Origin of the sequence: Tolypothrix sp. VBCCA 56010 (assembly GCF_050875635.1) — a bacterium.
Taxonomy (GTDB): Bacteria; Cyanobacteriota; Cyanobacteriia; order Cyanobacteriales; family Nostocaceae; genus Hassallia.
This window is the reverse complement of sequence record NZ_JBPAOH010000042.1, coordinates 1-49,991: the sequence shown is the minus strand read 5'-3', so window position 1 is coordinate 49,991 and position 49,991 is coordinate 1. Positions and strand designations below refer to the sequence as shown.

Sequence of the window (49,991 nt, the reverse complement as noted above, 5' to 3'; positions counted from 1 at the left end):
ATGCAAGCCGATGCATTAACAATGCAAGCCGATGCATTAACAATGCAAGCCGATGCATTAACAATGCAAGCCGATGCATTAACAATGCAAGCCGATGCATTAATAATGCAGGGGTATTGCCTTTCTTTAATTGGCGACGAATTAGTGAAATACTGTAGCCTGAGCGTGAGAACATTTTCCTTATACTTGACGACAATTAATAAACAAGGGAAACTTAATACAAAAAACTCCCCTATGACTACGCTAACTTGCTGCAATTACATCGACGGTCAATGGTTGAGTACTACACAAACACTCTTAAGTCGCAACCCAACCAATAACGAAATTGTCGCTACTTTTCCCCGTTCTGATTCAGCAGATGTAGATGTAGCAGTTGCATCTGCTCGTAAAGCTTACCACAGTTGGCGACAAGTTCCCGCACCGGCTAGAGCCGAATATATTTTTCGCGTTGGGGAATTGTTACTTCAACATAAAGAGGAACTTGCCCAGTTAATCAGTCGAGAAATGGGTAAAGCGATAACCGAAGCGCGGGGAGATGTGCAAGAAGGTGTAGACTGTGCATTTTACAGTGCTGGGGAAGGACGACGACTTTTTGGGCAAACTACACCTTCAGAAATGCCGAATAAATTCGCGATGACGATGCGGATGCCGATAGGAGTTTGTGCTTTAATTACTCCTTGGAATTTTCCTGTTGCGATTCCTTGTTGGAAAGCTATGCCGGCACTAGTTTGTGGTAATACTGTCATCCTCAAACCGGCAGAAGATACTCCCGCTTGTGCAACTAAGTTAATTGAGATTTTTCAACAAGCCGGTTTACCTGCCGGTGTAATTAACTTGGTGCATGGATTGGGTGAAGAAGCGGGTAAAGCTTTAGTTGAACATCCTGATGTTGATTTAGTTTCTTTTACCGGTTCTTCGGAAACCGGCGCTTTTGTCGGCGAAACTTGCGGACGCACTCACAAGCGCGTCTGTCTGGAAATGGGGGGGAAAAATGCTCAAGTGGTGATGGAAGATGCAGACTTAGAATTGGCGTTAGATGGGGCAATTTGGGGTGCATTCGGTACGGCTGGTCAACGCTGTACGGCTACGAGTCGCTTAATTTTACATCGCGATATCAAAGAGAAGTTTACCACGATGTTGAAAGAGCGTACAAGTAAGTTACGCTTGGGTTCTCCCACCGACCCCGATACTGATATTGGTCCGATAATTAATCAAAGGCAACTTCAACGGGTGAAAATGTATTTGGATATTGCCCGTGAGGAAAATGCAAAGGTGTTAATTGGTGGGGAAATTGCCGACGAGGGAGAATTGAAAAACGGTTACTTTTTTCAACCAACTATTCTTGATAATGTAACTCCCGAAATGCGGGTTGCGCGAGAAGAAATATTTGGACCAGTTGTGGCATTAATTGAAGTTAGCTCTTTTGAAGAAGCGATCGCCATCCTCAACGATACCAATTACGGTCTTTCTTCTTCAGTTTACACCCGCGATATCAACCGCGCTTTTGCTGCCATGCGCGACATCGAAGCCGGAATAACTTATATTAATGGTCCCACAATCGGCGCAGAAGTACATTTACCCTTTGGTGGTGTCAAACAAACCGGCAACGGACACCGCGAAGCCGGAACTACCGCTTTAGATGTATTTACAGAATGGAAAAGTGTGTATGTTGACTTTTCTGGAAGTTTGCAACGCGCCCAGATTGATAATCGTAGTTAAAAGTGGCAAATTAAGTTTCAACCTCAACTTGATAAAGTGCGGGATTTTGTTCAAATAGGGACACATCAAAACTCTGCGGGGAATGATTCTGCTTCAAGGTTTACAACTCTATTTTTGACGATTTTGGCTTTGGGTTACGAGTGCGCGAAGCGTTTACTCAGTCGGACTTGTGAAGGCGCTCGCCTGCTGGTTTTTACGAGGATGCGATCGCCTTTTTCTCCACAACCTATTAAAATTAATCATCGCCAAAACAGTGCATCTAACTTCTCATGGCTAAATCTGCTGACATCAGCACCAAGCGATTAATCAGCCTTGCACCCGAAAATTGGGTAAAATGGGTAACACAAATTCCCGACATCGTAGCTGGCGAAATTCTCAACTCGGAATTTCAATGGATTAGCCGCGAAAGTGATGTGTTAATTCGCGCCCAGAGTCCGCAATATGGGGAATTTATCGTACTTAACGAGTTACAATTGCGCTATAAGCCAGAAATGCCCAAACGAATGCGGGCTTATGCTGCATTGGCAGAAGAAAAATATAACCTACCCACCTATCCAGTACTGGTTAATATTCTTAAAGTAAGTGATAGCGAAATTCCCACACGTTACCAGTCTGAGTTTGCCGGGTTACAAGCCCGTCAAGACTACCGCGTAATAAATCTTTGGGAGGTTGATGTGGAAATAGCTTTTCAACAATCAATTCCCTCTTTGCTTCCCTTTGTACCAATCCTCAAAGGAGGTGCAGAAGAATCTACAATTCAGCAAGCTTTGCAAATTCTTCGTGCTGATGAACAATTGAATCAGTTAGAAACCGTTCTCGCGTTTTTTGCTACTTTTGTATTAGATAGTGCCTTAGTTCAGCAAATTATGAGGTGGGATATGGCAGTGTTAAGAGAGTCTCCTTGGTATCAGCAAGCCTTAAGAGAGGGAAAAGCACTAGGACGGCAAGAAGGACAACGAGAAGAAATGTTGTCCGGTATTGAATTAGGTTTGGAAATAAAGTTTGGGACTCAAGGATTGCAATTGATGCCAGAAATATCTCAAATTTCCGATTTGAACCGATTAAAGGCAATTCAGCGAGGCATTTTGACAAGCAATACTTTGGAAGAATTCCGGCAACTCATTTTTTAGGCTGCAAATGTAAAAAGCGTATTTTATTGCTATTCTCCATGCCCAATGCCCAATGCCCTACCTACTTAATTATTGCCCTAAATACGCTTGTAAAACTTTCGGATTAGTTTGAATTTCTGCTGGAGTGCCATCAGCGAGATTTTGTCCTTCAGCGAGAACCCAAACACGATCGCATAACGACATGATTACATCCATATTGTGTTCGATAATCAAAAATGTCATACCTTCTTCGCGATTCCAAGTGAGAATGCGATCGCATATATCATCAATTAATCTCGGATTCACCCCTGCTGCCGGTTCATCCAACAAAATCAACTTCGGATTTGTCATCAACGCTCTTGCCATTTCCAACAGCTTGCGTTGTCCCCCAGACAACCCCCCAGCGTAATCTTGCGCTTTGGCAGCTAATCCTACCTTATCTAACAAAAACATTGCCCTTTCGCGCAGTTCCTTTTCTTCCTTCGCGACTAAGTGCGGTTGCAACTGCACCTGCCAAAAGTTCTCACCAGTTTGCTTTTGCGCTGCCAATACCACGTTTTCTAACACCGACAACCGCGAAAGCGTCCGCGCTACCTGAAAGGTGCGAATCAAGCCTTGCTGGGCGATTTTGTGCGGTTGCAGCTGCTGAATTTGCTCACCATCAAAAATTACTCGTCCTTTGTCTGGACGGATGAAGTTAGAAAGTAAGTTAAATAAAGTCGTTTTTCCAGCACCATTCGGACCAATCAATCCAGTAATGCTGCCTTTTTTAACTTGAATTTCTGCCTCATTTACAGCTTTAATTCCACCGAAACTTTTTGCCAGTCCACTTGCTGCGAGTAAAGGTAATTCTGAAGATTGATTATTTGCCAAGGGTGAGTTCCTCCTTTTTTCCTAAGATACCTTGAGGACGCCAAACCATCAGTACAATCAAAATTAAACCAATTATCATGATGCGAAATGCACCCGCTTGTTCAGTGCTGAGAGCTGGGAAAATATCATCCAAGTATTCACGGGTAAGGGCATCATAAGCAAAGTAAATTACAGCACCTAAAAGAGTACCGATATTATTACCGCTGCCACCGAGAATGACCATAATCCAACAGTCAAAGGTTAGCTGCGGTTGGAAATTATCAGGATAAATCGCGCTAAGTTGCCATGCAAAGAAAGCACCAGCAATGCCAGCGATCGCACCACCCAGCATTAAAGATTGTAGTTTATACCAAAAGACATTTTTACCCAAAGCTTTAGGAATTTCTTCATCTTCGCGAATCGCTTTGAGAATTCTACCCCAAGGCGATCGCACTAAAACTTGCAAGCGCCAAAATACCAAAGCTAATACTAACAGTGACGACAGCATCAAACCAGCTTTTGGGTTGTAATCATACAACGCGATCGCTCCAGAAATATAAATGGCGATCGTCAACAGTGCAAATAAAATTCCCACTCCCAAGTGTGTAGCAAATTCTTGCTTGCTACCTAACTTTTTCGTGCTGCGAATCCAACGCCATAACGAATATAAAGTTATACCACCCAACAGCGTCAGCAACCCAATCATAATTAATCTAACAATCAAATTAGGCGCTGTAGATAAAGGAATTGCGTAACTTTGCACCCCAAACGCACCTGATATCCAAGTGTCACCCACAGGTAAATCTTGGTTATTCACCACCAAACGAATCAGTTCCCCAACACCGATAGTCACAATAGCCAGATAATCTTCCCGCAAGCGCAGAGTTGAGAAACCAATCGCCAAACCTAACAAAGTTGCCAAAATTCCCCCAATTACCGCCGAAATCAACAGCGGAACCCCCTTTAAGCTTAACAACACAGTTGTATAAGCTCCCAAAGTCATAAAAGCAACATGTCCGAAGTTAATTAACCCCGTAAACCCCCACTGCAAATTCAGTCCCAGAGCAAACAAAGCGAAAATAGACGTAGAAATCGCCAAGAAAATAAGATAATCAGCCATAGTTATTAGTCAAGAGTCATTAGTCATTAGTCATTAGTCATTAGTCATCAGTCATTTGTCAAGAGTTCCCCCCTTCCTCCCCTCCTCTTCACCGTTATGCACGCTTTATATTGTGACTTTTATATGCTCAAAGCCATAGAAGAAGTTAAGCGATCGCACCAACCGTGGGATACCTTAACTCATGATGAAGCGCTGCGTCTGTTAATGTTTTTCACTCATCAGCCAGCGTTTTCGTGTCTTGTGTCGTAATCCTCAAAATTTGGTTAAGGTGATGCTTGCTGTGAATCGGGAAGTCCGCTATGCAAAGTCTTTTTTAATAGATTTGAAAAATTTAGAACCGACTGCCTACCAGCGGGTGTATAATTTTGTCTTTATTGAGTTTGCTGACAAATCGCCGCTGCATTGCTTACCAGAATTGCGGCAGCTAGACAGCGACGGCATTTTTCACCGCTTCACCCTGGATAATTATCTCATAGGCATAGAAATTAGAGGTCAAATTGTAAAATTTTTGCGAGTTGTACCTATGCCGGATGTTTAAATTAAGTGGGAATTGGGCAATGGGCAATGGGGATTTGAAGAGGGGAAAAGGGAAAAGCCCAATGCCCAATGCCCGATGCCCCATGCCCCCTGCCCAATGACGGCAGATGCTTCAAGTCGGCGAAGCCGCCCAACGCACTGCCTCCCCAATGCCCAATGCCCCATGCCCAACACTTAAAACTGTATAAGGCTCTGCTCTTATCGCTATCAGCTTAAACTAAACTTGTTTGTGAAAATCACTTAACTAGAGATTTCCTATGGATGCTACGGCACTTTGGCAACGATACCAAGATTGGTTATATTTTCACGAAGGACTAGGATTTTATCTAGATATCAGTCGAATGCGGTTTGATGATGCCTTCGTAGAGTCGTTGCAGCCGAAGTTTGACAAAGCGTTTGCCGATATGGTGGAACTGGAGAAGGGAGCGATCGCCAATCCAGACGAAAATCGTATGGTAGGGCATTACTGGCTGCGAAATCATACTTTAGCACCTACTCCAGAACTGCAACACGAAATTGTCAACACCCTAGAACAAATCGAAGCATTCGCCGAAAAAGTCAAAACAGGTGGAATTCATCCTCCTAGAGCGCAACGCTTTACTGATATTATCTCCATCGGTATTGGTGGATCTGCCCTCGGACCGCAATTTGTCGCCGAAGCGCTTGCCCCGGATTTCCCACCTCTAAAAATTCACTTTATCGACAATAGCGATCCGGCAGGTATCGATCGCATTTTGACTCATTTGCGAAACAGCCTTGCCAGCACTTTGGTGTTAGTTATCTCCAAATCTGGAGGAACACCAGAACCGCGCAACGGTATGATTGAAGTGAAAAAAGCTTACGCCGGACAGAATTTAGACTTTGCTAATTATGCGGTAGCTATCACCAGTGCCGATAGCAACCTTGATAAATTGGCAAAATCTGAAGGCTGGATGGCAACCTTTCCCATGTACGACTGGGTAGGAGGACGCACCTCTGAATTGTCTGCCGTCGGACTAGTACCTGCCGCATTACAAGGCATCGATGTTCGTCAGATGCTAGAAGGTGCGAAAGAAATGGACGACGCCACACGCATTAACGATGTCAAAAAGAACCCAGCAGCATTGTTAGCTTTGTCTTGGTACTATGCTGGCAACGGACGCGGCGAAAAAGACATGGTTGTCCTACCTTATAAAGACAGTTTATTTCTATTCAGCCGCTATTTGCAACAGTTGGTGATGGAATCTTTGGGCAAAGAAAAAGACTTAGACGGCAACACTGTTTATCAAGGCATCGCCGTTTATGGCAACAAAGGCTCAACAGACCAACACGCATACGTACAACAATTGCGCGAAGGCGTGGCGAATTTCTTTGCCACCTTCATCGAAGTTTTGGAAGATCGTAACGGTGCATCTCCAGAAATAGATCCTGGAGTCACATCAGGCGATTATCTTTCTGGTTTTCTCCAAGGAACTAGACAAGCGCTTTATGAAAATCACCGCGATTCGATTACAGTCACCATTCCCCAAGTTAATCCTCGCACAGTTGGGGCGTTAATTGCTTTGTACGAACGCGCTGTTGGTTTTTATGCCAGTTTAGTCAACATTAATGCCTACCATCAACCAGGTGTAGAAGCTGGTAAAAAAGCCGCCGCAACCATTCTCGATTTGCAAAAACGAGTCGTGGAAGTGCTGCAAACCGAAAAAACTCCCCTTTATTTGCAGGAAATTGCCTCTAAAGCCAACGCCTCCGACCAAATTGAGCCAATTTACAAAATTGTGCGTCATCTTGCCGCTAATCAGCGCGGTGTAGTGTTGCACGGTCATCTTGGAGAACCCAGTAGTTTGAAAATTTCTCTCAACTGATCGGTGTAATACTTTAAGCACATTTTGGCAACTTTTGTCGCGTGTGCAACAATTTTTTATTTTTGGGCATCCTAGATTGAAGAGACTTCAATTTTTAGGATGTTTTTTTTAGGATATGAAAAACGTGCGTTCGCTGGAAATCCGTCCCCTAGAATCTATCAAAGGAGGGATGACTCACTTTTTTACTCCCCAAGCCAGTCATGAAACAATGCTGGTACAAATTCCTGCAAATACAATAGATGATTTGTTTGTTCATAAATCACAAACAGACCAATTATTACTAGTAAAAGGTGAGTTTGTCTTAGTAACTTTAATTAATAAAAAATACCAATATCTTGCTTTAAGCGAAAATTACCCAGCAGTAGTAACAATTCCACCCGGAGTCTTGCATGGAGCAATTAATTTCAGTTCAGAACCATGTGTTTTAGTCAATGCAGTATTGCGTCACAGACCAACCCAAGAGCGAGATTATATAACTCGCGGACGACCCTTTCCATATGATTTAGCAGCAGCAGCCGCCGCTTTAAAGCAACTAGAAGCAACGCATGTATAAAGTCAGATTCGGTGACTTCTTTAAGAAGTCACCGAATCTGACCTCTCGATTTTTTAACATACACTATCTGTTGATACTATGAAAATAATATCAATAGATAGAATTATAACTATGACTGAATCAACACCAAAACGCCTAGTACGCAGAGGCAGAATATTTCCCGAAATAACCATATCACCAGAAGAACTAGCCAAACGTAAAGCCGAAAAAGATGCATTTCATCAACGTTGTCGAGCAATTTTTGAACGAGTGCGTCCCCAATTCATCGATAAACACTATGGCTGGTATATTGCCGTCGAGCCAGATAGTGGTGATTATTTCATTGATGCAGATATAGAACTAGCAAGCCATAAAGCACGCCAAAAGCACCCAAATGCTGTACACTGTATGTTTTGCCTGAATGAGACTGGAGCCACTGGCACAATATGATACAGGGCATGTTTGGCGATAGAGGGCAGCTATTTTTTGAGATTGAATTAATTAGTGTTAATCGGTTTAATCTGCCTGTGGATGCCATGTTGGATACTGGTTTCACAGGCTTTATGGCTATTAATAAACAAGATTTAGACGCTCTTAATTGGCAATTTATTCGTGAACAAGAATTGCTCACGGCACAAGGGGAAAGTCTTTTTGAAATTTATTCAGGTAAGATACTTTTGGATGAACAGGAGTATGAAATTCCGGTTTTTGCTGGAGATGAAATTACAGAAGTATTGTTAGGTTCAGAGTGGTTAAAAATTCTACCTTTGGTGGTGAATTATCAAGCGGGAATATTGACGCTGGGATAATTATTAGCTAGTTGGTAAATCGCGGAGAAAATAAAAGCGATCGCTTCTCCAATATGAGCCTTTAATTCGTCCCAAGTAGCCTGTTAAAGGTGAGGAAAGTTCAATCACTAAATCATGAACTGTCTCATCTGTCAACACAGAAACAACCTGTATAATTAGTAAGGTGGGCAATGCCTACCTATATATTAATGTAGATAAACTAGCAAATTAATTTATCTAAAAAACTATAGCATTCCTAAATAAGAGCCTAAAACTCTCTCCCTCCTCTTCCTCTGTGCTCTCTGTGTCTCTGCGGTTCGTTTAAAAAATAATTATCCCAACTCATATAGAATTACAAAATCTATTGATACTATGAAAAGAATATTAATAGATAGACTTAAAACTATGACAGAATCAACACCAAAACGGCTAGTACGCAGAGGCAGAATATTTCCCGAAATAACCATATCACCAGAAGAACTAGCCAAACGCAAAGCCGAAAAAGACGCATTTCATCAACGTTGCCGAGCAATTTTTGAACGAGTGCGTCCTCAATTTATCGATAAACACTATGGCTGGTATATTGCTGTCGAGCCTGATAGTGGTGATTATTTCATTGATGCAGATAATATGCAAGCTCACAAAAAAGCCCGCGAGAAGTATCCAAATGCTGACCACTGCGTTTTCTGCTTGAATGAAACTGGAGCCACTGGCACCATATGATACAGGGTACATTTGGTGAGAGGGGGCAGCTATTTTTTGAGATTGAATTAATTACTGCTGATAATGTAAATTTGCCTGTGGATGCGATGTTAGATACCGGTTTCACAGGCTTTATTGCAATGAATAAACAAGATTTAGACGGTGTTGATTGGACTTATATTGGTCGAGATGAACTGCGAACCGCACAGGGGGAAAGTCTTTTTGAAATCTATTCAGGTAAGATACTTTTGGATGAACAGGAGTATGAAATTCCGGTTTTTGCCGGAGATGAAATTACAGAAGTATTGCTGGGTTCAGAGTGGTTAAAAATTCTACCTTTAGTAGTGAATTATCAAGCGGAAATATTGACGTTGGGATAATTATTAGCTAGTTGGTAAATCGCGGATAAAATAAAAGCGATCGCTTCTCCAATCTTTGCCTTTATTTCGTCCCAAGTAGCCTGTTAAAGGTGATGAAAGTTCAATTAAGATTTCGTGCATTTGTTCACGAGTTAACGCTTGAGGTGGATTAGAGTAACCGTAGGCTCCATAAAGCGTTGCAACTTCAACTTTTTCATCCCCCATATTCTCTTGATGCTGTTTTACCAGTTTGACTAAATGCGATCGCAAAGCAATCTCTTTTTCTACTTGATTAATATATTCATCAATTTTATTGTCAATTTGTCCTTGTTCTAAATATTGCTTCAATTCAACTAAATTTACAGAACCGGGAAATTTTGCTTTTAATTCAACTAGCTTTTGTAAAGTCATAGCATTAATAATACTGATTTTAGATATTTGAGCAGATTGTTTAAGTTGTTTTGTTGGTTGACCAGGACCGATAATCAACCGAACAGCCATCATATAATTTTCTTGAAGATGTCTTTTGCCAATTCGATCCAATTCCTCAACAGTGCGGTCGGGAATGCTTTTACCAGCCTTACATTCACAAACGAGGGGATAGGGTTGCGAGCAAAATAAGTCTAAACCTCCTGCACCACCTTTATAGTCTTCCTCAACTTTAAATCCTAAAAAATTAAGACTTTGACGAGTAATATTTTCAAAATCTGTCCCAGCTTGATAGTTGCTTTTTTTCTCTTCTAGTTCGATGCTGCGATCGCCTAATTTAGCAATATCATTTATCCAAGTTAAATTTGAATCAATTTGCTTGACAAATTGCTCGCTACTCCAACCTAAAAATACATTGATATGTTGTTCTAATTGTTTAGCTGCTGGGTTGGTGGTAGCAAGAGAAATTAAAGCACTTTGCAATTCTTCTAATTCCGGATGCAATGGTGGCTGTAAATTTTGTAACTGGTGTTTGCGGATGTTGAAGAGGCGATCGCTTAACATCGGCTTGGCATCAGAAACAGTCAAAGGCAAACTTACAAACTTTCCTACCTTTTCCTCAATATTAGAATTAACTGACACTTCTAGGGGATAAGGCAGCTTGTATACGCAACGTGCAAGGAAACGCAACATTTCTGTAATTGCACTTGATTAACTCAGTAAGTCGTCTAACGTAACGGCTTAATAAGATTGAATTTATGGGATAATTACAGAATTTGGCAATCTGGTGTGTTACATTGGCAAGATAACTTTATTTACAAATAATTAAGCATTTTTACACAAAATCACCCGGACGGGTACTACCACATACTGAATTATGTTTATAAAATAGCAACGTAATAGCTGTATAAGAGCTAGCTTTTGGGATCGGGGTTTGGACGGGTACAAAACTCATTCAAGGCTCAAATAAAACTTACGCACTACCCCCTTAAAAACGGGTTAGGCGAATCTAAAAGTCTAGAATGCTCCTTCTCTCATTCAATGTGCGTAAGTACTGTAAAATTCAGGTATTTTTTTATATCTACTTAATTGTAAAGCTACAGCAGAACAGTTTCCGCTACTCATAAGTAAGGACAGAAATTTTTATGTCTCCTAGACAGATCAGAAATATCAAGCCAGCAAATTTGTCAATCACTAATAAAACCTTGAAAATTGACTATCCACACGTTGTTTATCAAATTCGGAATATTGCTACTTTCAATAAAACTTGGTATCAACAAAAAGAAAAACCTATTTTGCCAGAAAAATTAGGATGTGTTATCAAAATTATTCTGATATTTAATAGTTTACGATTTATTAATGCATTTATATTTTTGATTCTCGGTCAAGTAATTGAGGCAGTAATATCTTTAGTATTAGGCTTATCGCCTATTGTTTTATATATAACAATTTTCAAAAGAACAGCAGTATTTAAAATTATTCAAATAGCAAGGGCAAAAGTCGCTGAAAACACTTCCCAGAAAGAGATTCTTAAAATATGGCTAGCTATGATAAAAGAAATAATAAAAATAATATTTGTAGAAGAAAAAAAACAGCCATTGTACATTCATGGTGTTTCTATCTCAACTAATGATGGGAAAAAGGTGAATATATATGATTATAGGCAAGAGTATATAGAGCAGATAATGGCGAGTCTACATGAAGTAATGGAAAATCAAGATACCCCCGCAAGCTATCACTTTGTAGTAGAAGGAGACTTAATTCAACAAAGCGGTAATTTTGATGTTGGAGTCAATCAAGGAAATATTAATTAATCTTATTTTAGGAGAACATAAAAATTATGAACTATCAAGATAGAGATATTATTCAGCAAAAAGGCAACTTTGGTGTAGGCGTAAATAAAGGAGAGATTCGCACAAAAAATTTAGGTGGAATAATTAACAATGAAGCTCAAACAAAAAGCCTAGCTGAAGCTGCTGAGGAAATTCAACTATTGTTAAAGCGACTAGAGAAAACTAATCCCACCACAACGGAAATTGAAAAACTTACAGTTATAGCTAAAGCAACAGAAGCAATAAATGAAAATCCGGCACTGAAAGCACGGATTATTAATGCACTAAAAGCAGGAGGAACCGAAGCTTTTAAAGAAGCTGTAGACCACCCGCTAGTGAACATCTTGGTGGCAACTATTGAAGGCTGGCGAGAAACTAAATAAATTTAAGATACGTAGACGCGGAGCGGCTTGTCGTTAGACATCGCACTCTTTACCCGCTCGACTGGTACATTTGCACCAGAAGAGACACCATCCATTTCACCAATCCACCTTACCAACGCATTCGCTGCCCAAGTTCCGACAATAGTGCCTTCAAATTTAAAATCAGCACTTTTCAAACCTTCACTTAACACTTCTAAACCTTGAGGAGATTCGAGAGTGTAGCCTTTTTTGGAGATAGCGATCGCTCCTTTTTTCTCCAATTCCGCAAAAATGTCTTTAAAATCTGCTATTTTCTTGTCTTTAGATTTGATGCGATCGTGAAGTTTACCTTTGTTCACTTCCTGCTTTGCTCCTCCCAATTCCCATAAAGCAAGCAGTAGGCGAGTTTGAGCTTGATTTGTCATATTTTGTAACTTTTGTGACACTGTATAAATAATAATCTTTACCAGTATAGTTTTGGCTAAAACCTTTTAACTTTTGGAAAAATACTGAAAAAGCTCAAGTTATTTTCTTTATGTTGATGAAATTTACGTAGGTGTATTGACACAAAGCGACAACAGCGAATTTTTTGCTTTATTAAACACAAGCAAATATACGAAAATATTTGTTACCAAATTAACTACATATTTCTTTGGGATGAATACAAGTTCTCTCAAAGGCAAGATGAAATACTTGCAAAATTTCATCATCATTGCAATTAAACGGTGTACCTGTGCTGTTGTAAATGAACGATAAACGTTCCTTCCATCTGGGAAAAATAACAACAATTTCCACACTGTTTTTGTCACAACATGGCATTTAGTAAATGCAGGGTGATGAGCAAACAAGATGAACACAATATACCCAGAGCGTAAAAGACTTTCGCGTCCCCTAGCGATGCTACTTTCGGCATTGTTAACTGTGCCGCTTCTTAGTAGTTGTGGCGGTGGGGGTTCCCGAAATGCTGCGCCACCGCCACCTGTTGACGATACTGTTAACGGTAGAACAGTGGATAATCCTGCGTCTGGAAACCAACCCCAAGCGAAAAGAGGGTTATCAACAGGGCAGAAAGTCGCGATAACTTTAGCCGGAGCAGCCGCACTTTACTATCTCTACAACAGGCATAAGAATGCTCAAAATGAAGGAGCGCAGGGTAAGTACTACCTTTCCAAAAACGGGCGTGTTTACTACCGCGATGCTCAACATCGTGCCCATTATGTGACACCGCCTTCTGGAGGCATTCAGGTTCCAGAGTCGGAAGCGCAACAGTACCGTGACTTCCAAGGTTATAACGGACGTTCCACAGGTCGCACTTTAACAGACGTTGCTCCTCAAGAAGCTCCAGCATTTTAGATAGTCAGAAAAAGACAACAGCAATTAGCACCGCATCAATATAAAAAGGAGATAAATTATGGTAGACGACTTTTTGGGAAAAGCGAAAGATATTTTTGGTAGCTCAAACGACGAGCAAGTTGATCGAGATACCGATTACCGCGATCGCGAGGTACGTCCAGCCAGTGAAGATCCATACGGCGACCCCGCAAACCAGTACGGTGATATCCGCCCAGCTAGCGAAGACCCCTACGGCGATCCCGCAGACGAATACGGTGATATCCGCCCAGCTAGCGAAGACCCCTACGGCGATCCCGCAGACTAGTATAATCGCTAACAAAGAGTAATCAGGAGTCAGAATTCAAGCAGGTAAGGTTTTTTACTACAATCTATTTATAAACCAATCAAAGATTTTCGTAGGTTGCAAAAACGCCGTTTATTAATTAGCGGTTTTCCATAAAATCCCCATTCTCGATTTGGACTCCAGACTTCTGAATTCTTGATATTTTGAAAAATGCGATAGTCCGTTTTACGCTCCAACCCGAACGGAGTTCGGGTTGCGCCCGGTTTAAAAAACCGGGCGGACTCATCCCTTCAGGATGAGTCGAGCGTAGGACTCGCTATGCGATCGCAAGCGCAATAGCAAATCGGGCAGTAGCAATTAATGCTACTGTTTTTTATTGTTGCGAGTCACCAGCCGTCGCTAATATTTCTTGAGATCGCTCGATATTTTCACGCACCGATTCAGCGGAAGTATGTAAAGCAGCCATTTCCGCATCAGTGAGATTCAATTCCAACACCGTGTCAATTCCACCGCATCCCAAGCGACAAGGAACGCCCAGACAAATATTTTCTAAACCGTATTCTCCCTGAAGATACGCCGCTGCTGGTAACAAACGTGACTCATTTCGCAAAATAGCTTCTATCATTAAGCAAGTTGCAGAAGCGGGAGCAAAAAAAGCACCACCTGTTTGCATTAATTCCACAATTTCTGCGCCACCATGACGGGTTCTTTCTACCAAACGCTCGATTGTGGCTGCATCCATCAATTCTGTAATCGGAATACCGTTGACAGTAGAATAACGCGGCAAAGGTACCATTAAATCCCCTTGGCTACCTAATACCATCGCATTGACATCAACAGGACTTACGCCGAATTCCATCGCAATCAAGTTTTGAAAGCGTGCCGAATCTAACACGCCTGCCATACCCATAATCCGATTGCGTGGTAAACTCGTTGCTTGTCTTGCCAAATAAGTCATCACATCTAAGGGATTGGTGACGATAATGAAAATCGCATCGGGAGAACGAGCGATCGCTTTCTTTGTTGCCTCTACTACAATTCCAGCATTCGTCTTTAACAAATCATCCCGACTCATACCCGGTTTATGGGGAATTCCTGCGGCAATTACCACGATTTCCGAACCAAATGTATCAGCATAATCGTTTGTGCCGATAATCTTGCGATTATGCGTTTCAATTCCCCTTGCCTCCATCAAATCCAGCGCTAATCCTTGAGGCATTCCCGGAATAATATCCAGCAATACCACATCTGCTAAGTTTTTTTCGGCAATGCGTTGGGCAAGGGTACTACCAACCCTCCCAGCACCGACGATGGTTACACGCGGTGAATAACACAGCATTGGAGAGGAAGGGGAATAGCTCATAATTGCGGGTTTTGGCTAATAATTAAATTTTATTAGGGATTTGGAATTAAAGACGCTTGGATTAAGGACGCTCATTGATTTGCTTAAAACCCCGCCCTAACTCCGGCGGATTTCCTCCCCAGTCACGCCAGTTCGCACGGGCGGAGGACACCTCCGCACGCGACTGGCTCCCTAATCCAAGCGTACCCAGCCTTTTTATTTAAATTCTTCAAGTTGATCCAAACGTAACCACATATTTGGTGTTGGCACTTTCCCGAACTTCACTTGGGCGTAATCACCTTTGATATCTACAATTTCGCCTTTAGTTTCAAACAAATAACTCGGAAAGCGTGTATCACTAGCTTGTGCTTCTAAACTATTTTCTAGCTTTTCGCGGACAACGCGAACCGTATCTCCTCTTTTAACAGGCATTTACTTTCCCCTCTTGGTGTATATATATGGATACATTTTTGAATTTTATCTCCTGCCAAGACACAAAGACGAGGATACTTCGATATTCCATAGTTATTCATCGCTTTCGACCCAGTATGTAAACAGTGGTGAGATCATCCCACACTCCCTGTTCAGTTTGACGTGCCTCTAGTTCTGCTTCAAATTCAGCTTTAGCTTGTGTCAACTGTACCAATGAAAGTTCTGATAAGTAATTTGCAGATTGTTTGGGGGATGGAAGGGAATTTCCTGTCCACCTTGATTTTGCTTTATCTAAACTAATGTAGCTACCGTGCTGCTCAGTTTTGATTTCGATTGCTTCAAAGCCAGCGCTTGCAAACAGACTTTGACATGTTTCAAGTGTGCCGATGCGATTACTTGGCTCAAGCGTTACACCATACTTTTGCAATACCTGCCGCAAAACAACATATCCGACATCAGCTGTGTCCGCAGGTGTGTGAATAGCAATTACCCCGCCAGGTTTGAGAAATCGATGCCAAAGTTGTAATGCAGCTTCTTTGTTTTCTATCCAGGGAAATGAGTTCGCGCACAAAATTCGGTGAAAACTGTTAGCCGGTAAATTGACTGATTCGGCATCCGCAAGTTGAAAATCAATATTTTTTAGACCCAACGCTTCAACTTTATCCCTGGTTTGTTCGAGCATTCCAGCTGAAATATCTATACCAATAACTCGACCAGAAGACCCAACTATTTGAGATGCTGCGATCGCTATATGACCTGTCCCTGTTGCAATATCCAAAACGTACTGTCTAGAACTAACTTGTGCATATTCAAGCAAGCGCTGACAAATTTGGACATGCCACTTACTATCATCATAAGTTTGGCTTCTGCGGTTGTATAAATGTGCTATTTTTTGTTTGTAATCATTTAAGCCAAGTTGGTTAGTCATCATTTCTTCTTCAGGTGAAATGGTATGAAAAACGTGTCCCTTGCAAAGAATAGCTTTGCACGAAACTCAATTAATGCTGACACTGTATACAAAAGTGACTGGAACGCCCACCTAATCTAGTTCGCTCAATTGCTGTACCACATACTCGACAAGGTTCTCCAGCGCGGTTGTAAACCCAGGCTATACCGCCATAGTTACCGTTTACACCTTTTATATTGAGGAAATTACTAAAAGTCGTGCCTCCAGCGGCAATGCTGTTTTCTAGCACTTGAATAATGTGCGATCGCAAACGTTCAATTTGCTCTGTTTTCAAATCTATACACAGTGTTTCTGGTCGTATTCCACTCAGAAACAAAGCTTCATCAGCATAAATGTTGCCTAACCCAGCCACGACTGATTGATCTAATAACGCAGTCTTGATGGGACGGCGGCGATTTTGCAACTTACTTGCTAAATACTCTACAGTAAATTCCGGTGAAAACGGGTCTACTCCCAGCTTTTGTAGACCAGTAATGATACTTTCAACAGCAACTCCTGGAGGAACCCACCACATTTTACCAAAAGTGCGTTGGTCAACAAAGCGTAATTCTTGCTTTGAACCAAAGAATAATCTCACTCGCGTGTGCTTGTGCAACGGTTCATCTCGATGCACCCACAGTAGTTGACCAGTCATTCGCAGATGAACCCCTAAGAAGGAAGTGGGGGATGGGGAGATGGGGAGAGGGGGGGATGGGGGGATGGGGAGAGGGTGAGATGGGGGGATGGGGAGACAAACTCCCCCTGCCTCCTTGTCCCCCCTGTCCACGCCAGATGCTTCAACGCGGGAAACCCGCGCAACGCACTGGCTCCCCTTGTCCCCCCTGTCCCCCTGTCCCCCTTGGCTGCTAAGTTCGGCTAGAAGATATTTGCCGCGACGATGCCAAGTGAAGATCGCACTGCCTTTAATTCCAGAAATAAACTCAAAAGAAGAAAACGGGTAAGCGATCGCTCGAGAAAGCAATACATCTCCACCCGTAATTTCTTGATTAAGGGTCAATTGATTTAGACCCCTAAGGACTGTTTCTACTTCAGGTAATTCAGGCATCAGTGAGCACGAGGAACGCAAACCACGCATTAATTAAAGCACTTTACAGTTTATAGCGACAGGGAGGTAGGGGAGATGGGAAGTAGGCAGACAAAGAGGAATTACCCCATTACCCATTACCCATTACCCATTACCCATTACCCATGCCCTAGTTACTTTTTCGCCTTTGCTTTGGGTGCTTCAATTTCTATTAATTCATCCTCACCAAAGTTATTGGTGTTGATGCCTGAGTAATTTACCTTGTTAAAGCGGACAATTACTGGGTATTTGATGCCGCCTGGGTCAATAGATGCCACGGTTCCTACATCCTGAAACCAGTAGGATTCTTTACGGAGGATACGTACTTTAGAACCACGTTGAACCATGAGTTTTTCCCTCTTAGTAGTCAATCGCCTATTTATACGGCTAATTGATTTCACTATAAGACTTAGCCGTTACCTTTATTTGTTTGTTAAGTTATTTGTCGAGTCAGTTTTTGAAATAAAAGCGTTGCAGCCTTTGCACAGCAACGCGATTGAGCTACTTTTGCTGGTGTACCGCCAATTTTCAATTTATCAACGTAATTGCCCAGGTACTGCCCCACTTCAGTTTGTAGCCGACGATTGGCTTTTGGTTCAATTCTGGTTAAGCACCATTGCCACAAAGCTTGACGGCAATGCCCACCAAGCCTCAGGAATCCAGCGCTGCGATTTACCGCTGGTATCTTCAATTAGCCCCATCCCGCGCTTTGAGTTTGAAGGCTCAAAGTGAGCGATCGCGCTTATGAACTTTGCCTTTATCCGTCGTAATTATTTCAATTACGGGTTTTCTGTCGGTTCCAAGGAAATTGTCTAACGGGTAAATGTGGGACAGCAAGAGCGATCGCACTCTTAACCCAAATCCAAATTCATCGGCAACGGGGTAAAATGCTACAGACAACGATCCGCGAAATCAATAAGGTAAAAACCCGATTCACTTTCAAGATATCTGTAGCAGCAGTTGGTTTGGACAAGGGTCCGCGACGGTGGATGTCTCCACCGTTTCGGCTACTGGGTGGGCGTAGCCTCCTTTATGCGGTTATTTGCGTAGATTATTCAAAGTTTTTAATTGGACAGAATTTTTCCATAACCGATGCCTGATGCTCTCAAGATCAGCAGAGCAGTCTTGCTTGTTAACTAGGTTTGATAAAGCTTCTACATCCTCATACAGATACTGTAAGTAAGATTTGAGATTATCAATTGTGTTTTCAATACGTTGCAGCCGTTTTTCGTAATCAACCATCAAACCTCTTTGCTAATTTGTAAACAGGCGTTAATCATGTCTTCGCGCTGCTTGGGTGTCCGGAGTCTGTATTGCTCGTCTGCTCTATCAGATAAATATTCCATCCACTCGTTTATTTCTAGCTGAGAAGTTTGTGCGAGTATTTGACAAGCAATTCCCGCAAGTAAGGAATTAGTTAAAAATTCCGACTTACCCATTACAATTTCATTGTTTTTTAATCGCATTAAAACCTCCGATTTAATTGTCGATATTAGGCGAATTATCGACGACGATTGTTAAACCGTTTTGCGTGTCGGCGTTATCAAGAATACTTTGCACATCCTTTGTTTATTTTCTCGGTTGACATCTGATTAACTTCATATCGTGCAAGATTACCGAATTCTTCAGCAACAGTTGCTGCTTGAAGGTCAATAAAACTTTCAAGTGTGAGAGACATTTGAGCGATGACGAACGTATTTACCAACAATGCTACGCTTGTGAATTAAAACGTAATCAGGGTTATCTGACGGTTGTAGGGACTTAAACATTACTAAAACCTCCAATTTATTTGACAATGATTGCAACGTTGCTCTAATAGCTTTGTAGCTAAGTTCCAACTATCAATCTGTCCGCTAAAAATCTCTTGGGAGTTCCGGATCGTCTTTAATTACGGGCGGGTAAAGTTGTGCCCAAACAAAAGCTTTCAGTTCCTCCCCAGCCAAGTGAGGGTCTTCCTCTTCGGCAATAGTGGCGATCGCTTCAAAAGTTTCGGACTGATAGTTCCCCAGGTTTTTGATCCGCTTGTAAGTGATAGTTTCAATTTTCATGGTGGTGATAAAATACGTCTGTCTGAGTTGGAGAGTGCGATGCCGAGTACGGCAACGCTTCGCGAACGCACACTCAAGAGCGCGATCGCACCAAAATTAAAATTCCTCGTCTGTGACTACTTCTAAGTCACTAACACTTGTTGAAGTAACATCCATATATTTAGCTTCTACAATCCCCATGTGTGGCATTTGGGTGTAGACATCAAGGATATGGTGGGTAGCTTTTTCGGTTTGGTCAACGACTACCAGCCCAATTTTGCAAGCAGTTCTAATTGCGGTTAAACCGAAAAACCACATTGAAAAAGCCGCTCGACCAATTGCCCAGCCAACAAAACGGTCAAACTCTCGCACAGAAGGTAGTTTGAGATCGACCCATTCGACGCGGCGTAACCGATTATTTTCCATAAATCACCCCGTTCTTAAAGCCTTGAAACTCGTTCTGACACTGGATAAGTGCTGTCTGTAACTCGGTATTCTTAATGTGCAGCCAGATGGCGACGCGCCCGCGCCGCCACCCCTAAAAATAATGGAGTGCGGTCGTTCTCTTTGATTCGGCTTTACCCCTAGACTGAAGATATGGCAGCACTTGCTTGATGATTTCCTGGTCTGAAGGTGTGCGTCCCAAGTTGGGCGCTCCGGCATCATCAGTAGCGATTATCACAGCAGCCTTGTACGTTAAATCTTCGCGTACGCCGGATTCTTCACAAGCTCTCAAGGTTGCACCGTAGAGGTTTGGGTCTACATGTTTACTCATTATTGCCGCCCTTACACTTAGAGTAATCCAGGATAATTGTTCGCCGTTCTTCTGTGAGATTGGCGTTACCGTCGCAAGGGCTGACTTCCAAGTAAGTCCCTATCCGGTAAAGAGCATTGTCCTTTGCTTGTTTTGATGAGGCGGTTTTGTAGAATTTCAGTTGCTTAGAGACGTATTTATCTGACATTATTAGATTGCTCCTTATTTTTATTTGGAGTCGAAACCCAGCGTTCCGCTATGGTTGCTGAGTTTTGTTTTTGAACTCTAGAAAAGGCGATCGCACAAGACTAGTAATCAAGCGCGATCGCTTTTTCATTGACGGTCAAATCCTCTATGCTACAAAATCAATTAGTTTCTTTCCCCAGTCGCGAAAATAAAGTTTCAGTAAAGTACAACAAACCTCATTGCATTATCCCCGTATCAGACATTACATGGATAACGCAACAAGTAAAAGCAGTTTAAACATTGTGGAATGAATGTTGGGTATCAGACCCATTTGGCAGTCGATGGGAGAAGCTGTCAACTAACCTCACATCAACAGCATTTAGGTTAGCTAGAAAGATTTTATACGCAGCTGGACTATTTGAATTTAAGCGCGATACCTGCATACATGACAGTCGAAAAACAGCAGGCTGGTTAGTAATTAATCTGCATGGCGCTAGAAGAATTAAAGACTTTTGGTGCAGTGAAGAAGCTGAAATTATATCCGACACAAACACGGCGACATCCGACATAAACACGGCGATATCCGACACAAACACGGCGATATCCGACATAAAATCAACGGTGGAAATTGCCGAAACCCCTGAGTTTTCAAGCGTTTCATCACGAGCTTCTTGAGAAAGCTCGTGCGAGTGGGGGAAAGATAGGTAAGAAGTTAGCCAAAGTTCTAGAAACTTGCTTTAAATACGCAGATGGATGGACTCCAACTATGAAACAGACCATTTTTGACATCTTTGATCACAGATACAGATGGAAAATTGACGACAGGCGGCTTGAATTAGTCTCTAGCTTTGACGAATTCCATCTACAAAGATTTCTCTCCAAATTTAAATTTGTCTGGTCAGACCGGGGTATGAGTGCCCCTAGAACCTTCGATGAAACTTTGCGCGACCTAACACAAAATCGTTTTATTGGAGAAGATATCAAACTGCAAATAGAAAGTTTTCTGCAAGACTTATCAAAACCTCAAGAAAGGCGAATGGCTTTTATTGATAGTTGATTGCGCCTGATAAAGAAAAACCGCCATCGAAAGTGGCGGCGCGTTAAAAAGCTCGAATTATAAATTATGCATCAACCTCTTCAATTGCAGCTGTTTGACTTTCCTACTCAGCCTCAAATCAAGGTAATTTACGATCCTTACTGGGATGAACTGAAGGCACAAGCCGATGGTATTGTTGAACAGGCATTTTTAAGCATCAATGCCAAAACTGAAATAATTTTTGACGTTGACGCGGCGGTTGGCGCGGACAGAAAATTCTGTCCGTCCACACGCCGCGCTCTAGTTGCGCCCCAACAAAATCAACGTGTTGGGGCGCAACTTTCCTTTGATGAGTCTCCGTACAAAAGTGTTGGGGCGCAAGTTATTAGTGATACTAAAAAAATTGCGCCCCAACACGATACGAAACTATACGACCGTCATACCGAGGAAAGCCCTACTCATTGGGTAGAAAAGTATTGGGTTGAAAGAGTTGGTAACAAATATTGGTACTATCGCTACTGCTGGATGGAAGGAAGGAAGAAAAACCGAATTTACATTGGGGCAGTGCGATCGCCAAAAGCCAATTTGAAAAAGCAGGCTGTCCTTGAGGCGATTCTGGATGGTCAATCCCTCCAAGAGATAATCGCGTTAATCCGAAGTCTTAGGAGTTAGTCCACGCAACTCAGCTCGGAAAGTACAATTGTGCCAAAGTGCTAAAGCAGTAGAAAAAGGTGATCGTGTTACGTCAAGCGATCACAAACGAAAATTAAGTAACCATCACTATAACCTTACGAATCGATTTGGATTGACGGTTGATACATCTGGTCAACTTGTTGCCAACCCGCCGAAGCCAGTTTTTGAAGTACTCCAGCCAGCGCTAAAGGTTCGTCAAATTCCCCTGCTTGCAGTTTGTCGTAAAAAGTTTCAATATCTAAAAACAATTTATTCATCGGCTGTAGCTCACTAATAAGGGGATTTCTTTAACCCCAGAGGTTAATAAAAGTTTCATGTCTTTCTCGAAGGCTTGCCAACCAACGCTGGTTCTTAACACTACGCACCCCGCTGCTACCGGGCGTATTGCTGTCAAAATGTACCCCAAAGTCACCGCGCTGCACGTCATTAACCGTCACCATATGTGGGTTAATTTTGTAAAAGTTACCCTCAACGCCGCGCACACCGGGCATATATATAGGTGTGGTTGCAACTTGGTAGCAGTCAACGCCAATAACGTTATTAGCAGGAATTGGTCCTTTACCTGGGGATGAGAGACAGTCAAACCTTTGATTGTTAGGAAGTCCACTAGTAGCAATGTAGGTGTTAGCAATGCTGGTCAACTCAGAGTCGAGTAACAGAAGGCGCCCTTCAGGTTTCACAGCTTAAACACGATGACTGGATTTCCGGCTTCAGCATTTCCCGCTAACATTGTTTTTCCGAAACCAAGCAGTGTTACTCCCACGCCAACTCCCACGCCGTCGCCAACTCCCACGCCAACGCCGACACCAACACCGACGCCAACTCCCACGCCGACGCCAACGCCGACACCGTCGCCAACTCCCACGCCAACTCCCACGCCGACACCGTCGCCGACGCCAACACCAACTCCCACGCCGTCCCCAAGCCCATCACCTGAACCACAAACAGATCCAAGTGGTCCAAAAATTCCAAATCTCTATCAATATTTATTTATAATTTTTCCCTATTCAACCATTTAACCATTTATAGACTGAACAAAAATGGTTGAAAGCCATATACTACTTTGACATACTCACCGGGCTGAAGCCTCGGTGATTCTTGACGCTTCAACGGATTCTGCTACTGAAGTAGTCTTACAATTCCTCTGCGTCCGTTTAGAGTCGTGGCAATGCCCTGTCCCGACTTTATTTATATTTTTTGCGGCATTTTCATCCCGATCATGTTCAGATCCACAACCTAAGCATTTTACTAGTCGAACTTTTAAATCTAGCTTGCCCCACTTGTAACCGCAATCAGAACATATTTGGCTTGTTGGTTCCCATCGATTTATGACATGAAAAATTCTATTAAATTTTTCAGATTTACCTTCGCACAACGTTCTAAATTCTCTCCACCCTTGAAGGCTGATGGCTCTAGAAAGTTTACGGTTTTTAACCAGACCCGAAACATTTAAATCTTCCAAAACAATAGCTTGGTTTTCGCTCACTATTTTGGTAGAAAGTTTATGCAAAAAATCTTTGCGAATATCTGCAATTTGATTATGCAATTTCGCAATTCTAATGCGAGTGATATTTCTACGTTTTGATTCTTTAGGTTGACGTGCTAGTTTTTTCTGAAGTTTGCGAATTTTTCTATCTAGACTTGAATAGTTAGGGCTTTCGGCTTTAGATCCATCCGACATTACAGCAAAAGTTTTGATTCCTAAATCAATACCAATACTTTGGTTTTTGGCATCAATGTTGACGGGTTCAACTTCTACTACAAAGCTCAAGAAATAGCGGTTAGCGCAATCTTTAATTACAGTTAACGAGCTAGGCGAAGAGGGCAAATCTCTAGACCAAATAGGGCTAACATTACCAATTTTAGCCAAGTAAACTTGCTTCCCTTGAAATGTGAAACCTCCTATCCTAAATCGTGCTGACTGCTGATTAGTTTTCTTTTTAAATTTGGGTCTACCTACTTTCTTGAAGGCGTGTCGCCGGACAGAATCTTCTGTCCGGCGAACCGCCGCCCCTTTACGTTTCCCTTTTAGAGAGTCGAAAAAGTTTTTGTATGCAACGCCCAAATCCGCAACAGATTGTTGCAACGGGATATTAGATACTTCAGATAACCATTGCCGTTCAAGAGTTTTCTTCGCTTGAGTAATAACTAGCTTTTGCAAGTCATTATTACTTGGTAGCTTCTCTAAACCCTTACAGATAGCCAGGGCATCGTTCCACACAACACGAACACAACCAAACAATTGAGCTAGGCTTCGTTGCTGTTGGTCTGTTGGATAAAAACGATATTGATATCTGGCTTTCATGCTTAGTGCTATAATTGGTCTGTAGATATATTATATATTGGTCTGCATAAAATGACAAGCCTGTTTCGTAGGGAAAGGCATAGTTTTACAGATTTAAAAATACATTTGGTCTGCGTTACGAAATACCGTAGGGCTGTATTTACATTAGAAAGTCTTGCGGAAATTGAAAATTCATTTCAAGAAGTGGCTAAAAAAATGGATTTTCAAATAATTGAATTTAATGGTGAGGCTAATCATGTTCACGCGCTGATTGAGTATCCGCCCAAGTTATCCATCTCTCAAATAGTTAACGCATTAAAAGGTGTTTCTAGCCGTCGCTATGGGCAAGCTGGATACAAAAAACCTCATAAAGAAGCGCTATGGAGTCCTAGTTATTTCGCTATTTCTGTAGGTGGAGCGCCCTTAGAGGTATTAAAAGAATATATTAGGAATCAAGAAAAGCCGTCGTAGAACGACGGGGCTTGTGTCCCATTTTTTCGGTCAGAAAAACGGAGAGACAGGGATTCGAACCCTGGTTAAGTTGCCCTAAACAGCATTTCCAGTGCTGCGCCTTCAACCACTCGGCCATCTCTCCAGATGCCACAATTTATAATATTACTATAAAATAGCAAAAAATGCAAAGATATTTTTTGGGAATGGGGAATGGGGAATGGGGAGTGGGGAGTGGGGAATGGGGAATGGGTAATCGGGCAGGGGGGCAGGGGGGCAGGGGGAGAAATATTTCTTCTTTCTTACCGATGCCCAATGCCCTATGCCCTATGCCCTATGCCCTATGCCCTATGCCCAATTACCAATTACCCAATCCAAAATCAACATGTCTCGTACATACACAATTAAAGTTCGCGATCGCGCTTCTGGTAAAGAATATACCTTAGAAGTGCCAGAAGACCGCTACATTCTGCACAGCGGCGAAAAACAAGGGGTAGAACTGCCGTTTTTGTGCCGAAATGGGGCTTGTACCACTTGTGCTGTGCGAGTGCTGTCAGGAGAAATTTATCAACCGGAGGCGATCGGACTTTCCCCAGAGTTGCAGCGTCAAGGTTATGCGCTGTTGTGTGTCAGTTACGCACGTTCTGATTTATACGTGGAGACACAAGACGAAGACGAAGTTTATGAACTTCAGTTTGGACGCTATTTTGCTAGAGGAAAAGTGAAAGCGGGTTTACCTTTAGATGAAGATTAAGGAGTTGTTAGTTGATAGTAGTTAGTTGATGGTTGATAGTAGTTAATTGATAAGAAATATACGTAGGGTGCGTGATTGTTTAAATCCGTAACGCACCCTACAAATACTAACATCAATTAACCAATAAGCACTAACAATTAACCACTAACCACTAACAATTAACCAATGATTAAAATCATAATTTTAGCTTGCCTGTTACTTCTAGTGGGTTGTCAACCTAAAACCCCGCTTGCTGACAATCAGCCTTTGGTGAAAGTAGCGCGGGTGGTGAGCGGGCAGACGTTGGAGGTGTTAGGCTTGGCAGAGCAACCGAATTTGATTTCTCAGGTGCGGTTGGTTGGTATAGAAGCACCAGATTTGCGCCAGCGTCCGTGGGGAGATACGGCGAAAGATGCGTTAGAAATGATGATTGGCGGTGCAGAACAATATGTCAAGCTGGAGTTTGATATCCAACCCAAAGACAAAATTGGGCGGACTTTGGCTTATGTGTGGAAAGATAAGGTGTTCTTGAATGAACGGCTAGTCAAACAAGGGAATGTGCTGTTTGTTGCGCGATCGCCTAATCATAAATACGACCAACTTTTAGATCGCGCTCAACAATGGGCTAGACTCATGCAACAAGGCATTTGGAACCCGGAAAAACCGATGCGTCTGACTCCTGCTGAGTTTCGCTGTCAAAATCGTTAGGTAAATTGTAAACTACTTTTATTGATGAATTTGGGCAAGGCGTGTAGTTAGACAAGTTGTCTTTTGACAAAAGATGGCAATTTTGATATGTGTGTGATTAATAGTAGTGAGCGATTTATCGCTCAATTTCAAGCGAAGACAGCGCTTACTACGGAGTCTAAATTCATATGAAATTAAATGTAAAATGTACTACGTTTGTTCTGGCAATTTTAGTGGGAATCCCATTTATCAATACTCAGTCCAAACAAGCGATCGCCTCTCAAACCGAAGAAGTTACAATCAAATTTGCGGGTAAGGTCGGTAATAATGCCTTTAGTTGTGGCACTAGTTATCAATTAGGGAAACCTGCTACAACTGTTACTGCTTTAGATTTCCGCTTTTACGTTTCTGACATTGCGCTGATTGATGCTAATGGTAAAGCTGTTCCTCTCAACCTCAAGCAAGATGGTAAATGGCAATATCAAAACGTCGCTCTCATCGACTTTGAAAATAAAACTGGTGGTTGCGTTAATGGTACAATCGAAACGAGCGATCGCGTAGTCGGTACAATTCCCAAAGGCAACTACAAAGGCTTAAAATTTACTTTGGGTGTCCCTTCTAACTTGAATCACGAAGACTCCACCCTTGCCCCTTCACCTTTAAATCTCACCTCGTTATGGTGGAGTTGGCGTCTTGGATACAAGTTTGCTCGCATCGACTTTGAAAATCAACGTACTGCCCAAGCAACCATGCACAAGCAGCACCAACATAACGATAAAGAAAATGGCAACGGCTTTCTCATCCACTTAGGTAGCACCGGTTGTCAAGCCGAAACCTCTACCCAAAAACCAGCAACAGAATGTAGCAATGCCAACACATCAACTATCACCTTTACTAACTTTAATCCAGCCAAAAACATCGTTGTTGCTGATATAGCTAGACTGCTAGCAAGCACAAATCTCAACCGCAATCAGCCAAATACATCACCTGGATGTATGTCAGAACCTAATGACAATGACTGCGCTGGCATTATGGCAAGCTTTGGTATACCTTTTGGTGGTATCTCACCAAAACCAAGTTTTTTTCGAGTTGAGTAAAGCACATGATTTTTAAGTGGAAACGCTGGTTTGCTTTAACAGTGATTTTCGCAATAACATTCTGCTTATCTATCGGTCTGAGTAAAGTTTTATCAGCACCAAACACTGCTTACGTCTGGAATATCCCCTCTTGGATGCCAAAGCCAGTTGTCCCTGCTGATAACCCGATGACAGCAGAAAAAGTAGAACTCGGTCGTTATCTTTTTTATGAAAAACGCCTTTCTATTAATGGGGAATTTTCCTGTGCTTCCTGTCACATTCAAAAGCTAGCTTTCACCGATGGTAAAGCGATCGCTGTGGGGGCAACCCAAGAAAATCACCCGCGAAATTCAATGAGTCTGGTAAATATAGCTTACAACTCCGTTCTCACTTGGGCGCATCCAGGGATGAAAAAGCTAGAGGTGCAAGCATTGATACCAATGTTTGGCGAACATCCGGTAGAAATGGGTTTGACAGGAAAGGAAAATGATATTTTGCAGATGTTGCGAGAAGACCCTAATTATCAAAAGTTGTTTGCCGCAGCTTTTGATAAAGGAGATAGTAATATTAATCTGAAAAACCTGACAAAAGCTTTAGCTTCATTTGAACGCAGTTTGATTTCCGCCAACTCCCCCTATGACCGTTACCGTTATGGTAATGATAAAAATGCTATCTCAGCAGCGGCGAAGCGAGGTGAGACACTGTTTAATAGCGAACGTTTGGAATGTTTCCACTGTCACGGTGGCTTCAACTTCAGCGACTCAATCAAACATGAGCGTTTGGCGTTTGAGGAAATTGCTTTCCACAACACAGGACTTTACAATATTGATGGTAAAGGAGCATATCCACCTAATAATACTGGAGTGTATGAGATTACACATAAACCGTCAGATATGGGTCGATTTAAAGCCCCCACATTACGAAATATTGCTTTGACTGCTCCGTATATGCATGATGGCAGTATTCCTACTTTAGAAGAAGTTATCGACCACTACGCAGCTGGTGGTAGAACTATTGATAGTGGGGTAGGAAGTAAAAATCCTTTCAAAAGTAACTTTATTTCTGGATTTAAATTGACTCAACAGGAAAAGCAAGATTTGTTAGAATTCCTGCGAAGTTTAACGGATGAATCGTTTATCAATAATCCAGCTCAAGCTAATCCGCAAGTTCAGTAAAAAATAAACTAGATATGCAAATTTTCCTAGATATTGCTACAGAAGCAGCATTAGCTGCCGGTGCGGTTTTGCAAGGTTACTTGGGTAAATTAGAAGACGCAATTACCGAAAAAGGACGCCCAGGTGATTTAGTCACCGCTGCTGATAAAGCTTCCGAAGTGGTGATTTTGGATATTTTACGTCGCCACTTTCCAGAACACTCTATACTTGCTGAAGAATCAGGTAAGTTAGGAAATCAAGACAATGAATTTCTTTGGGCGATCGACCCCCTAGATGGTACAACTAACTACGCTCATCAATATCCGTTTTTTGCAGTTTCTATTGGGCTGTTAATTAATGGTGTTCCGCAAGTTGGTGTGATTTACGACCCATTCCACGATGAATTATACCGTGCAGCCACGGGTTTAGGAGCAACGCGCAATCGTCGTCCGATCAAAGTTTCCGAAACTTCAGAACTAAGTAAAAGTTTGTTAGTTAGCGGATTTGCCTACGATCGCCGCGAAACATCTGATAATAATTATGCCGAATTTTGTCACCTCACCCACCTAACCCAAGGAGTTAGACGCAGTGGTTCCGCATCTTTAGATTTGGCACATGTCGCCTGCGGACGTTTGGATGGTTATTGGGAAAGAGGTCTTTCACCTTGGGATATTACCGCTGGCATTATTTTACTACAAGAAGCCGGCGGTAAAGTCACAGCTTACGATCGCACTCCTTTAAAAATTGAGTCTGGTAAACTTCTTGCCACTAACGGTCACATCCACGACCAGCTAAGTCAAGAATTACAGCAAGTTCCCCCTTTGTCAGCGTGGGGATGAGGGGATGAGGAGGCAGGGGAAGCAGGGGAGGCAGGGGAGGCAGGGGAAGCAGGGGAGGAATTACCCAATGCCCAATGCCCAATGCCCAATTCCCAATGATGTTAAATTTATAGCCATTTCTCAGAAGCAAAGTACACTAGTAAAATCTAATGGACTGCTTGGTGCAAAGCTTCTCTCTATATGTCTTGGAAAATAGATCGTGGACTGTTTAAGTATGATTTCACAGATTATCACGCAGTTTTGTGTGTTCCGGTGGATGCGGATGTAAAAGATATTCGCAAACGCTATCTGAAAATCGCTCGTCGTCTGCACCCTGATAGTAATGCTAACGCTAGCCCTGCTGAGAAACAACTAGCTACTGAGTTGTTATCAAAGTGGGTTAATCCTGCTTACGAAAAACTCTCAGCCGATCGCACGCGTGCAGAATATATGGTAGTTTTGTCGCAAATGGGCAAACGTTTGATACAAGATTCATCTACGGTGGAACTAAACACTGATTTGGCAAGGCAGTTAGCTGGTACACCAAATGTGGATCATGCATACAAAAGTGCGATCGCTAAAATTGCCGAAACTCAATATGACTCTTTAGAAAAAGTCCTACAAATCGTTGCTTATGTCAGTGAGTTGAATTTAGTTTACTTAATGCGGACTGCGGGTAAATCATTTGCAGCTTCCCAGCAAGCAACCCAAAGCCAAATTCACACAGGTGTACCTACCCCAAATAAAGCTACTAATACACCTCCTCCTGCCCCACCAGCGCCTCCAAAAGAAGATTCTGTGGCAATTCAGTATTTGCGTCGCGCTCAAGAATTGCTCGGAAAAAATCAATTGGCACAAGCTAGGGTAGAATTGCAAGATGCCATAAAACTAGAGCCTAATAATAGTCGCTGTCATAGCTTGATTGGAGTGGTGTATTTGAAGCAAAATCAAAGCACAATGGCAAAGGTTCACTTTGACCGCGCTCTGCAACTAGACCCCAATGATGAAACGGCATTGAAGGGTAAACGCGTACTAGAACAGGCTTTGGGACAAAAACCAGGTGGTTCTAAAGTGACTTCATCCTCTAATGGGGGTAAGCAATCAGATAAATCTGGCAATGGTGGTTTATTTGGCGGTTTGTTTGGTGGGAAGAAAAAATAATGGTGTATCAACCAGCAGCGGGTGCAAGGGATTTATTACCCTTAGATGTAGCTCAAAAACGCTGGATTGAAGATAGGTTAGAACAAGTGTTTCACCGTTGGGGATATCACAGGATTATCACCTCAACTTTAGAACGCATGGATACTCTAATGGCGGGAGAAGCAATCGATCGCAAAAGAGTGATTCAATTGCAAAATTCCGAAGATGAAGAATTAGGCTTGCGTCCAGAACTCACAGCCTCAATTGCGCGTACCGCAGTAACACGCATGGCTGGTGTTACTTTTCCGCAACGCTTGTATTATAATGCCAATGTGTTTCGCCGCACCACAGAAAGTAGGCACAATCGCCAGCAAGAATTTTATCAAGCTGGGGTAGAGTTGCTTGGTGGTGGGGGATTGTTGGGAAATGCAGAAGTGCTGCTGTTGGTGGCTGATTGTCTGCAAGCACTTTCAATTTCACATTGGCATTTAATTTTAGGCGAAGCGGGAATTACGCGATCGCTTTTATCGGCTTTTCCCCCAAATCTACAAGCTACTGTCAGAAGCGCGATCGCTAATTTAGATCGTATTGCTCTCGACAGTTTACCCTTGAGCGATGAACTCAAACAACGCGCCAGAATCATGTTAGATTTGCGCGGAAACCCGGCAGATGTTTTGGAACTCGTCAGCAATTTAGGATTAGACGCCGAACAGCAAACAGCCGTAAACGATCTCAAATCTCTGGTAGAATTACTAGAATCCAAAGGGGATTTACCGTTAATTCTTGACCTCAGCTTAATTCAAACTATAGATTATTACACTGGCATTGTCTTTGAAGTTGTCAGTGATACCGAAACGCAAGCGCGGGTTTTAGGGCGGGGTGGTCGCTACGACCAGCTTTTGGGACTATATCATCCCCAAGGCGAAAACATTCCCGGTATTGGCTTTGCACTCAATATAGAAGATTTATACCAAATATTGTTATTAAATAAGTATTTACCGCAAGCGACACCAGCCAGCAATTGTTTAGTAGTACCAGAGACAGCAAATGCTTACGCTGCGGCGTTTGCTTACGCACAAAAACTCCGAGATTCTATAGAATTAGTGCGGGTAGAAATCGACTTGGGGGAACGTGACGCAGAAGCAATTCGGGAATATGTACGCGATCGCCAAATTGCCCAAATTGTCTGGATTAAAGCTGATGGATCGCCGATGATTGAGTCAATGGTCTAGGGCATGGGGCATGGGGCATGGGGCATTGGGCATTGGTGAAAAAGCATATACTATAGACTTTGGATTGATGATTAAGTATTGTTGCTAGGCTATAAATAGCTGGTTCAATACAGCTATAAGCGATCCAAGAGGGGAATTATGCCGCATACAATTGTTACTAATGTTTGTGAAGGTGTCGCAGATTGCGTCGATGCCTGTCCAGTAGCTTGCATTCATCCAGGACCGGGCAAAAACACCAAGGGAACTGATTGGTATTGGATTGACTTTGCTACCTGCATTGACTGTGGTATATGTCTTCAAGTATGCCCGGTAGAAGGAGCGATCGTTCCGGAAGAAAGACCGGATTTACAGAAAACGCCATAATAGTTATTAGTCCAGAGTCCATAGTCAATAGTTATTTTTATTTGACTAATGACTCTTGACTAATGACGGCAGGTGCTTCAAGCCGGGAAACCCGTCCAACGCACTGCCTCCCCAATGCCCAATGCCCAATGCCCAATGCCCAATGACTAATGACTATTTGCTAGAAGTTAACGATGTCCGCGCTGGATATATTAAAGATGTGGATATTTTGCAAGGCGTAAATTTTCGGGTACAAGCTGGGGAATTAGTTACAGTGATTGGTCCCAACGGTGCTGGTAAATCCACCTTGGCAAAAACGATTTTTGGACTTTTGACACCTCATACAGGTACAATTACCTTCAAAGGTGAAAATATCACCGGACTAAAGTCAAATCAAATCGTCCAGCGGGGAATGTGCTATGTACCGCAAATCGCCAACGTTTTCCCCTCCCTCAGCGTGGAAGAGAATTTAGAAATGGGTGCTTTTGTCCGCAACGTTGCTTTAAAGCCGTTGAAAGACAAAATATTTAGCATGTTTCCTAGATTAAGCGATCGCCGTCGTCAACGTGCCGGCACACTTTCTGGAGGGGAACGCCAAATGTTAGCAATGGGCAAAGCTTTGATGTTAGAACCGAGTTTGCTGCTATTAGATGAACCTTCTGCGGCTTTATCTCCTATCTTGGTAACGCAAGTATTCGACCAGATTAAACAAATTAATCAAAGTGGTACAGCGATCGTACTAGTAGAGCAAAATGCTCGTAAAGCCCTGGAAATGGCTCATCGCGGTTGTGTCCTAGAGTCTGGACGCGATGCTATCACAGGCGCCGGTCAAGACTTGTTGAACGATCCGAAAGTCGGTGAATTGTATCTTGGTGCCGGGAAAAGGCATTAGGGAGATGGGGGAGCCAGTTGATTAAGTTTTGTCAAGAAAAAGCGGCTTTGGCATAAAACTCGCACTTCTAAAGCTGAGAAGTATACAGAAGTTACTTTAACTTTCAGCAATTGTGGTTTACTGAAAACTGGTGCAACTGCTACAAAGTGGTGAGGGGAGTGCAATGTCTAAGATGAGTATTCGTTTGGGCTGGTTTTTAGGAATTGCGACATGCAGTGCGATCGCATTTTCTCCCAATTCTGCTTCTGCCCAAATTACCCCAGATAGCACTCTCCCGAATAATTCCATCGTCACACCAAATGGCAGCACCCTCAATATCACAGGAGGAACCCAAGCTGGTGGCAACTTGTTCCACAGCTTTAGCGAGTTTTCTGTTCCCACTGGTGGCACTGCTTTCTTTAACAATGCTGTAGATGTTCAAAATATATTCAGTCGCGTGACGGGTGGGTCAGTCTCTAACATTGATGGGTTAATCCGGGCTAATGGTACAGCCAACCTGTTTTTGATTAATCCCAATGGGATTATTTTTGGTAAAAATGCCTCATTGAACATCGGTGGCTCATTTCTTGCCAGTACGGCGAGTAGTCTGAAATTTGCTGATGGTACGGAATTTAGTGCCACTTCTCCCCAAACCACACCTCTACTAACTGTAAGTGTTCCTACTGGTTTGCAATTTGGGGCGAATCCGGGAAATATCGTCAATCAATCTCAGGTACGCAATAGTAATGGTGAACTCGTTGGTTTTCAAGTTGAGCCTGGGAAAACCTTGGGGTTGGTGGGCGGTGATGTTACTCTAGAGGGAGGTATTGTCTTTGCTCCTGACGGACGGATTGAGCTAGGGAGTGTTGCAGGTAACGGTTTGGTAAGCCTGACAACAACTGACACTGGCTATACTCTGGGCTATGGGAACATTAAGGACTTCCAAGATATTCGTTTGATGCAACGAGCCATTGTCACTACTAGTGGCGATAGCGGTGGCAGTATCCAGGTGCAGGGCGCTAACGTGACGCTCACGGACGGTTCGCAAATTCAGACAGATCTTCTGGGTGCGGGGACTGGGGAAGGTTTGACTGTCAATGCCTTAAAATCGGTGCAGCTGATCGGCACTTCAGCTGATGGTTCAGACTACAGCGGCTTATCAAGTGTCAATGATGGGACAGGAAAAGCGGGAGACTTGACAATTAATACCAGACAGCTACTAGTTCAAGATGGGGCTAGGGTTGATGTTAGCATCTATGGTTCAGGCAAAGGGGGAAGTTTGAGTGTGAATGCCTCAGAGTCAGTGCAATTAATTGGTCGTCTAAACCGTGGTTTTCCCAGTGCCTTGTCCGCTATTGTTAGCTCGAAAGCAACAGGAGATGGGGGAAATTTGACAATTACTACCAGACAGTTACTGCTTCGGGATGGGGCAAGGGTTTCAGCGACTACTCTTGGTTTAGGTAAGGGTGGGAGTTTAAATGTCAATGCCTCTGAATCAGTGCAACTAGTTGGCATCACTGCTGATGGTCAGTCGGATGGCGGTTTGGCTACTCAAACTCAAGGCGAAGGAAAGGCGGGAGACTTGACGATTAATACCAAGTATTTACTGGTTCGGGATGGAGCTCAAATTTCAACTGGCACTTATGGTTCAGGCAAGGGTGGGAGTTTGAATGTCAATGCCTCTGAATCAGTGCAACTAATTGGTTATCCAGCCAATGGTTTTGCCAGTGCCTTGGTTTCTCAATCTGGAAGGGGAGCAAGAGGAGAGGCGGGTTCCTTGACGATTAACACTCCTGTGTTGCGCCTTCAAGATGGGGCTAGGGTTGATGCTAACACTCTTGGTTCAGCGGATGGAGGAACTTTGAATGTGAATGCTTCCGAATCAGTGCAACTGATTGGCATCTCAGCTGATGGTCAGTTTTCCAGCGATTTGTCTGCTAAAACTTACGGTACAGGAAAAGCAGGTTCCTTGACGATTAACACTCCTATGTTGCTCCTTCAAGATGGAGCCCAGATCTCAGTAGGCACGTTTGGTTTAGGGGAAGGGGGGAGTTTGAATGTGAATGCTTCCGAATCAGTACAACTTATTGGTCGTTTACCCAATAGATCGATTTTCAGCGGCTTGTATACTCAAACTGAAGGGGCAGGAAAAGCAGGTTCCTTAACGATTAACACTCCTGTGTTGCTCCTCCAGGATGGAGCCAAAATCTCAGCTAGCACGCGTGGCTCAGGGGATGGGGGGAGTTTGAATGTTAATGCTTCCGAATCAGTACAATTGATTGGTACCTCAGCCAATGGTCAGTCTCCTAGCGCTTTGGTCGCTATCGTTAGCATTCAAGGGACAGGAAAAGCAGGTTCCTTGACAATTAACACTCCTATGTTACTTATTTGTGATGGGGCACAAGCCACAGTCAGCAACCTTGGAAAAGGGGAGGCGGGCAACCTTGGCATCACCGCTAGCTCTGTGCGACTCGACAACGGCAAGATAATAGCACAGACGCGCTCTGGCAATGGCGGCAACCTCAATCTGGGTATTGCAGACTTATTGCTGATGCGTCATGGTAGTGAAATTTCCACCACGGCAGGCACGGCAGAAGCTGGTGGTGATGGTGGCAATATTAAGATTGATGCCCCCAATGGCTTCATCGTTGCCGGAGCAAGGGAAAATAACGACATCACCGCTAATGCGTTTAGTGGCAGTGGAGGGAGAGTCACAATTAACGCTACTGGCATTTTTGGTATGACAGTGCGTACTCGTGAAGACTTGGTGAGGCTGCTAGGAACTAACTTAGACCCTCAACTGCTACCAACAAATGACATCACAGCAATTTCCCAGACAAGTCCTACTTTAAACGGTACTGTAACAGTCAACACCCCAGATGTTGACCCCAATCGTGGCTTAGTCAACTTGCCAACCGTACCACTTGACACCGAAGTGTCCCAAGTCTGTCAACCACGTACAGCACAAAATCAAAGCAGTTTTGTCATTACTGGACGTGGTGGCTTACCCCCCAACCCCAGAACCGATCTCCTCACTCCTGACGCAGTTCAAGTAGATTGGGTAACGCTTAACCCAAACAGTAACAACCGTACTCCAACTGTTATAAAAAGTCCCACTCCAACTCCACCACAACCTATTATTGAGGCTACTGGGTGGGTGCGAAACGAAAAGGCAGAGGTGGTTTTAACAGCGAATCCGTCCACAGCTATCCCTCATAGTCCTTGGATAACCCCTGCATCTTGCAATACTAAAACGTGAGTATCCGAACCTAGGCAATATCTTGCTCAACGAGGTACGACCGGACAAGATAGCTGCAAGGGCATTAACTCTAACCGCAGCCTTACAAATTATTTCGGCTGGTGTGGACAGGGGGAGCTTTCTTGAGCAGGGGGAGCTTTCTTGAGCAGGGGAGAGGAATTTTCCCCTATGCCCATTGCCCAATGCCCATTGCCCAATGCCCATTGCCCATTGCCCAATTACCAAAAATTAAATGACTCTTAAACCGTGTAAGAGGGTACTCTCACATCCCTCTTAAGTCTGATATGTTCCTGGCAACAACTAAACTGTTGTCAGGTAAATCAATGAGTCGAATTAATGGATTTGTCGGGCGTCGTCATTTCTTGAAGCTGGCTAGTATGGCTAGCTTTGGTATTGCTACTTATAGCATACTTTGGGGCACACAGCAAGCTGTTAATCCACAAATTATAGTTGCTGATACTCATCCAGTCAACCCTAATCCAGTAATTCCTGATGTCGCTTTAAGGCGATTGCTGGATGGAAATAAACGATTTATACAGCAAAAATCTCAACATTCTGATGAATCTTTAGAACGTTTGCGATTAGTTGCTAAAACACAGCATCCTTTTGCGTCTGTATTGGGCTGTGCAGATTCTAGAGTACCAGCAGAAATTATTTTCGATCAAGGACTTGGAAATTTATTTGTGGTGCGAGTCGCTGGTAATGTCGTCAATGATTTGGTTACAGGCAGCCTAGAATATTCTACTACAGTATTGGGTTCTCAGCTCATCCTAATTTTAGGTCATAGAAGATGCGGTGCAGTCGCAGAGGCAATCAAAAACGAGCCACTTCCAGGGAAAATTGGCTCTGTTATTGAGGGCATTAAACCTGCTGTAGAAAGGGTAAGATTAACAACTGGCGACATCACCGAAGATGCGGTTATTGCCAATATTCAATATCAGGTTGAAGAATTGGCGAACAAGTCAACGATTTTGGCTAAATTGGTAAGCGTTGGCAAACTAAAAATTGTTGGCGGTTGTTACGATCTTGATACTGGCAAGGTAACTGTAATTACTTAATTCAGCGGATATTGTCTTAATGACCGAATTAACTTAAAGTGCGTAAATCCTAAGTCAAATTAAGTGTCCTTTAGTAAAGTACGACCAGCAAAAGGCGACTTTCACCAATTTAGTTAACGGGTAATACTATTATTTTGTGGGTCATGATTTTAGCGATGTCTGACGACAAGCCCTTCGGGTTCGGGAGTTCGCAATCGACGGGAACCGCCAAGACTGCGACTCCCTCACCGCTTTGCGTCTACGCCAACCATAGACAAACACCACACTCAAGCCAAATATTCTTCTATAGCTAAAAAGTTCAATTGTTATACCGAATTTTGGTATAGTTAGTGCAAATAAGAAAAGATTTTTTGATTACTCAGTTGCAGTAATACTTTAGATTGTCCTGACTCATAGCGTCTTTGCTTTCTGTGTATATATAGGAATGCTTTCATTGCGGATGAGGATTGAATTTATTTGTATAGCAACTTGGTATCAATTTTGTGTATCAAATTAAGGTAAATTCATGAGCCGAATTAATGGATTTGTTGGGCGTCGTAATTTATTAAAGTTAGTAGGTGTGGGAGGTGCTGGTATTGCTGCTACTGCTGCTAGCGGTGTACTTTTAAGTGGAGAGAAAGCTGTTGCTCAACAACAATCTACTTTTGTACAAAAACCTCAACCAGTTAGTCCTGATGCAGCTATAAAAAGATTGGTGGAAGGAAATCAACGGTTTGTTGACGGAAAGCGTCTCAACCCCAACCAATCACGATTGCGTTTGCAAGAAACTGCTGTAGCTCAGTATCCGTTTGCAGCTATACTAGGTTGTGCTGATTCGAGAGTGCCTGCGGAAATTGTTTTCGATCAGGGATTGGGGGATTTATTTGTCGTGCGACTTGCTGGTAATGTAGCTGCTCAAGAGGCTATTGGTAGTTTAGAATTTGCTACTGCCGTATTGGGTGCCCAAACTATCATGGTTTTAGGTCATGCAAGATGCGGTGCAGTTTCTGCCGCAATCAAAGGTGATCCTCTCCCAGGTAGAATTGGCATTTTTGTTGAGGAAATCAAACCAAGTGTAGAAAGGGTAAGAAACAAAACTGGCAATATGCAAGAAAATGCTGTTATCGCCAATGTCCAATATCAGATGGGAAGATTAACAGAAAGCTCAACGATTTTAGCAAACTTGATCAAAGAAGGCAAACTGAAAATAGTTGGTGGTCATTACGACCTCGCCAAAGGAAAAATCACCATGTTAAGCTGATTTTGGCAAGCTTTCTCTGTTAAGAATTGTCGTGCTTCTCAAACTCAATCCAGAACACTTGCTTTTAATCCGCACCCATGCCGCAAGCACTTATCCAGAAGAGTGCTGCGGTATAATCTTGGGTTATCTTGCTAATGAGAGCAAAACTGTGGTAGAAGTAATACCAACAGAAAATGCTTGGAGTGGAGAGACATTAGAGGATAATAAAAGGCGGCGATATGCGATCGCACCCGAAATTATGCTAAAAATACAAAAAGAAGCACGCGATCGCTCTTTGCATATTATTGGTATATACCACTCCCATCCCGATAATCCAGCGATTCCTTCAGAAAGCGATCGCATACAAGCTTGGCAAGAATATTCATATATCATAGTTTCTGTCCCCAACGGCAAAGCGGGTGAACTCAAAAGCTGGCATCTTGACGGCGATCGCCAATTTCAAGAAGAAGAAATTGAAATTGCATAAAAAAATTAACAATTAAAAATCTTTTTTCCCCACCTTTTGTACAGACGCGATTAATCGCGTCTCTACACCTCCCCACAGCGTCACATTTTTCGGTAGGATTAATATTCCGCGCTTCCACATCAAACTGTTATGCTCAATCCCAATCTGGATGAAATCCAGCTCACAAAAGACGATTACGAACGTTACTCCCGACACCTGATTTTGCCAGAAGTCGGATTAGAGGGACAAAAACGTTTAAAATCCGCTAGTGTACTGTGTATCGGTACAGGTGGACTCGGTTCGCCGTTGCTATTGTATCTCGCAGCGGCAGGTATAGGACGTATCGGTATTGTTGACTTTGATATTGTCGATACTTCCAACTTGCAACGCCAAGTGATTCATGGTACATCTTGGGTAGGTAAACCGAAGATAGAATCTGCAAAGAACCGCATTCACGAAATTAACCCTTATTGTCAGGTTGATTTGTATGAAACGCGCTTGAGTTCTGAAAACGCTCTTGATATTATTAAGCCTTACGATATCGTCGTGGATGGTACTGATAACTTTCCCACACGATATTTAGTCAACGACGCTTGCGTGTTGTTAGACAAGCCTAACGTTTACGGTTCAATTTTCCGCTTTGAAGGGCAAGCTACGGTATTTAATTACGAAGGTGGACCGAATTATCGTGACTTGTATCCAGAACCACCACCACCAGGAATGGTTCCCTCTTGTGCAGAAGGTGGCGTACTGGGAATTTTACCAGGAATTATTGGTTTAATTCAAGCAACGGAAACTGTTAAAATCATTTTGGGCAAGGGTGAAACTTTAAGCGGACGCTTAATGCTGTATGATGCCCTTAACATGAAATTCCGGGAATTAAAGCTGCGTCCGAATCCAGTGCGCCCGGTGATTGAAAAGTTGATAGACTACGAACAATTCTGCGGTATCCCACAAGCAAAAGCAGAGGAAGCGAAACAGCAGATGGAAATTCAAGAAATGACGGTGCAGGAATTAAAGCAGTTGCTAGATAGCGGTGCAGATGATTTTGTCCTGCTGGATGTCCGCAACCCCCATGAGTATGAAATTGCTAAAATACCCGGTTCAGTTTTAGTGCCATTACCGGATATTGAAAGTGGGCAAGGTGTTACAAAAGTTAAAGAATTACTCAACGGACACCGCTTAATAGCTCATTGTAAAATGGGCGGGCGATCGGCGAAAGCCCTCGGCATTCTCAAAGAAGCCGGAATTGAAGGTACAAACGTCAAAGGTGGTATCACCGCTTGGAGTAAAGAAGTAGATCCATCAGTTCCAACGTATTAATTTTTAAACGCAGAGGGACACAGAGGTTTAACGCAGAGGGACGCGGAGTTATTTATATTTCTTTGCGAACCTCTGCGATAACTTTGCGTTACTTTGCGTTTCAATTCTTACTTCTGGGCAAACCACTGCCGAATCAACTCTACTTGAAAGCCGTATCCCTCCCCAACCTCCTCAATTAACTCTCTTTGCAACAGCAAATTAAGACTGCTTTCCACTACATCAGGAAACTGTTGCAATAAAGTTTTGCGGCTAACTATTGCCCCTTCCCCAAGTGCAGCGATAAAGCGTAAAATAGCAAGTCCGGCTGCGTCTACTTGATTATTTTGAATATCTGCAAAGAAAAAACCGCCACTACTGAAAGCCGCTGGTATCCCCGCTTCCACATCCATTAAATTTGCCAATCGGCGCACAGAAGGGGCTTGCTCATTTTTGAGGGCGACAATTTCTGCACACAGCAATTGTACCAGGAAAGGGTGACAGCGGGTAAGTTGCAATACTCGCTCAACTGCATTCGGTTCATAACGCAGGGTAAAATCTTTGACAGGATGGTCAATAAGTTGACGCGCTTCGTCTTCTTTCAGGTACGAGATATGCACAACTTGGACATTAATTAAATAACTAGCCCAACGCTGATATTCTTGGATAGTATGAGAGCCAGCAATTAATATCTTAAACTTGGGACGATGTTGGATTAAGTTACGCAGCATTCCTAAAACATCTTCTTCATCAAAGCGTCCTTTGGTTATAGCGCTGTCGAGTACCTCGAACTCATCTAGAGAAAGCAGTGCGGTGTTATCCTGTAACGCTTGTTCTACTTTATCTAGCCATTCGTCAAAGCTGGTGAAGGCGTCTTTTTCCAGTTCTTCTCGTGTTAAGGATGGTAGAGTTAAAGCACTTTGGCGTTTAGCTGAGGTTATCATCCCTCTCGCGAGGTTGTAGAGAAAACCTGCATGGTTGCTTGCTGATGAGGGTGCGCCTTGCAAGTCTACAAACATCGGGATAATGCTATTGGGTAATAGCTTTCCCAAGTTGTTAAGTAGGGAAGTTTTGCCCATGCGTCGCTGACCGTAGAGTAGCAGAGGTGGGCGGCGCCGGTCTAGAAGTAATTGCTCAATGCGTAAGCCAATGCTGGTGCGTCCGATAAAGATTTCTAATTGCTGGTTTAGGGGAACACCAATTATGTAGGGATTATCAATTTCTTGACGGATCTCGACAGCTTTAACTAGTTCCTCTACATGGTAGGCTATTATCTGATACCAACCTTGAGCAATAGGGTAGAAGCGCTCGGCGTATTTGTCGCTGGTGCTGGTCAATTCCTGCAAAAGAGCATCTAAACGAACTGCAACAGCGCTCAGTACTTGACGTTGGCTGTAACTACTTTTTTGGTTCAAAGCAGCGTCCACATCCTCACTGATACTACCAAAGATGATTAGCAGAGCGCTAGCTGGGCTTTTCAGCTCGTCAATTACCATGCTATTGTGAGCGTTACGGATAGCTTCTAAATCTGCATAGTGTTCTAGCCTACGTGCATCAAGTTCAATTTGTACAGCTTGAATTGCCCAACGTTGACGACTGGTACTCAGGTAATTAAACGCAGCACTTCCTTCTGCAAAGTTACGCTCTATTACCAACAGCAGGTGCTTATCCAAGCCATACAGAGGTATCTCCTGCCACTCATCCCAAAAAGCAGAATGCCAACGCAAGAGACTGATATCCTTACCTATGCGTCGTTTGTCAAGTCGATGAAGCAGCATATTCGATAATTGTAGTAATGGATAGGACACCCAAGGTCGCCATGAGTTAATAGTTACTCCCAGACCAACCAGCACGCCAAGCGGCACGCCAAACATCACGCCCACCACCACGAACGCCACGCCAAACTTCACGCTACCCGCCACGCCAAACGTCATGCCAAACGTCACGCCAAACGTCATGCCAAACGTCACGCCAAACGTCACGCCATACATCACGCCATACGCCACGCCATACGCCACGCCATACGCGACGAAAACCGCCATGCCCGCCACGAAAAACAACATGTTACTCGCCATCCCCACGCCATACGCGACGAAAACCGCCATGCCCGCCACGAAAACCGCCATGCCACTCGCTATGCCACTTGCTACGCCCGCCACGAAAACCGCCACGCAAAACGCCACGCAAAACGCCACACCACCCGCCAGGCCATACCCCACACCAAACGCCCCGCCAAACGCCCCGCCAAACGCCACACCACCCGCCACGCCAAGCGCCACACCACCCGCCACACCACCTGCCACACCACCCGCTACGCCAAGCGCCACGCCACCCGCCACGAGAAGCACTATTTCTTCTAATGATTTACCCAATACCAACAACACCAAGCCAAAAATTAAATTAGCAAGGAGGGGTAAGACCAAGTACCCCTGTATTAGCAGCCGCCACAAAGCCAGGTTTTGCCATCGTCCTCGTGTAAACAGAAAAAATAGAGATGAGTCCGGTTCTAAATCAGTGTCAATACGTTTGAGGTGGTTACGCCACGCCTTTGGACGGAAGAAAAGCCAGAACAGCAGTTGCAGGCTACCGAGTATCAAGTTGGGGTGCTGTTTGGGTGCATGGGTGTAGATTTTACTGTAGTCGGTGGGGGTCATATTGGTTGGGATTTTTTTGGGTTCCTCTGTCTGAGTCCATACCCGCCAAGGAATAAATTCCCTGGCTAATAGCGAAAGTCCTCTCAAGAGGACTGCAAAACTGAATCTTTCAAGGGTTTCAGTCAGTTTTAACTGACTTGAGCTATTAGCCTGGAAATTGATTTCCGGGCGGGTGTGAGCGCTTACCAGTAAATCCGGATAAGCGTATTCAATATAATCATTGCAGCACTTCCCAATCTTCTGGAGGCACAGCTGGCTCAAATGGTTCATCATAGCGATAAACCTTATCACGTAAGGGATTGAGCAAAATATTTTTCATCGTTCGGTTAACTAAACTAAGATAATCGTCTAATTCTTCATATACAGTCAATTCTGTTTCTTCTTCGGAAGTGAGAGCAGATTCTTTTTGTTTATTTATTAATTTTTCAATTCGCTTTTGTACCTGACTAGAAGCGCGAAATATTGGTACTCCTTCTACTAACTCGATGCGAACAGCACCCTCTGAAGGTAAACTGTTGGGTAAGTGATGCAGCTTTAGGGGAAAATTAATTGTCATGGCATTTGTCTAAAAACATAGGGTAAATATTTACCTCTACTTATCCAATTGCAAATCGCACTGTTTAAATACATAGTTAACAGCCGCAAATAGCTGCTCTAAGTCTTGAATTGTATAGAAAGTTTTATTTTGTGTAAATATATCTATATTTAACTTGCCAAACTGCCATACTGACCCATTAGAAACAATGCCAAATATCGTCTTTTCTGGTTCGTTATTAATCCGCTGCACTGCTAACATTTCTGCCAAGCACTGACCCCAACCTTCGGTAAAGTCGCTTTCTTTCTTTGCTTCAACTAATACAAAATATGGCTTGTCAAACACTACCGTGCCGAGGGGCGATCGCTTTGCCAATATATAATCAGGAACACCGCATAACTTCTCATCATAAATCAACGTTTGGTGACTCCAAAGTAAAAACTTACTTCGATAAGCTTTCCATACTTCTTTTAATACTGGATAAATGATATTCTCACAAATCGCAATTTCTGAATTATCAAAAACTCCTTCATTAAAAATCAAATCTAATTCCTGTCTAAAGCTGGCACTAATTTCAAAAGGTGTTTCCCTAATGAAATTATCCCGAACATACTTAATCTGAAATTCTTTGGCAACAACGCTAATACTCTTGTAACTACTAAAAGGCATTTCTTCAGCCCTCGTTTTGTGTATCTAATAAATGAGCAAATGGTTTTATCTGTCTTAACCCTTCTTCTTGCCAATTTTCATCATCCTCCCCATCTTCTAGAGTAAATAATCTTTCCATACAAAGAATTTGCAGTAAAAGTGGAAAACAGTGACTTTGTGTTAAAATCCACTCTATATCTTCATCAGTAAATGGAATAGGAGAACTTGCTATTAATTCTCGTGCTTCTGCTTCTGTCAGCGCACCCAATGTAGCGGTATAGCCGAAAATATTGAAGAAGGGTGAACTATGTCCGGTATTATGTGCTAGTTCAATCGGTGAAGAATGGGTTGCTAAAACAAACGCTAAATTACCATCTGTAGAGTTTGTAGCTAAAGAACGCAAACATTCCCAAAATGCATCATCAAGTTCTGGACAGCGTTGCAATCCTACGCCAATTTCATCTAATAAAATAATTGTGGGATTATGCAAATTTTCACTCATCAAATCCATGAAGTAATCAAGATTACAAGGATTTGGTACTTTCATTCCCAAAGATTCTAAAATGTAACTTAGTAGTCTTTCTCTGTTTGCCATGCGTTGGTCTTGAAAGTCTACGAATATCCACTTATAATTTTCTGGATGCGGTAGCCAAGAATACTTTTGATTGAGGCGTAAATTTTCTGTTGGGGTGGTGGTGATGTTTTTCAGGTAGTGCAGCAGTGAGGTTTTACCGCTGCGCTTTTTGCCGATAATGGCAGCGTTTTGTAGGGGATGGCGTTTAAGTAGGTTGAAAAGGCGTTTAAGTTCGTAATTACGTCCGAAAAAGTAGCGAGGATCGGTGATTGGGGTTCCGGTGATGAAAGGCGATCGCTCTTCTCTTCCTATTACAGGTTTATAAAGTTCTTTTCTATACAAAACAGGTGTAAGATGTTCCGGAATACCTTGTAGTTGAATTTCTACACGACCAAACTGATAAGCGTCTTCTATCGAACGATTTGCGGCTAATGCTTTATAAAAACCAACTGCGAAAGCGATCGCAGCTTTATCACCAATAGCGTCATTCATCCCAATTACAAAGGGGATGTGTTGGGCGATCGCAACAGCCTGTATTTCAGAATAGCAGGCATTCAGCACCACACAACTAACTTGCAATGAGAATAACTTGAACATTGCAGCTAAAGCATCAGGCTTAACAGGCTGAACTTTGCCTACTTCATTTTCAAAGCACAGTTCACCAGTACTCTTACCATGTCCGGAAAAGTGTATAATCTGCGGTTGAATATCAAATATCGCCTGTGTGATATCCCCGACGCGGACTGACTCTTGCTGCTCTAATTGATACTTTTCTGATTTGGCTATTTGCAACCTTGCTTTAATATCTCGCAACTCTTGAAATAATCTTAGTCGAGATTCATCACTTGGATCGGCTGCTAAAAACAGGATTTTTATAGGGATATCACTGTTCATTCACAAAACAATGAAAGTAACATTGTTTATATATTACCTGATGGTTTATGGGAACCTACCCCAATATCCGCGCCCGTAAACGTTATCGGGGTTTAAAGTTCTTTCATCGGTTTCGTTACTGTGGGTTTGATGAGCGTTTGCGCTGAATAATCTCAGGTAACTCGTCTATGTTGAGGGGTTTGGCATTTGCTCTAATCCGGTCTGATAACTCATAAAACGCTTCATTATCGTCTGGGTGCTGCAATACGTAAGCTCTCAAATCGCCTTTACTCATCGTTTTGAAATTCGGTTTGGTCATAACCAACTCTTCCTTCTTTGTCAACTGTTATCTCTATCTTGTCACCCGCCAGAATCACCAAATCGTCTGTTCTTTCATCTATTCTGACTAAATATATGGGTAGAAATATTTTGGTTAACAAGTACGAGAGCCGGAATAGTTCTTTAAGTTGTTCTACTGTTGGCTCCATCTCATACCCTAACAAAATTACAGGATTTTGGATTTTAAAGTTGTTGCCATACAAGCGTTTCAACAATCCATTTGTTGCAATTGCTATAAACTCAAGAATGAGGAGTCAAAAGTTAATAACTCCTAACTCCTCACTCCTATAGCTGGGGACTGGGGACTGGGGACTGGGTGAAAAGCCTTTTTGTGTCTAGGTTTTATCATCTGTTGATGTCCGGCAGCACCTTGGCTATTACTATAATTGCCGTACAGACGTTCCAGTGGAACGTCTCTACCTAACTTTTTTTACAATTGACAACTCAACTCGCCGGCTTTTTGACTAAAGCGGCTGTTTTCGCGATAATCTACAGGACAATCTATTACTGCTGGGACATCTTGTGCTAAAGCTTCTTTGAGAATCGGAACTAAATCAGTAGCAGATTCAACGCGATAACCTTTTAAACCCATACTTTCTGCTAATTTGACAAAATCGGGATTGCCAAAATGCACAAAAGACGATCTACCTTTGCCAAAGTGATTTTCTTGTTTCCACTCAATTAAACCGTAGCCACCATCATTAAAAATTAAGGTGACAAAAGGTGTACCAACGCGCAAAGCTGTTTCTAATTCTTGGCAATTCATCATAAAACCACCATCACCAGTTGCAGCTACAACTTTACGGTTGGGATAAACGAGTTTTGCTGCTAAAGCGCCAGGAATCGCAATTCCCATTGCGGCAAAGCCATTAGAAATCAGACAAGTATTCGGACTATGACAATGATAATGACGGGCAATCCACATTTTATGTGCGCCGACATCAGATATTACAATATCTTCTGGTCCCATCACTTGCCGCAAGTCATAAATTAACTTTTGTGGCTTTATCGGATATCCATCATCATTAGCATATTGTTCGTAATCGGCACGAATACTTGAGCGTAAAGTGATGGCAAATGGGTTGTGTTTACCTTGTCTATCTGCTAACTTTAAAATCTCATTCAGAGAATCGGAAATATCCCCAACTACTTCAGTACGAGGAATATAACTACTATCAATTTCTGCCGGATTTGCCCCAATATGCACAATGGGAATTTTACCGCTAGGATTCCATTTTTTCGGAGAAAATTCAATCAAATCATAGCCGATCGCTATCACTAAATCTGCGTTATCAAAAGCACAAGTGATAAAATCTCGCTGTTGCAATCCCACTGACCACAATGCTAAAGGGTGAGTATAAGGAATTACACCTTTACCCATAAAAGTATTGGCAACAGGAATATTCATCTGGGTAGCAAATTGCGTCACAGCGTCGCTAGCTTGAGCGCGAATCGCTCCATTTCCCACTAATATTAACGGATTAACTGCCTGAGAAATTGCCGCTGCTGCTGCCCGAATACTCGCAAAAGAAGCATAGGTTTTCTCTATATTATGCTTCTGCAAAGGTTTCCCTTCTACAGGCATGGCGGCAATATTTTCCGGAACATCGATGTGAACTGCACCGGGTTTTTCAGTTTGCGCTACTTTAAAGCCCTTTCGCACAACTTCTGGTGTAATACTCGGTCGCACAATTTGCTTAGTCCACTTTGTCACCGGGGCAAACATCGCTACCAAATCTAAATATTGATGCGATTCGATGTGCATTCTATCTGTGCCTACTTGCCCGGTAATTGCTACCAAAGGCGCACCATCCAGGTTAGCATCCGCTACACCCGTCATCAAGTTGGTTGCCCCAGGACCGAGTGTAGAAAGACACACCCCGGCTTTTCCGGTCAGGCGTCCGTAAACATCTGCCATGAATGCCGCACCCTGTTCGTGACGGGTAGTGATAAATTGAATGGAAGAATTTTTTATTGCTTCCAAAACGTGCAAATTTTCTTCGCCAGGAAGTCCAAAAACGTATTGCACTCCTTCATTTTCTAAACACTGTACCAGTAGATCCGCTGTATTCATTTAATTAATTCCGTAACTAAGATTTAGGGGTTAGGGGTTAGAGGTTAGGGAGAGGGGGGGATGGGGAGAGGGGGGGAGTGGGAGAAAAAAGAATTACTATTTGTCTCCTTGTCCCCCAAGTCGTCCCCCACTCCTCCACTCCCCCACTCCTCCACTTTCTACTCCCCAATCACTTAACCCACACTGTTTTAACATTGACAAACTCGTGTATGCCCTGAATACTCAATTCTCGTCCATATCCAGAACGTTTAATTCCCCCAAAGGGCATCCGGGGGTCGGATTTTACCATACTGTTGATGAATACGGCACCGGCTTCGATTTCGTCAATTAAGCGATCGCTTTCCCCCTCATTTTGCGTCCAAGCACTGGCACCCAAACCAAAGGGTGTACCATTAGCGATCTTTATCGCCGCATCGATATCCGGAACCCGAAATAACATCGCCACGGGTCCGAAAAATTCCTCTTGTGCGGTGGGGCTATCTGTGGGAATATTAGTAAGAATCGTGGGCGGATAGTAGTTACCAGGGCGATCGCTATCAGGTTGTCCACCGATGAGGATTTTTGCCCCACTCTTGAGACTTGCTTGCACTTGTTCGTCTAAATCTTGGAGAATACCGGGAGTTGCCAAAGGTCCTAAATCTATGTCTGGTGACATGGGATCGCCAACTTTTAGCGCTTGGAATTTTTCTAGGAGTAGTTTTTCAAATTTATCGGCGATCGCTTCCACCACAATAAAACGTTTCGCTGCAATACATGATTGCCCGTTATTCAACATCCGCGCTGTAGTCGCTGTTGCAACTGCTGTTTCTAAGTCAGCGCTTTCTAACACGATAAACGGATCGCTTCCGCCTAATTCCAAGACAACCTTTTTAATTTGTTTCCCCGCAGCAGCAGCAAGTGATGCACCTGCGGGTTCGCTTCCTGTCAAGGTGGCAGCTTTTATTCTGTCATCAGCCATTAGGTCTGCTACCTTCGCAGCACCAATTAATAGTGTTTGAAATGCACCTTTGGGAAAACCTGCCCTTTGCATGATATCTTCAATTGCCAAGGCACACTGCGGCACATTAGAAGCGTGTTTCAGCAAGCCGACATTACCTGCCATCAATGCCGGTGCAGCAAAACGGAATACTTGCCAAAAGGGAAAATTCCACGGCATGACGGCGAGAATTATACCTAATGGTTGATAGCGGACAAAACTACGACTGGCATCGGTTTTCACTTCCACATCGGCGAGAAATTCAGCCGCGTGTTCGGCGTAGTAGCGACATACTAAGGCGCATTTTTCGACTTCAGAAATGGCAGCTTTGTAAGGTTTGCCCATTTCTAGGGTCATTATCTTAGCAAAGTCAGCTTTTTCTTTGTCTAAGATATCAGCCGCTTGTTGCAGCCAGTGCGATCGCTTGCTAAAGTCAGTTTTGCGATAATCATCAAAAGCCAAACCTGCCAAATCCAACTTAGCGGCAATTTCCGCATCAGTTAGCGGCTCAAAAGTTTTTAGTGTTTCCCCTGTAGCGGGATTAATGGTGGCGATCGCCATTACCTGACCTCCCGTTGAAAATAACTTACAGTAGCTTTATAGTCTTACACATAGTAATTGCGGCAGCTACCACCCAAATTCTAGTCTGTTAAACAAGATTTGGTTTCTCAATGTTAAAGTTTCGCAACTAAAACCAAAATAAAATATACAAACTATATCTGTATTTATATTGATTTTTTCTGGGAAAATGTCACTTCTCGATCGCCCCCAAGCTTTTTGTACTATCTTTGTAAGTTTCTGCTATCTAACCCAAGTTGCTAGTTATGCTTTAGAGGGTTCGCAGGCATAACATTAAAGCAATAAAATCCCCTCCAGAGTCAAAATCGGAGGGGTTTATGTTAAATGAAA

General features: G+C 43.0%; 64 protein-coding genes, 1 tRNA gene and 1 pseudogene. 37 read left to right on the top strand and 29 right to left on the bottom strand.

All coding sequences use genetic code 11. The annotated features are described in order from the left end of the window. Positions 1–234 precede the first annotated feature (234 nt). From AABK37_RS16545 to AABK37_RS16535, 3 genes are read left to right on the top strand one after another with little or no spacing between them, the layout of a single operon-like run. Positions 235–1,719: an aldehyde dehydrogenase family protein gene (locus AABK37_RS16545; protein WP_432552649.1), complete on the top strand. Its 1,485-nt coding sequence runs from the start codon at positions 235–237 to the stop codon at positions 1,717–1,719. A gap of 36 nt (positions 1,720–1,755) precedes the next feature. Beyond that, a complete protein-coding gene (locus AABK37_RS16540; protein ID WP_432552647.1) occupies positions 1,756–2,025 on the top strand; it encodes a hypothetical protein in 270 nt (89 codons plus the stop codon). Further along, entirely contained in the window at positions 1,989–2,849 is an 861-nt protein-coding gene (locus AABK37_RS16535) for an Rpn family recombination-promoting nuclease/putative transposase (RefSeq protein WP_432552646.1), read from the top strand. Before AABK37_RS16540 ends, AABK37_RS16535 begins: the two co-directional genes overlap by 37 nt. Positions 2,850–2,918: 69 nt before the next feature. Here AABK37_RS16535 and AABK37_RS16530 read toward each other — a convergent pair whose 3' ends face one another. Together AABK37_RS16530 and AABK37_RS16525 are read right to left on the bottom strand one after the other, a co-directional pair. Next, complete coding sequence (locus AABK37_RS16530) at positions 2,919–3,701, bottom strand: ABC transporter ATP-binding protein (protein WP_432552645.1); 783 nt, start codon at positions 3,699–3,701, stop codon at positions 2,919–2,921. Further along, entirely contained in the window at positions 3,691–4,800 is a 1,110-nt protein-coding gene (locus tag AABK37_RS16525) for a branched-chain amino acid ABC transporter permease (RefSeq protein ID WP_432552644.1), read from the bottom strand. The genes AABK37_RS16530 and AABK37_RS16525 overlap by 11 nt, the downstream gene beginning before the upstream one ends. 123 nt (positions 4,801–4,923) lie before the next feature. On the opposite strand from AABK37_RS16525, the gene AABK37_RS16520 reads away from it, so the two are divergent. From AABK37_RS16520 to AABK37_RS16490, 7 genes are all read left to right on the top strand, one after another. Next, entirely contained in the window at positions 4,924–5,049 is a 126-nt protein-coding gene (locus AABK37_RS16520) for a hypothetical protein (protein ID WP_432552650.1), read from the top strand. Between the two features lie 31 nt (positions 5,050–5,080). Next, positions 5,081–5,338 (top strand): cytotoxic translational repressor of toxin-antitoxin stability system, encoded by a 258-nt coding sequence (locus tag AABK37_RS16515; protein ID WP_432552643.1) that lies wholly within the window; start codon positions 5,081–5,083, stop codon positions 5,336–5,338. Positions 5,339–5,350: 12 nt separating this feature from the next. Further along, on the top strand, positions 5,351–5,515 hold the full coding sequence (locus AABK37_RS16510; RefSeq protein WP_432552642.1) for a hypothetical protein: 165 nt from the start codon (positions 5,351–5,353) through the stop codon (positions 5,513–5,515). Between the two features lie 79 nt (positions 5,516–5,594). After that, entirely contained in the window at positions 5,595–7,181 is a 1,587-nt protein-coding gene (locus AABK37_RS16505; RefSeq protein WP_432552641.1) for a glucose-6-phosphate isomerase, read from the top strand. Between the two features lie 115 nt (positions 7,182–7,296). Beyond that, a complete protein-coding gene (locus tag AABK37_RS16500; protein WP_432552640.1) occupies positions 7,297–7,734 on the top strand; it encodes a cupin in 438 nt (145 codons plus the stop codon). A 111-nt stretch (positions 7,735–7,845) separates the two neighbouring features. Continuing rightward, positions 7,846–8,163: a hypothetical protein gene (locus AABK37_RS16495; protein WP_432552639.1), complete on the top strand. Its 318-nt coding sequence runs from the start codon at positions 7,846–7,848 to the stop codon at positions 8,161–8,163. Then, complete coding sequence (locus AABK37_RS16490) at positions 8,160–8,522, top strand: aspartyl protease (RefSeq protein ID WP_432552638.1); 363 nt, start codon at positions 8,160–8,162, stop codon at positions 8,520–8,522. Before AABK37_RS16495 ends, AABK37_RS16490 begins: the two co-directional genes overlap by 4 nt. A 3-nt stretch (positions 8,523–8,525) precedes the next feature. Here the strand turns inward: AABK37_RS16490 and AABK37_RS16485 are convergent. Further along, a pseudogene (locus tag AABK37_RS16485) lies at positions 8,526–8,654 on the bottom strand (DUF1802 domain-containing protein); the annotation flags it as partial. A gap of 252 nt (positions 8,655–8,906) precedes the next feature. Here AABK37_RS16485 and AABK37_RS16480 point away from each other — a divergent pair. Further along, positions 8,907–9,224: a hypothetical protein gene (locus AABK37_RS16480; protein ID WP_039737189.1), complete on the top strand. Its 318-nt coding sequence runs from the start codon at positions 8,907–8,909 to the stop codon at positions 9,222–9,224. Beyond that, positions 9,221–9,583, top strand: coding sequence for an aspartyl protease (locus tag AABK37_RS16475; protein WP_432552637.1), 363 nt, complete (start codon positions 9,221–9,223; stop codon positions 9,581–9,583). The genes AABK37_RS16480 and AABK37_RS16475 overlap by 4 nt, the downstream gene beginning before the upstream one ends. 3 nt (positions 9,584–9,586) lie before the next feature. Here the strand turns inward: AABK37_RS16475 and AABK37_RS16470 are convergent, their stop codons facing one another. Then, positions 9,587–10,684, bottom strand: a complete 1,098-nt coding sequence (locus tag AABK37_RS16470) for a DUF1802 domain-containing protein (RefSeq protein WP_432552636.1) — start codon at positions 10,682–10,684, stop codon at positions 9,587–9,589. A 452-nt stretch (positions 10,685–11,136) separates the two neighbouring features. Here AABK37_RS16470 and AABK37_RS16465 point away from each other — a divergent pair, with 452 nt between their 5' ends. Together AABK37_RS16465 and AABK37_RS16460 are read left to right on the top strand one after the other, a co-directional pair. Beyond that, the gene (locus tag AABK37_RS16465; RefSeq protein WP_432552635.1) at positions 11,137–11,805 is read left to right on the top strand and encodes a hypothetical protein; all 669 of its coding nucleotides are present in this window, start codon (positions 11,137–11,139) and stop codon (positions 11,803–11,805) included. Positions 11,806–11,831: 26 nt separating this feature from the next. Next, complete coding sequence (locus tag AABK37_RS16460; RefSeq protein ID WP_432552634.1) at positions 11,832–12,206, top strand: hypothetical protein; 375 nt, start codon at positions 11,832–11,834, stop codon at positions 12,204–12,206. Positions 12,207–12,208: 2 nt separating this feature from the next. Here the strand turns inward: AABK37_RS16460 and AABK37_RS16455 are convergent, their stop codons facing one another. Next, positions 12,209–12,610, bottom strand: coding sequence for a hypothetical protein (locus AABK37_RS16455; RefSeq protein ID WP_432552633.1), 402 nt, complete (start codon positions 12,608–12,610; stop codon positions 12,209–12,211). A gap of 424 nt (positions 12,611–13,034) precedes the next feature. On the opposite strand from AABK37_RS16455, the gene AABK37_RS16450 reads away from it, so the two are divergent. Further along, positions 13,035–13,538, top strand: a complete 504-nt coding sequence (locus AABK37_RS16450; protein ID WP_432552632.1) for a hypothetical protein — start codon at positions 13,035–13,037, stop codon at positions 13,536–13,538. 58 nt (positions 13,539–13,596) lie between these two features. After that, on the top strand, positions 13,597–13,842 hold the full coding sequence (locus AABK37_RS16445; RefSeq protein WP_432552631.1) for a translation initiation factor: 246 nt from the start codon (positions 13,597–13,599) through the stop codon (positions 13,840–13,842). Between the two features lie 352 nt (positions 13,843–14,194). Here the strand turns inward: AABK37_RS16445 and mdh are convergent, their stop codons facing one another. The 5 genes from mdh to AABK37_RS16420 all read right to left on the bottom strand — a co-directional run bounded on the left by mdh (position 14,195) and on the right by AABK37_RS16420 (position 17,972). After that, the gene (mdh, locus tag AABK37_RS16440; RefSeq protein WP_432552630.1) at positions 14,195–15,184 is read right to left on the bottom strand and encodes a malate dehydrogenase; all 990 of its coding nucleotides are present in this window, start codon (positions 15,182–15,184) and stop codon (positions 14,195–14,197) included. A gap of 195 nt (positions 15,185–15,379) precedes the next feature. Then, a complete protein-coding gene (locus AABK37_RS16435; RefSeq protein WP_039737180.1) occupies positions 15,380–15,595 on the bottom strand; it encodes an NAD(P)H-quinone oxidoreductase subunit O in 216 nt (71 codons plus the stop codon). Positions 15,596–15,692: 97 nt separating this feature from the next. Continuing rightward, positions 15,693–16,526 (bottom strand): class I SAM-dependent methyltransferase, encoded by an 834-nt coding sequence (locus tag AABK37_RS16430; RefSeq protein WP_432552629.1) that lies wholly within the window; start codon positions 16,524–16,526, stop codon positions 15,693–15,695. Between the two features lie 67 nt (positions 16,527–16,593). Next, positions 16,594–17,607, bottom strand: a complete 1,014-nt coding sequence (locus tag AABK37_RS16425; protein ID WP_432552628.1) for a DNA-formamidopyrimidine glycosylase — start codon at positions 17,605–17,607, stop codon at positions 16,594–16,596. A gap of 152 nt (positions 17,608–17,759) precedes the next feature. Further along, positions 17,760–17,972 carry a photosystem I reaction center subunit IV gene (locus AABK37_RS16420; RefSeq protein WP_432552627.1) on the bottom strand — a complete coding sequence of 71 codons (213 nt, stop codon included), beginning with the start codon at positions 17,970–17,972 and terminating at the stop codon, positions 17,760–17,762. On the opposite strand from AABK37_RS16420, the gene AABK37_RS16415 reads away from it, so the two are divergent. Then, complete coding sequence (locus tag AABK37_RS16415; protein WP_432552626.1) at positions 17,971–18,357, top strand: hypothetical protein; 387 nt, start codon at positions 17,971–17,973, stop codon at positions 18,355–18,357. The genes AABK37_RS16420 and AABK37_RS16415 overlap by 2 nt on opposite strands. Here AABK37_RS16415 and AABK37_RS16410 read toward each other — a convergent pair. From AABK37_RS16410 to AABK37_RS16385, 6 genes are all read right to left on the bottom strand, one after another. Further along, positions 18,349–18,525: a hypothetical protein gene (locus AABK37_RS16410; RefSeq protein ID WP_432552625.1), complete on the bottom strand. Its 177-nt coding sequence runs from the start codon at positions 18,523–18,525 to the stop codon at positions 18,349–18,351. The two genes, AABK37_RS16415 and AABK37_RS16410, sit on opposite strands and share 9 nt — an antisense overlap. Positions 18,526–18,866: 341 nt before the next feature. Beyond that, positions 18,867–19,091: a hypothetical protein gene (locus tag AABK37_RS16405; protein WP_432552624.1), complete on the bottom strand. Its 225-nt coding sequence runs from the start codon at positions 19,089–19,091 to the stop codon at positions 18,867–18,869. 387 nt (positions 19,092–19,478) lie between these two features. Then, entirely contained in the window at positions 19,479–19,673 is a 195-nt protein-coding gene (locus AABK37_RS16400) for a hypothetical protein (protein WP_432552623.1), read from the bottom strand. 96 nt (positions 19,674–19,769) lie between these two features. After that, positions 19,770–20,078: a hypothetical protein gene (locus AABK37_RS16395; protein ID WP_432552622.1), complete on the bottom strand. Its 309-nt coding sequence runs from the start codon at positions 20,076–20,078 to the stop codon at positions 19,770–19,772. 112 nt (positions 20,079–20,190) lie between these two features. Next, on the bottom strand, positions 20,191–20,427 hold the full coding sequence (locus tag AABK37_RS16390) for a hypothetical protein (RefSeq protein ID WP_432552621.1): 237 nt from the start codon (positions 20,425–20,427) through the stop codon (positions 20,191–20,193). Then, a complete protein-coding gene (locus AABK37_RS16385) occupies positions 20,420–20,614 on the bottom strand; it encodes a hypothetical protein (protein WP_432552620.1) in 195 nt (64 codons plus the stop codon). The genes AABK37_RS16390 and AABK37_RS16385 overlap by 8 nt, the downstream gene beginning before the upstream one ends. 278 nt (positions 20,615–20,892) lie before the next feature. Between AABK37_RS16385 and AABK37_RS16380 the strand changes: the two genes are divergently transcribed. From AABK37_RS16380 to AABK37_RS16370, 3 genes are all read left to right on the top strand, one after another. After that, positions 20,893–21,267, top strand: coding sequence for a hypothetical protein (locus AABK37_RS16380; protein ID WP_432552619.1), 375 nt, complete (start codon positions 20,893–20,895; stop codon positions 21,265–21,267). Then, a complete protein-coding gene (locus AABK37_RS16375) occupies positions 21,221–21,649 on the top strand; it encodes a hypothetical protein (protein ID WP_432552618.1) in 429 nt (142 codons plus the stop codon). Before AABK37_RS16380 ends, AABK37_RS16375 begins: the two co-directional genes overlap by 47 nt. 66 nt (positions 21,650–21,715) lie before the next feature. Then, the gene (locus tag AABK37_RS16370; RefSeq protein ID WP_432552617.1) at positions 21,716–22,300 is read left to right on the top strand and encodes a DUF4102 domain-containing protein; all 585 of its coding nucleotides are present in this window, start codon (positions 21,716–21,718) and stop codon (positions 22,298–22,300) included. 116 nt (positions 22,301–22,416) lie between these two features. Here AABK37_RS16370 and AABK37_RS16365 read toward each other — a convergent pair whose 3' ends face one another. The 4 genes from AABK37_RS16365 to AABK37_RS16350 form a co-directional block, all read right to left on the bottom strand. Further along, positions 22,417–22,578 (bottom strand): hypothetical protein, encoded by a 162-nt coding sequence (locus AABK37_RS16365; RefSeq protein WP_432552616.1) that lies wholly within the window; start codon positions 22,576–22,578, stop codon positions 22,417–22,419. Between the two features lie 30 nt (positions 22,579–22,608). Beyond that, positions 22,609–23,001 (bottom strand): hypothetical protein, encoded by a 393-nt coding sequence (locus tag AABK37_RS16360; RefSeq protein WP_432552615.1) that lies wholly within the window; start codon positions 22,999–23,001, stop codon positions 22,609–22,611. Further along, positions 22,998–23,186: a hypothetical protein gene (locus AABK37_RS16355; RefSeq protein ID WP_432552614.1), complete on the bottom strand. Its 189-nt coding sequence runs from the start codon at positions 23,184–23,186 to the stop codon at positions 22,998–23,000. The genes AABK37_RS16360 and AABK37_RS16355 overlap by 4 nt, the downstream gene beginning before the upstream one ends. A 207-nt stretch (positions 23,187–23,393) precedes the next feature. Then, positions 23,394–24,626, bottom strand: coding sequence for an RNA-guided endonuclease InsQ/TnpB family protein (locus tag AABK37_RS16350; protein ID WP_432552613.1), 1,233 nt, complete (start codon positions 24,624–24,626; stop codon positions 23,394–23,396). A gap of 51 nt (positions 24,627–24,677) precedes the next feature. Between AABK37_RS16350 and tnpA the strand changes: the two genes are divergently transcribed. Next, positions 24,678–25,076, top strand: coding sequence for an IS200/IS605 family transposase (gene tnpA, locus AABK37_RS16345; protein WP_432552612.1), 399 nt, complete (start codon positions 24,678–24,680; stop codon positions 25,074–25,076). A 39-nt stretch (positions 25,077–25,115) separates the two neighbouring features. Here the strand turns inward: tnpA and AABK37_RS16340 are convergent. Further along, positions 25,116–25,200: transfer RNA gene (locus AABK37_RS16340), tRNA-Ser, on the bottom strand. 68 nt (positions 25,201–25,268) lie between these two features. Between AABK37_RS16340 and AABK37_RS16335 the strand changes: the two genes are divergently transcribed. The 16 genes from AABK37_RS16335 to moeB all read left to right on the top strand — a co-directional run bounded on the left by AABK37_RS16335 (position 25,269) and on the right by moeB (position 40,433). Further along, complete coding sequence (locus AABK37_RS16335; RefSeq protein WP_432552611.1) at positions 25,269–25,463, top strand: hypothetical protein; 195 nt, start codon at positions 25,269–25,271, stop codon at positions 25,461–25,463. Beyond that, complete coding sequence (locus AABK37_RS16330) at positions 25,441–25,809, top strand: 2Fe-2S iron-sulfur cluster-binding protein (RefSeq protein ID WP_039753195.1); 369 nt, start codon at positions 25,441–25,443, stop codon at positions 25,807–25,809. Before AABK37_RS16335 ends, AABK37_RS16330 begins: the two co-directional genes overlap by 23 nt. Before the next feature lie 165 nt (positions 25,810–25,974). Beyond that, on the top strand, positions 25,975–26,496 hold the full coding sequence (locus AABK37_RS16325; RefSeq protein ID WP_432552610.1) for a thermonuclease family protein: 522 nt from the start codon (positions 25,975–25,977) through the stop codon (positions 26,494–26,496). Between the two features lie 167 nt (positions 26,497–26,663). Next, positions 26,664–27,572 carry an MbnP family copper-binding protein gene (locus AABK37_RS16320; protein WP_432552609.1) on the top strand — a complete coding sequence of 303 codons (909 nt, stop codon included), beginning with the start codon at positions 26,664–26,666 and terminating at the stop codon, positions 27,570–27,572. Positions 27,573–27,577: 5 nt separating this feature from the next. Next, a complete protein-coding gene (locus AABK37_RS16315) occupies positions 27,578–28,726 on the top strand; it encodes an MbnH family di-heme enzyme (RefSeq protein ID WP_432552608.1) in 1,149 nt (382 codons plus the stop codon). A gap of 14 nt (positions 28,727–28,740) precedes the next feature. Continuing rightward, positions 28,741–29,544 (top strand): inositol monophosphatase family protein, encoded by an 804-nt coding sequence (locus AABK37_RS16310; RefSeq protein WP_432552607.1) that lies wholly within the window; start codon positions 28,741–28,743, stop codon positions 29,542–29,544. A 4-nt stretch (positions 29,545–29,548) separates the two neighbouring features. Beyond that, positions 29,549–29,740, top strand: a complete 192-nt coding sequence (locus tag AABK37_RS16305) for a hypothetical protein (protein ID WP_432552606.1) — start codon at positions 29,549–29,551, stop codon at positions 29,738–29,740. Further along, entirely contained in the window at positions 29,725–30,684 is a 960-nt protein-coding gene (locus tag AABK37_RS16300; protein ID WP_432552605.1) for a J domain-containing protein, read from the top strand. The genes AABK37_RS16305 and AABK37_RS16300 overlap by 16 nt, the downstream gene beginning before the upstream one ends. After that, positions 30,684–31,895 carry an ATP phosphoribosyltransferase regulatory subunit gene (locus tag AABK37_RS16295; protein ID WP_432552604.1) on the top strand — a complete coding sequence of 404 codons (1,212 nt, stop codon included), beginning with the start codon at positions 30,684–30,686 and terminating at the stop codon, positions 31,893–31,895. The genes AABK37_RS16300 and AABK37_RS16295 overlap by 1 nt, the downstream gene beginning before the upstream one ends. 138 nt (positions 31,896–32,033) lie before the next feature. Further along, entirely contained in the window at positions 32,034–32,258 is a 225-nt protein-coding gene (locus tag AABK37_RS16290) for an indolepyruvate ferredoxin oxidoreductase subunit alpha (protein ID WP_039753205.1), read from the top strand. A 142-nt stretch (positions 32,259–32,400) separates the two neighbouring features. After that, complete coding sequence (locus AABK37_RS16285) at positions 32,401–33,129, top strand: ABC transporter ATP-binding protein (protein ID WP_432552648.1); 729 nt, start codon at positions 32,401–32,403, stop codon at positions 33,127–33,129. A gap of 163 nt (positions 33,130–33,292) precedes the next feature. Then, complete coding sequence (locus AABK37_RS16280) at positions 33,293–36,367, top strand: filamentous hemagglutinin N-terminal domain-containing protein (RefSeq protein ID WP_432552603.1); 3,075 nt, start codon at positions 33,293–33,295, stop codon at positions 36,365–36,367. 323 nt (positions 36,368–36,690) lie between these two features. Further along, positions 36,691–37,425, top strand: a complete 735-nt coding sequence (locus AABK37_RS16275) for a carbonic anhydrase (RefSeq protein WP_432552602.1) — start codon at positions 36,691–36,693, stop codon at positions 37,423–37,425. Between the two features lie 505 nt (positions 37,426–37,930). After that, positions 37,931–38,665, top strand: a complete 735-nt coding sequence (locus AABK37_RS16270; protein ID WP_432552601.1) for a carbonic anhydrase — start codon at positions 37,931–37,933, stop codon at positions 38,663–38,665. A gap of 31 nt (positions 38,666–38,696) precedes the next feature. Next, positions 38,697–39,131: a Mov34/MPN/PAD-1 family protein gene (locus AABK37_RS16265; RefSeq protein WP_432552600.1), complete on the top strand. Its 435-nt coding sequence runs from the start codon at positions 38,697–38,699 to the stop codon at positions 39,129–39,131. A 129-nt stretch (positions 39,132–39,260) separates the two neighbouring features. Further along, on the top strand, positions 39,261–40,433 hold the full coding sequence (gene moeB / locus AABK37_RS16260; protein ID WP_432552599.1) for a molybdopterin-synthase adenylyltransferase MoeB: 1,173 nt from the start codon (positions 39,261–39,263) through the stop codon (positions 40,431–40,433). Positions 40,434–40,540: 107 nt separating this feature from the next. On the opposite strand, the gene AABK37_RS16255 is transcribed toward moeB, so the two are convergent. From AABK37_RS16255 to AABK37_RS16220, 8 genes are all read right to left on the bottom strand, one after another. Beyond that, on the bottom strand, positions 40,541–43,336 hold the full coding sequence (locus tag AABK37_RS16255; RefSeq protein ID WP_432552598.1) for an AAA family ATPase: 2,796 nt from the start codon (positions 43,334–43,336) through the stop codon (positions 40,541–40,543). Beyond that, positions 43,281–43,619 (bottom strand): hypothetical protein, encoded by a 339-nt coding sequence (locus AABK37_RS16250; protein ID WP_432552597.1) that lies wholly within the window; start codon positions 43,617–43,619, stop codon positions 43,281–43,283. Before AABK37_RS16250 ends, AABK37_RS16255 begins: the two co-directional genes overlap by 56 nt. A 36-nt stretch (positions 43,620–43,655) precedes the next feature. Then, a complete protein-coding gene (locus AABK37_RS16245; protein WP_432552596.1) occupies positions 43,656–44,267 on the bottom strand; it encodes a hypothetical protein in 612 nt (203 codons plus the stop codon). A gap of 4 nt (positions 44,268–44,271) precedes the next feature. Further along, positions 44,272–45,714, bottom strand: a complete 1,443-nt coding sequence (locus AABK37_RS16240) for a CHAT domain-containing protein (protein WP_432552595.1) — start codon at positions 45,712–45,714, stop codon at positions 44,272–44,274. Positions 45,715–45,829: 115 nt separating this feature from the next. After that, a complete protein-coding gene (locus AABK37_RS16235) occupies positions 45,830–46,012 on the bottom strand; it encodes a DUF6887 family protein (RefSeq protein WP_039753223.1) in 183 nt (60 codons plus the stop codon). Further along, positions 45,981–46,247 carry a DUF6888 family protein gene (locus tag AABK37_RS16230; protein WP_432552594.1) on the bottom strand — a complete coding sequence of 89 codons (267 nt, stop codon included), beginning with the start codon at positions 46,245–46,247 and terminating at the stop codon, positions 45,981–45,983. Before AABK37_RS16230 ends, AABK37_RS16235 begins: the two co-directional genes overlap by 32 nt. A gap of 215 nt (positions 46,248–46,462) precedes the next feature. Further along, complete coding sequence (locus AABK37_RS16225; RefSeq protein WP_432552593.1) at positions 46,463–48,106, bottom strand: acetolactate synthase large subunit; 1,644 nt, start codon at positions 48,104–48,106, stop codon at positions 46,463–46,465. Positions 48,107–48,275: 169 nt separating this feature from the next. Further along, positions 48,276–49,643: an NAD-dependent succinate-semialdehyde dehydrogenase gene (locus AABK37_RS16220; protein ID WP_432552592.1), complete on the bottom strand. Its 1,368-nt coding sequence runs from the start codon at positions 49,641–49,643 to the stop codon at positions 48,276–48,278. Between the last annotated feature and the right edge of the window lie 348 nt (positions 49,644–49,991).

What these genes read in the sequence shown, in the direction of transcription:
- AABK37_RS16545 (WP_432552649.1), top strand. Translation starts at nt 235, where the DNA reads ATGACTACGCTAACTTGCTGCAATTACATCGACGGTCAATGGTTGAGT.
- AABK37_RS16535 (WP_432552646.1), top strand. Translation starts at nt 1,989, where the DNA reads ATGGCTAAATCTGCTGACATCAGCACCAAGCGATTAATCAGCCTTGCA.
- AABK37_RS16525 (WP_432552644.1), bottom strand. Translation starts at nt 4,800, where the DNA reads ATGGCTGATTATCTTATTTTCTTGGCGATTTCTACGTCTATTTTCGCT.
- AABK37_RS16520 (WP_432552650.1), top strand. Translation starts at nt 4,924, where the DNA reads ATGCTCAAAGCCATAGAAGAAGTTAAGCGATCGCACCAACCGTGGGAT.
- AABK37_RS16505 (WP_432552641.1), top strand. Translation starts at nt 5,595, where the DNA reads ATGGATGCTACGGCACTTTGGCAACGATACCAAGATTGGTTATATTTT.
- AABK37_RS16500 (WP_432552640.1), top strand. Translation starts at nt 7,297, where the DNA reads ATGAAAAACGTGCGTTCGCTGGAAATCCGTCCCCTAGAATCTATCAAA.
- AABK37_RS16495 (WP_432552639.1), top strand. Translation starts at nt 7,846, where the DNA reads ATGACTGAATCAACACCAAAACGCCTAGTACGCAGAGGCAGAATATTT.
- AABK37_RS16490 (WP_432552638.1), top strand. Translation starts at nt 8,160, where the DNA reads ATGATACAGGGCATGTTTGGCGATAGAGGGCAGCTATTTTTTGAGATT.
- AABK37_RS16480 (WP_039737189.1), top strand. Translation starts at nt 8,907, where the DNA reads ATGACAGAATCAACACCAAAACGGCTAGTACGCAGAGGCAGAATATTT.
- AABK37_RS16475 (WP_432552637.1), top strand. Translation starts at nt 9,221, where the DNA reads ATGATACAGGGTACATTTGGTGAGAGGGGGCAGCTATTTTTTGAGATT.
- AABK37_RS16470 (WP_432552636.1), bottom strand. Translation starts at nt 10,684, where the DNA reads ATGTTGCGTTTCCTTGCACGTTGCGTATACAAGCTGCCTTATCCCCTA.
- AABK37_RS16465 (WP_432552635.1), top strand. Translation starts at nt 11,137, where the DNA reads ATGTCTCCTAGACAGATCAGAAATATCAAGCCAGCAAATTTGTCAATC.
- AABK37_RS16460 (WP_432552634.1), top strand. Translation starts at nt 11,832, where the DNA reads ATGAACTATCAAGATAGAGATATTATTCAGCAAAAAGGCAACTTTGGT.
- AABK37_RS16455 (WP_432552633.1), bottom strand. Translation starts at nt 12,610, where the DNA reads ATGACAAATCAAGCTCAAACTCGCCTACTGCTTGCTTTATGGGAATTG.
- AABK37_RS16450 (WP_432552632.1), top strand. Translation starts at nt 13,035, where the DNA reads ATGAACACAATATACCCAGAGCGTAAAAGACTTTCGCGTCCCCTAGCG.
- AABK37_RS16445 (WP_432552631.1), top strand. Translation starts at nt 13,597, where the DNA reads ATGGTAGACGACTTTTTGGGAAAAGCGAAAGATATTTTTGGTAGCTCA.
- mdh (WP_432552630.1), bottom strand. Translation starts at nt 15,184, where the DNA reads ATGAGCTATTCCCCTTCCTCTCCAATGCTGTGTTATTCACCGCGTGTA.
- AABK37_RS16435 (WP_039737180.1), bottom strand. Translation starts at nt 15,595, where the DNA reads ATGCCTGTTAAAAGAGGAGATACGGTTCGCGTTGTCCGCGAAAAGCTA.
- AABK37_RS16430 (WP_432552629.1), bottom strand. Translation starts at nt 16,526, where the DNA reads ATGATGACTAACCAACTTGGCTTAAATGATTACAAACAAAAAATAGCA.
- AABK37_RS16425 (WP_432552628.1), bottom strand. Translation starts at nt 17,607, where the DNA reads ATGCCTGAATTACCTGAAGTAGAAACAGTCCTTAGGGGTCTAAATCAA.
- AABK37_RS16415 (WP_432552626.1), top strand. Translation starts at nt 17,971, where the DNA reads ATGAGTTTTTCCCTCTTAGTAGTCAATCGCCTATTTATACGGCTAATT.
- AABK37_RS16420 (WP_432552627.1), bottom strand. Translation starts at nt 17,972, where the DNA reads ATGGTTCAACGTGGTTCTAAAGTACGTATCCTCCGTAAAGAATCCTAC.
- AABK37_RS16405 (WP_432552624.1), bottom strand. Translation starts at nt 19,091, where the DNA reads ATGCGATTAAAAAACAATGAAATTGTAATGGGTAAGTCGGAATTTTTA.
- AABK37_RS16400 (WP_432552623.1), bottom strand. Translation starts at nt 19,673, where the DNA reads ATGAAAATTGAAACTATCACTTACAAGCGGATCAAAAACCTGGGGAAC.
- AABK37_RS16395 (WP_432552622.1), bottom strand. Translation starts at nt 20,078, where the DNA reads ATGGAAAATAATCGGTTACGCCGCGTCGAATGGGTCGATCTCAAACTA.
- AABK37_RS16390 (WP_432552621.1), bottom strand. Translation starts at nt 20,427, where the DNA reads ATGAGTAAACATGTAGACCCAAACCTCTACGGTGCAACCTTGAGAGCT.
- AABK37_RS16385 (WP_432552620.1), bottom strand. Translation starts at nt 20,614, where the DNA reads ATGTCAGATAAATACGTCTCTAAGCAACTGAAATTCTACAAAACCGCC.
- AABK37_RS16370 (WP_432552617.1), top strand. Translation starts at nt 21,716, where the DNA reads ATGCATCAACCTCTTCAATTGCAGCTGTTTGACTTTCCTACTCAGCCT.
- AABK37_RS16365 (WP_432552616.1), bottom strand. Translation starts at nt 22,578, where the DNA reads ATGAATAAATTGTTTTTAGATATTGAAACTTTTTACGACAAACTGCAA.
- AABK37_RS16350 (WP_432552613.1), bottom strand. Translation starts at nt 24,626, where the DNA reads ATGAAAGCCAGATATCAATATCGTTTTTATCCAACAGACCAACAGCAA.
- tnpA (WP_432552612.1), top strand. Translation starts at nt 24,678, where the DNA reads ATGACAAGCCTGTTTCGTAGGGAAAGGCATAGTTTTACAGATTTAAAA.
- AABK37_RS16335 (WP_432552611.1), top strand. Translation starts at nt 25,269, where the DNA reads ATGGGGAATGGGGAGTGGGGAGTGGGGAATGGGGAATGGGTAATCGGG.
- AABK37_RS16330 (WP_039753195.1), top strand. Translation starts at nt 25,441, where the DNA reads ATGTCTCGTACATACACAATTAAAGTTCGCGATCGCGCTTCTGGTAAA.
- AABK37_RS16325 (WP_432552610.1), top strand. Translation starts at nt 25,975, where the DNA reads ATGATTAAAATCATAATTTTAGCTTGCCTGTTACTTCTAGTGGGTTGT.
- AABK37_RS16320 (WP_432552609.1), top strand. Translation starts at nt 26,664, where the DNA reads ATGAAATTAAATGTAAAATGTACTACGTTTGTTCTGGCAATTTTAGTG.
- AABK37_RS16315 (WP_432552608.1), top strand. Translation starts at nt 27,578, where the DNA reads ATGATTTTTAAGTGGAAACGCTGGTTTGCTTTAACAGTGATTTTCGCA.
- AABK37_RS16310 (WP_432552607.1), top strand. Translation starts at nt 28,741, where the DNA reads ATGCAAATTTTCCTAGATATTGCTACAGAAGCAGCATTAGCTGCCGGT.
- AABK37_RS16305 (WP_432552606.1), top strand. Translation starts at nt 29,549, where the DNA reads ATGAGGAGGCAGGGGAAGCAGGGGAGGCAGGGGAGGCAGGGGAAGCAG.
- AABK37_RS16300 (WP_432552605.1), top strand. Translation starts at nt 29,725, where the DNA reads ATGTCTTGGAAAATAGATCGTGGACTGTTTAAGTATGATTTCACAGAT.
- AABK37_RS16295 (WP_432552604.1), top strand. Translation starts at nt 30,684, where the DNA reads ATGGTGTATCAACCAGCAGCGGGTGCAAGGGATTTATTACCCTTAGAT.
- AABK37_RS16290 (WP_039753205.1), top strand. Translation starts at nt 32,034, where the DNA reads ATGCCGCATACAATTGTTACTAATGTTTGTGAAGGTGTCGCAGATTGC.
- AABK37_RS16285 (WP_432552648.1), top strand. Translation starts at nt 32,401, where the DNA reads ATGACTAATGACTATTTGCTAGAAGTTAACGATGTCCGCGCTGGATAT.
- AABK37_RS16280 (WP_432552603.1), top strand. Translation starts at nt 33,293, where the DNA reads ATGTCTAAGATGAGTATTCGTTTGGGCTGGTTTTTAGGAATTGCGACA.
- AABK37_RS16275 (WP_432552602.1), top strand. Translation starts at nt 36,691, where the DNA reads ATGAGTCGAATTAATGGATTTGTCGGGCGTCGTCATTTCTTGAAGCTG.
- AABK37_RS16270 (WP_432552601.1), top strand. Translation starts at nt 37,931, where the DNA reads ATGAGCCGAATTAATGGATTTGTTGGGCGTCGTAATTTATTAAAGTTA.
- moeB (WP_432552599.1), top strand. Translation starts at nt 39,261, where the DNA reads ATGCTCAATCCCAATCTGGATGAAATCCAGCTCACAAAAGACGATTAC.
- AABK37_RS16255 (WP_432552598.1), bottom strand. Translation starts at nt 43,336, where the DNA reads ATGATGAACCATTTGAGCCAGCTGTGCCTCCAGAAGATTGGGAAGTGC.
- AABK37_RS16250 (WP_432552597.1), bottom strand. Translation starts at nt 43,619, where the DNA reads ATGACAATTAATTTTCCCCTAAAGCTGCATCACTTACCCAACAGTTTA.
- AABK37_RS16245 (WP_432552596.1), bottom strand. Translation starts at nt 44,267, where the DNA reads ATGCCTTTTAGTAGTTACAAGAGTATTAGCGTTGTTGCCAAAGAATTT.
- AABK37_RS16240 (WP_432552595.1), bottom strand. Translation starts at nt 45,714, where the DNA reads ATGAACAGTGATATCCCTATAAAAATCCTGTTTTTAGCAGCCGATCCA.
- AABK37_RS16235 (WP_039753223.1), bottom strand. Translation starts at nt 46,012, where the DNA reads ATGACCAAACCGAATTTCAAAACGATGAGTAAAGGCGATTTGAGAGCT.
- AABK37_RS16225 (WP_432552593.1), bottom strand. Translation starts at nt 48,106, where the DNA reads ATGAATACAGCGGATCTACTGGTACAGTGTTTAGAAAATGAAGGAGTG.
- AABK37_RS16220 (WP_432552592.1), bottom strand. Translation starts at nt 49,643, where the DNA reads ATGGCGATCGCCACCATTAATCCCGCTACAGGGGAAACACTAAAAACT.